Here is a 53,726-nt window from a genome sequence, read left to right as displayed (position 1 = left end):
GGTAGGTGCGGCGGTGGCCGTCGTCCTGGTGCACCGTCACGTAGTCGGCGCACAGGTCTTCCACCACGCCGCCGACCTCGGCGACGACCACGTCACCGGCGTCGACCGCCGCGCGGTACTCCATGCCCGTACCCACCAGCGGCGACTCCGCCTTGACCAGCGGGACCGCCTGACGCTGCATGTTCGCACCCATCAGGGCGCGGTTGGCGTCGTCGTGCTCGAGGAACGGGATCATCGCGGTGGCGACCGAGGTCATCTGCCGCGGCGACACGTCCATGTAGTCGACCTCCGTGCCCGGCACGTAGTCGACCTCACCGCCCTTCCGGCGGACCAGGACGCGGTCGTCGGCGAAGGTGCCGTCGCTCTTCAGCGTGGCGTTCGCCTGCGCCTTGATGAACCGGTCTTCCTCGTCGGCGGTGAGGTAGTCGACGTGGTCGGTGACCGTTCCGCCGTCCACCCGCCGGTACGGGGTCTCGATGAATCCGAACGGGTTCACCCGCGCGAACGTCGAGAGCGCACCGATCAGGCCGATGTTCGGGCCTTCCGGGGTCTCGATCGGGCACATCCGGCCATAGTGGGACGGGTGGACGTCACGGACCTCGAAGCCCGCCCGCTCACGGGACAGACCGCCCGGGCCGAGCGCGCTCAGCCGGCGCCGGTGGGTCAGGCCCGCCAGCGGGTTGGTCTGGTCCATGAACTGCGAGAGCTGCGACGTGCCGAAGAACTCCTTGATCGCCGCCACGACCGGGCGGATGTTGATCAGGGTCTGCGGCGTGATCGCCTCGACGTCCTGGGTGGTCATCCGCTCACGGACGACGCGCTCCATCCGGGACAGGCCCACGCGGACCTGGTTCTGGATGAGCTCGCCGACGGTGCGCAGGCGACGGTTGCCGAAGTGGTCGATGTCGTCGGCCTCGTAGCCCTCCTCACCGGCGTGCAGCCGGCAGAGGTAGTCCACGGTCTTGACGATGTCTTCCTCGGACAGCGTGCCCCGGACGATCGGGACGTCGATCTCGAGCTTCTTGTTGAACTTGTAACGGCCGACCTTGGCGACGTCGTACCTCTTCGGGTTGAAGAAGAGGTTGTCGAGCAGGGTCTGCGCGTTCTCCCTGGTCGGGGGCTCGCCAGGGCGGAGCTTGCGGTAGATGTCGAGCAGAGCCTCGTCCTGCCCGGCGATGTGGTCCTTCTCCAGCGTCGTCATGAGCAGCTCGGACCAGCCGAACCGCTCGCGGATCTGCTCCGCGGACCAACCGATCGCCTTGAGCAGGACGGTGACGGCCTGCCGGCGCTTGCGGTCGATCCGGACGCCGACCGTGTCGCGCTTGTCGATGTCGAACTCGAGCCAGGCACCCCGGCTCGGGATGACCTTCACGCTCGACAGGTCGCGGTCGGAGGTCTTGTCCGGCTCCTTGGTGAAGTAGACACCGGGAGAACGGACGAGCTGACTCACCACGACGCGCTCGGTGCCGTTGATGACGAACGTCCCCTTGGGGGTCATCATCGGGAAGTCACCCATGAACACCGTCTGGCTCTTGATCTCGCCAGTGGTGTTGTTGGTGAACTCCGCGGTCACGAACAGTGGCGCGCAGTAGGTCAGGTCCTTCTCCTTGCACTCCTCGATAGAGGCCTTGACCTCGTCGAAGCGGGGCGCCGAGAAGGACAGCGACATGGTGCCGGAGAAGTCCTCAATGGGACTGATCTCTTCAAGGATCTCTGCGAGGCCCGAGTGGGCGTGCGGGTCGTCCGTCGATCGGGCCTGCCAGGCCTCGTTGCCCACCAGCCAGTCGAATGACTCGGTCTGGATGGCCAGGAGGTTGGGAACCTCAAGTTGCTCGGTGATCCTGCCGAAAGAGATACGGCGGGGAGCGTAGGCGCTCGACGTACGGCTGGTCTTCGCAGGGCGGGAAGCTGCCAAGATGCGTCCTTCCGAGGACCGGTGCTGCTGATGCGGCTTTGAGCTGCGGGTGTCTGCGTGCACTCCAATGGACCCCCCGGCAACTATCCAGATGGATATGCCGGCAGGGATCCAGGCAGAAGGCAGCGCAAACTAGCAGTGTAGCCGCTCGGCCAACCGCTGTCCAGCCCCAACCTCAGGACGCTGCGGAGCGTGCCTCCCGGGGCCTCCGACCTGCGGTTCTTTGGTCGGTGCCACTCCAGGGGCCGCTCGGAACGCGAGCGTTTGTCCCTCGGTGCCCGGATGGAACCCGTTGTCTCCGAGTTACCCATCGGTGGGCGGTCGCAAGCGCGGAACTTGCTGATAGTCAGCGTGCCCGTCGTCGGACACTCAGTCAAGGGTTGCGCCGCGTGCCGTCGTCCATCGGACGCGGCATAGCGACCATAGCGCACGATTGGTGGATCTTGCGGTGGTTTGCCACAGCCCTGTCGGCCAGGGCTTTCACCTGGGAAAAGACGGTGGCGGAGACCCCTGAGGGTCCCCGCCACCGCGAGCCTGGGGCTCAGATCACTTGAGGGTGACCTTGGCGCCCTCGCCCTCGAGCTTGGCCTTGGCCTCCTCGGCCTTCTCCTTGTTGACGCCCTCGAGGATCGCCTTGGGGGCGGCCTCGACGGTGTCCTTGGCCTCCTTGAGGCCCAGGCCGGTCAGCTCGCGCACGACCTTGATGACCTGGATCTTCTTGCCGCCGTCGGCCTCGAGGACGACGTCGAAGGAGTCCTTCTCGGCCTCGGCCTCGGGGGCCGCACCGGCCGGGCCGGCCGCCGCGATGGCAACCGGCGCCGCGGCGGTGACCTCGAAGGTCGTCTCGAACTGCTTGACGAACTCGGACAGCTCGATCAGCGTCATCTCCTTGAACGCGTCGAGCAGCTCGTCGGTGCTGAGCTTCGCCATGTCTGGCAACCTTTCGTTGTTTCTGGTCTGTGGTGGTCTGTCCGCGCGACGGGCCTAGCCCTCGGCGGAACCGTCCTTCTCGCGCTTCTCCTGCAGGGCCGCGGCAAGCCGCGCGACCTGCGACAACGGCGCCTGGAACAGGCCCGCCGCCTTGGTCAGGTTGCCCAACATGGCGCCGGCCAGCTTGGCCAGCAGCACCTCACGGGACTCGAGGTCGGCGATCTTGCTGACCTCGTCGGCCGAGATGGCCTTGCCCTCGAAGACGCCGCCCTTGATCACCATGGCGGGGTGGGTCTTGGCGAAAGCCCGGAGGCCCTTGGCCGCCTCGACCGGGTCACCCTCCACGAAGGCGAGCGCGGTAGGACCGGTGAACAGCGCGTCAAGGCCCTCGATGCCCGCGTCTGAAGCGGCACGCTTCGCGAGCGTGTTCTTCGACACGGAGTACTTGGTCTGCGTGCCGAGCGAGCGCCGCAGCTCCGTCAGCTCCGCGACGGTGAGGCCGCGGTACTCGGTCAGCAGCGTCGCCGACGAGCTCCGGAACTGCTCCGTGAGCTCAGCGACAGCGGTGGCCTTGTCGGCCCGGACCGGCTTGTCCGCCATGTCCCTCCTCTCAATGCTCGAAACGCTGATCGGTTCCGAACATGAGAAACGCCCCGGGCGCAGGGCCACGGGGCGGTATCGGGCGCTTTTCAAGGCGGCCGGGCGCATCCGTTCGCTCCCTGCGCGGGCCGCCCGCATGTGCGGGACTTTCGACCGCGGCGTCCGTCGTCAAACGGGCACTGCGGCGACCAGCGGTCTTTGGGTGGAACTTCGCAGGCAACAGTACGCGTCCCGCCCGTCACGTCCAAATCGCGACCTCCCGCCCGGCCCGCGACCTACGTCACGGTGCCGGCCGGGTGCCGCGCCCACCTCGGTGGTGGGTGGGTTGCGCGCGCCGACGTGTTGCCGCCTCCCCCACCCCGGCACTGGGTGGGTCGGACGGTAGCGGGTCGAGGCGGTGATCTTGGCGGGCTGTCCACAGGGAGCGGGACTGTGGATAACCGGGGGGAATCAGGCGCGGCGGGATCTCAGGCGCGAATAGCCGGCGAGGACGACCAGGCACCAGGTCAGGGACCAGGCCGCGAGGAAGGCGTAGCGGCCGGCGCCGGGGAGGGTGTCGGCGTTGAGAGCGCGGGCCACGGCCATGACCGGCGGGACCAGCCAGGGCGCGATCGAGTGGGACAGACCGAAGATGATCGTCAGGATGGCCCCGCCGACCAGGATCAGCAGGCCCTTGGCCAGGCTGCCGGCCACCACTCGGCTGGACAGGGCGCCGAGGGCCAGGGCGGCGGCCAGGGCGAGCAGATGCGCTACGACGCCGAGCAGGATGCCGCCCAGCAGGTCCGGGCCCTGGATGGCGCCGACCAGCAGCGGAGCGGCCATCGCGAAGAGGCAGAGGACGAGGCCGCACAGGGCGGCGGCGAGCAGGCCGGCCAGGGCCTCACGGCGGGCGCCGACGACGATGCGGGCCAGGCGGCGCTGCACGTCGGGCTCGGTGTCCAGGACCAGCTTGACCATCCACGCCAGCACCGGGAAGAAGACCGTGGCGGAGTAGCCGTAGGCGGGGGCGGCCTCGGACGCGCCGCCGCCGTAGAGCACGCCGAGGACGGCCAGGGCGAGGATCGCCGGCGCCGCGATGCGGCCGCTGCCGAGGAAGGCGGTCACGCGCATGCGTACCAGTGCGGTCATCGCTTTCCCTCCGCGCGTACCCCCAGCACACGGTGACCGGAATCGCGCAGCTCAGCCATGGTCTGGTCGGCGTGCGCGCGGCGGGCGACGACCTCGATGACCACCTCGTCATCGTCGTCGTCCGGCTCGGGGTCGGGCTCGCCGGGCCGCACCCGGCCCTCGGCGACCGTCCAGCGGATCGCGTCGGGCAGCCGGGCGATCTCACCGCGGTGGTCGCTGACCAGCACCGCTCCCCCGGCCGCGGTCACCTCGGCGACGATCTCGGGGATCAGCTCGCGGGCCACCGCGTCGAGGCCCTCCCACGGCTCGTCCAGAACGAGCAGACCGGGACGCAGCAGCAGCGCCTGGACGACGCCGACCTTCTGCGCGGTGCCCTTGGAGAGGTCGGCGAGCCGGGTGTGCCGGTGCTCGGCGAACCTCAGGCGCTCGAACCACTCGTCGACGCCGGAGCCGCCGCGGATCTCGGCCATCCGGCGCAGGTACTGCTCGGCGGTGAACGGCTGGTCGGCGGGGAACCGCTCGGGCACCCAGCCGACCACGGCGGGACGGTCGGTCACCCGGCCCTGGACCGGGCTCAGCACACCGGCCGCGAGCTGGAGCAACGTGGACTTGCCGGCGCCGTTGCGGCCCAGGACGACGACCGTCTCACCGGGATTGATCACCGCGTCGACCTCGGCCAGCGTCCACTCGGCCCGCCGGCCGTACCGGAACCACACCCCGTCGAAACGCACGGCCGGAAGCCTGCCACAACAGAAAGACCCCCGGGAATCCCCGGGGGTCTTTTCTCAGACGATCGTCAGGCGGCCGCGTTCTCGCGGAGGCCCTTGACCACCTTCGGGTCGACCGGGACGCCCGGGCCCATGGTGGTGGCGACGGTGACCTTCCGGAGGTAGGTGCCCTTGGCCGCGGACGGCTTGGCCCGCAGGACCTCCTCGAGCACCGCACCGTAGTTCTCGACCAGCTGCTCGGCGCTGAACGACGCCTTGCCGATGATCAGGTGCAGGTTCGAGTGCTTGTCGACCCGGAAGGTGATCTTGCCGCCCTTGATATCGGAGACGGCCTTGGTCACGTCCATGGTGACGGTGCCGGTCTTCGGGTTCGGCATCAGGCCACGCGGGCCGAGGATGCGGGCGATACGGCCGATCTTGGCCATCTGGTCCGGCGTCGCGATCGCGGCGTCGAAGTCGAGCCAGCCACCCTGGATCCGGGCGACGAGTTCGTCGGTGCCGACCTCGTCGGCGCCGGCCGCGACGGCCTCCTCGGCCTTGGCGCCCTGGGCGAAGACGATCACCCGGGCGGTCTTGCCGGTGCCGTGCGGCAGGTTGACGACGCCGCGGACCATCTGGTCGGCCTTACGCGGGTCGACACCGAGGCGCATGGCGACCTCGACGGTGGCGTCGAACTTGGTGGACGTGCCCTCCTTGGCCAGGGCGATGGCCTCGGCGGGCTCGTAGAGCTTGGAGAGGTCGATCTTCTCGGCCGCCTTGCGGTAGCCCTTGCTGCGCTGCATTTCCGTTAACTCCTGTGGTAGTTGGCGGGGCGGCGCCGTTCGCCGCCCCTCCCACGCGAACTCAGATCTTGGCGACCTGGTTGAAGTTCAGCTCGACCGGCGTCTCCCGGCCGAAGATGGAGACCAGCACCTTGAGCTTCTGCTGGTCGGCGTTGATCTCGCTGATCGAGGCCGGCAGGGAGGCGAACGCGCCGTCGGTCACCGTGACCGAGTCGCCCACCTCGAAGTCGAGCACCTTGATCTCGGGCTTCGCCTTCTTCTCCTCCTGCTCGACGGCCGGTGCGAGCCACTTGAGCACCTCGTCGAGCGAGAGCGGCGCCGGCCGGTCGACCCGGTCGGTGGCGCCCACGAAGCCGGTGACCCCGGGGGTGTTGCGCACGCAGGAGTAGGACTCCGGCGTCAGGTCCATGCGGACCAGGATGTAGCCGGGGAACACCTTGTTCTGCACCTGGAGGCGCTTGCCGTTCTTGACCTCGACCTCTTCGCGGGTCGGCACCTCGACCTGGAAGATGAAATCCTCCATGTCGAGGCTGGTGATGCGGGTCTCGAGGTTGGTCTTGACCTTGTTCTCGTAACCGGCGTACGAGTGCACCACATACCAGTCGCCGGGCGCGTACCGCAGCTTCTGCCGCAGTTCCGCGACCGGGTCGAAGTCTTCGTCGTCTTCCGTCGGGGCGGGGTCGTCGCCCGTCGAGGCTTCGGCGTCCGCCGGGACGTCATCGCCCGTCGAGGCGTCGTCGCCCGTCGGAGCGTCATCGCCCGTCGAGGCATCTTCGTCCGCCGTGGCGGCAGGGGCGGCGCTGGCGGCCTCGACCGACTCGTCGCTCGCCGCCGTTGCCACCGCGGACTGCTTGCCCGTGGTCTCGGCGGTCTCGTCGTCGTACTCAGGCACGCTCGCTCACTTCCACTAAGTGCTAGTTGCCGAAGGCGAAGAGGATGCCCTTGGCGAACAGAAAGTCCAGTCCGGCGACGATCGCGGTCATCACGACGACGAAAGCGATCACGACGCCCGTATAGGTCAGCAGCTCCTTGCGCGTCGGCCAGATGACCTTACGCAGCTCGCTGACGACCTCGCGGAAGAAACCACCGATGCGGCCGAAGAAGCCGCCGCGGCGGACATCCTTCTTCTTCGAGGTCGGGCTGTCCGAGTTGGCCTTGCGCTCCTTGACGGCGGTGCCGCCACGGGAGACCGGCTCGTCATCGATCTCATCGTCCTCGACGTCATCGTCGACGATCTCGTCCCGGAGTTCGTCCTCGGGGCGGTCGTCGGCCGGATCGTCGCCGGGTCGCTTCCTCTCGGCCACTTCGCCCTCTTCCGTCGGTTGGTGGGGTGGGCTACGCGCTGACCACCGGTGCCGACGGTCGGCGCGTCGCTCGGGTTGTCGCAGGGGTGACAGGACTTGAACCTGCAGCCTGCGGTTTTGGAGACCGCTGCTCTGCCAATTGAGCTACACCCCTGTGCGGGTCCTGCAAACCCGCCCGCCGGACAGGCGCACGAGAGAAGCAGGGGTCACTTACCCCACGGCGCACCAGTGTACGGGTACCCCGCCTGGTTGCCCAACCCGCCCCTACTTCTTACGGATCGTGGCCTGCGCCAGTTTGAGCACCGTCTCGCCGTTGCAGGTGGCAGTGACGGCGATCGTGGTGCGGCCCTCGTCGTCGGTGCTCTTGACCCGGCCGGTGAACACCACCTCGGCGCCCTCGTCGTCATCGGGCACCGGGACCGGGCGGCTGAACCGGACGCTGAAGTCCTCGACCGCGTCGGCCGCGCCCGCCCAGGCGGTCACCGCCCGGCCGGCCAGGGCCATCGTGAACATCCCGTGGGCGATCACCCCGGGCAGACCCACGTGGCGGGCCAGCCGGTCACTCCAGTGGATCACGTTGAAGTCGCCCGAGGCGCCGCAGTAGCGGACCAGGTCGGCCCGGGTGATCCGGAACGTCTGGGGCGGGAACTGGTCGCTCACTGCTCGGCCCCTCGCTGCACCAGCTTGGACCAGCCGGTGACGACGGGCTCGCCGGCCTCGGTGGTGACGTCGGTGCGGGTGGTGATGAAGTGGTGGCCGCCGCGCTCGAGGATCTCTTCGACCGTGTTGACGCAGACCAGGGTGTCGCCGGCCACGATCGGGCGGGCGAACGTGAAGCGCTGGTCGCCGTGCACCACACGGGAGTAGTCGAGCCCGAGGTCGGGGTCGTCGATGATCTGGCGGCTGGCCTTCATCGTCACCACGGTCGGGAAGGTCGGCGGGGCGACCACGTCGGCGTAGCCGGCCGTGCGCGCAGCCTCGGGATCATGGTGCAACGCGTCGGTCGCGCCGATCGCCGTGGCGAACTCGCGGATCTTCTCGCGGCCGACGAGGTAGACATCGGTGGGCGGCCACGAGCGGCCGATAAAGGAAGTATTTATTCGTTTGTTGGGTGGTGGTGGGGCTGCGGATGGTTGATCCAAGGGCATGCCTAGAAACTACTCTGCGGCGGCCCGCTGAACCGGACCGCCGCAGGGCGTTGAAGCTGGATGCTGAAGGTCAGCGGGTTTCGCGGTGCAGGGTGTGCTTACCGTCCCGGGGGCAGAACTTCTTCAGCTCGATGCGGTCCGGGTCGTTGCGGCGGTTCTTACGGGTGATGTAGTTCCGCTCCTTGCACTCCGTACACGCCAAAGTGATCTTCGGACGGACGTCGGTCGCCTTGGCCACGGCGGGGTGCCTTCCTGCTAAAAGCTGAATTTAACGACGCTCCAGCGTAACGGCTGGGGTCGCCAACATGCAAAACCGTGCAGTAGCGGTGGCCGGACTTGAACCGGCGACACAGCGATTATGAGCCGCTTGCTCTGCCATCTGAGCTACACCGCCGAGCCAGGCTCATAGCCCGTGAGAGCTGGGCCCGGTTGGAGCCCCCTTACGGAATCGAACCGTAGACCTTCTCCTTACCATGGAGACGCTCTGCCGACTGAGCTAAGGGGGCGCGCACGAACTCTCTTGTTGCGCAGGGAGTAGCTTACACGGCCGCCAGGCCTCGGTGAAACCGGATACCCGATCGAGCATCCGCCCAGGTCAGGGCCTCGTCAGATGACTGCCCGGAGGCGACGAACCTCACCGGTCGGCGTGGACTCGGGCTCGGTCTGGGCGCTGAACCAGGCCTCGAGACGCTCGTACGGCAGCGGCCGGCTGAAGAGGTAACCCTGGCCGATCTCGCACCCCATCTCTTCCAGCAGATCGAGGGTCAGCTCGCTCTCCACGCCCTCGGCGACCACGGTGAGGCGGAACTCACGAGCGAGGCTGATCACGGCCCGCACGATGGCCAGATCGCCGCTGTCGGTCGCCATTCCCTGCACGAAGGAGTCGTCGATCTTCACCTCGTGCACGGGCAGCTGGCGGAGATAGGACAGCGAGGACGCGCCGGTGCCGAAATCGTCGACGGAGAGGCGTACCCCCAGATCTCGCAGTTGATAGAGGACCGGCAGGGTGCGCTCGATGTCGCCCAGCATGCCCGGCTCGGAGATCTCGAAGGTGACCTGCTCGGCCGCCACGTGATGGTGCTTGAGCAGCTCGTGGACGGAGTTGGGGAAGCGCGGGTCGAGCAGGGTACGGGCCGAGAGGTTGACCGCGATGGCCAGCGGCCGATCGGCGTCCTGCCACTGCCGGCAGCGCCGCAGGCCCTCGGTGAGCACCACCTCAGTGAGCCGGGACAGCTGTCCGGTGTGTTCGGCCACCGCGATGAAGTCTTCCGGCGCCACCTCGCCGTGGGCCGGATGGTTCCAGCGGGCCAGACACTCCACACCGACCAGATGGCGGTCGCCGATCGTGACCTTGGGCTGGAAGTAGACCTCGAGCTCGCCGTCCTCCAGCGCCTTGCGCAGCTCGCCGGCCAGGCCGAGGCGGCGGACCGCCCGCGACTCCAGGGCCGGGTGGAACAGCTGGACGCCGTACGGAACCAGCTTGGCCGCGTTGGCCGCCAGCTCGGCCCGGCGCAGCAGGGCCTCGGGGTCGTCGCCGTGGTCGGGCTGCACCGCGACCCCGACCGCGGTGTCCACGTCGAGCGTGAGCGTGCCCACGACCATCGGGCCGCGCAGCTGCTCACGCATCTGGGTGGCCAGCTGGACGGTCGCCTCGGTGCTCTCCGAGCGCATCGTCACCACGAACTCGTCGCCGCCGATCCGGCCGACCAGCGAGCCCGGCCCGGCGATGGCGAGCAGCCGCTTGGCCACCTCGGTCAGCAGCTTGTCGCCGGCGGCGTGGCCCATCGACTCGTTGACGTCACGCAGACCGTCCACGTCGAACGCGAGGACCGCGACCACCTCGCCGGGCGCCCGCACCTTGACCGACTCGGCCAGCGCGTCGGTCAGCCGGCGGCGGTTGGGCAGCGAGGTCAGCCGGTCGTGGTAGGCGTCGTAGCGCAGCCGGTCGACCAGGCGGCTGTTCTCGACCGCCACCGCGACATGCGCGGCCACCGTCTCCATCACCCGGACGTCGGCGGCGCGGTAGGTGAGCTGGCTGCCCAGCCGGTTGACCACCTCGAGCGTGCCGATCGTCACCTGGCCGGAACGCAGCGGCACGATCAGCAGGTCTTTCAGCCCGGCCTCGCGGGCCAGCAGGCGAAGGTCCTCGGACTCGCCGAACCGGTCGCCGACCCCCACCGCGTGTTGCGTGGCGATCGCCCGGTCGCGCACCTCGGCCGGGGTCGGTGAGATGTCCAGCAGACCGGCGTCGTCCACCCGGGCGGTGAGCAGCACCTCGGGGTGCCGGCCCTGGGCGGGCAGCCAGAGGGTCGCGTACTCCGATCGCATGAGCCCGCGCACCCGGTCGAGCAGCACGTCTTCCAGGCCGTCGCCGGCGCCGCGCTCGCGGACGGCCAGGGTCAGCTCGTAGACGTCGGCGAGCGTGCGGTGCTGCCGGAAGAACTCGGCGAACGAGCGCAGCACCACGAACAGCGCCGCGATCAGCGCCGCCAGCAGGACGGCCGCCCACGGCGAGGCGTTCAGCACGATCAGGAAGATCAGGCCGACCACGGTGTTGGCCGCGGTGGTGATCAGCATGGCGGTGCCGGTGCTCAGCGTCTCTTGCGCCGACCGCCGGCCCTGCAGGATGGAGATCACCCCGCCGAGGGCGAGCAGGCTGAGGACGGCGCTGGCCAGCACGGCCGCGAACAGCGTGCCCCAGGTGCCCGGGCCCGCGTCGGTGATCGGCGGCAGCACCTCGATGACCAGCACCGCCGCCGACGTGGCGGCGGCGGCCTTGGCCACGTTGAAACACAGCTTGATCGGGTCGAGTCGCTGGTAGAGCAGCACGGCCATGGTGGCCAGCGCGCTGACCAGGATCACCATCACCGGCGGCAGGAAGAACAGCGAGAGCACCAAGGGGATCTCGGTGACCACGACCGTGACGCCCTGCCGGTGGACGACCACCGTGAAGACGCTGAAGTTGGCGATCGTCAGGAAGACGAACGCGATCAGCCCGCCCAACCAGGAATGGAACCAGCCTGGCTCTTTCACCCAGTAGGCGACGACAACCAGCAAGGCGAAGAAGGCGAGAGGATTGGTTATCAGCCACGCGTATTGCGGCGATCGCCGCGGCGCGGGTCGACCGGCCATCTCACCCCCTCAATCTGTTCCACCGCTGAGGTCCACAGGTGAGGCTGGGACCTCAGGTCCAGATGACCTCGCCCTGGGTGGAGAGAACCGTGACTGTCGGTTCGGGGGCCGCGCTGGCGGCCGACGCGCTTGCCGCGCCGATGCCCCCGAACACGGCGGCGAGCACGAACGCGAAGCCGGCGAGGCGGCTCAGCTTCCTTGCGGACATCTAGGACTCCCGGGCGAAGAGTTGGTTCCGTTGGGGGGTGTGATGATGGTGCCACACACGATGTGCGTCGAACATCGTCCTTCGGTGGGTCAGGACCGCACATACCGAAATCCTGGCTGAACGGCTGAGTTACTTACGAAACTCACGCCCGCAGTATTGAGAGCTTTGAGTCCGATTTAACGGGATACGTGAGGCCAATTCACACGCCTGCGTCAGGTCTTCTTGACGTCAGGACGCCTTGACGCTTGAGTGGTCCCATGAGTACTCCCGACGAACTCGAACGCGGTCACACGCTCTCCACCGCCACAACGCGTTACGACGAGCTGAGGATGCGGGAAGCGCTCGCCGCAATGGACAACGACGGCGAGTCGCCACTGTCCAAGGACGAGTCACTGGAGCTGCTCGCGCTCAGCGAGGTCGTCATTCGCAAGGCCGGGTACGGGCGGCAGGCCATGGTGCGCAGTGCCCGCGCGGCCGGCGCCACCTGGACGCAGATCGGCGCCGCGCTCGGCAGCAGCAAACAGGCGGCGTGGGAGGCGCACAACCGCTGGATCGAGGAGCAGACCCGCCAGCACGAGCTCTCCGGGTACGAAGGGTTCGACCCGGGCGAGGCCCAGACGGCCCGCGGCCTGGCCGGCGAACCCGACTAGGGCAGGTCCTACACGGTCGCGGCCGGGCGCCCGGTGTTGCTGTAGGCGCTCCACGAACCCGGGTAGAGCCGGCCGACGCCCAGGCCGGCGTGCTCCATCGCGATCAGGTTGTGGCAGGCCGTCACGCCGGAACCGCAGTAGGAGATGACAGCGGCGCCGGCCTCGATCCCGGCCGCGGCGAAATTGCCACGGATCTCGTCCGCGCTCCGGAACCGGCCGTCCGCGCCGACATGGTCACGGCACGGGACATTCCGGGCGCCCGGGATGTGGCCGGCGCGGGGGTCGATCGGCTCGCTCTCGCCCCGGAACCGCTCGGGCGCACGCGCGTCGACCACCACGTTGCCGGTGTCGGCGGCCTCGTCGATCGTCGCCAGGCGATCGGCCGGCCAGGGCCGCGGAGCGAAGACCGCCGGGGCCCGGCCAGACGGTTCGGTCTCCAGACTCCCCTGGTACGCCGCCAGCCCGCCGTCGAGCAGCGCGGCCTCGTGGCCGGTGGCCCGGAGCATCCAGACCAGTCGGGCGGCCATCACGCCGCCGCTGTCGTCGTACGCGACAACCAGATCTTGATCGCCGACCCCGAGGGCGGACATCCGCGCGGCGAACACCTCCGGATCGGGCAGCGGATGGCGGCCCTCGGTCGGCGGCGCCCCGTGCGCGGCCAGGTCGTCGTCCACGTCCACGAAGATCGCGCCCGGCAGATGACCCCGGTCGTAGGCGTCCCGGCCCCGGCGGCCGTCCAGGTAGTAGCGGACGTCGGCGAACACCACCCGCTGGCCTTCTTGCTGGGCCGCCGCGAGATCGAGCACGGGAGGGATCATCGGGGCTCGTCGACCTCTTTCCGCTTCTTGGGGCGGTACTTCAGGATCGCCCACATCGCGAGGACCACCGCGAGAACCGCGGTGACGATGCCGGTCCGCTCCCCCGGCAACCTGGTGCCCGCCACGAGCAGGATCAGCGCCACCCCGAAGAGCAGGTGGTAGAGCCCCGCCTCACGGACGTTGCGGAAGGCGCGCGAGGTGCTGGCCGGAGCGCGCCCGGTGACCAGCACCTTCACCCCGAAGACGGCCAGGGCCAGACCGATCGCGCCACCGATGACGAGCGTCCACGTACTCGTGTCCATGGTCCGATTTTGCGGCCCCCGGCACCGATTTACCGGTAGTTGGTGAACTGGAGCGCGACGCCGAAGTCTTCCTGCTTGAGCAGGGCGATGACCGCCTGCAGATCGTCACGCTTCTTGCCGGTCACCCGGAGCTGATCACCCTGGATCTGCGCCTGGACACCCTTCGGCCCCTCGTCGCGGATCTTCTTGCTGATCAGCTTGGCCTTGTCCGACTCGATGCCCTCGATCACCTTGCAGTCGATCTTGTAGGTCTTCCCCGACTGCCGCGGCTCGCCGGCCTCCAGCGACTTCAGCGAGATGTTCCGCTTGACCAGCTTCTCCTTGAAGACGTCCAGGGCGGCATTGGCCCGCTCCTCGGTCTCGGAGGTGATCGTCACGCCGTTATCACCCGTCTGGGCGACCTCGGTGCCGGTCCCCCGGAAGTCGAAGCGGGTGCTCAGCTCCTTCTCGGCCTGATGGAACGCGTTGTCGACCTCCTGCCGGTCGACCTTGCTGACGATGTCGAACGACGGGCTGGCTGCCATGATCAAACTCCGTGGGGTCTTGTCTCGCGGGCGCGGTCGGCGCGTCGGTTGCGGCTGTCCGACATGCCGACCGTACCCGGTTGTGGACCGCCCTTCGAGGTTGGCTATCCTGTTCTCCGCTGCTGCCGCTGAGTGCGTCAACAGCAAGGCGGGTTGCCCGAGCGGCCAATGGGAGCGGACTGTAAATCCGTCGCGAAAGCTTCAGAGGTTCGAATCCTCTACCCGCCACCACCGGCAGGACAAGGCCCCTCACCAGCCAAAACGGCAGGGAGGGGCCTTACTCATGAGTCCAGCCATGTCCGGCCATGTACAGCCGTTCACGGGTAGCCACGGAGAATACGCGGAGATTTCCGCGGCACGGTCAGCCGGCCAGGGACCCTTCCTCCTGCTCCGCCATCGCTCGTTCGATGCGTCGCCGAGCAGCGTCTTCCTGCCCCACGATGCACTTGGCGTAGACCCGGAGAAGTACGGCAACGCTGTGCCCTGCCCACTCCGCTACCTGAGTGGCGGGTACCCCCGCATTGAGCCAGGTCGACACGGCCGCGTGCCGCAGGTCGTACGGCTTCTTGGCGAGCGGCGACCGGGCCTCCGCAGGGGTGAGGGCGAGCGCTCTGGCCTTGTGCCAGACGCCGAGATAGGTCGAGTCACCAATGGTCCCGCCCCGCGGCCCGATGAACAGCCGGCCGTCGGGCGCGTTTCCGAAGTAGCCAAGATGTTCGGTCAGGATCTCCACCAGTTCGGGATGAGCGGGTACAGGCCGAGTGTCGTCGGTAGCTCGGTGCTTCAACCCGCGCCGCTCCCGAGACTTGCCGCTGTCGGTCCACGCGCGGCCCGTACGCGGCGCGGAGTTGCCCAGCAGTAGCTCACCCCAACCCGACTTCGGCAATGCGGCGATGTTCTCTACCCGAAAGTCGAGGGCCTCACTCGGGCGAAGTGCCGCGTAGTACATCAGCGCGAACAGCGCTACAAGGCGCGGCGCCACACCCGGCTGAACGGCGACGGCCGTCAGCAAGGTGCGCGCACGCTCTCGGTCGACTACCACTCTTCGATCAATCGACTCGGTTGTCATAGGTGCCTTCCAGGTGATCCGATCTAGCGGATTGTCGGTGATAAGTCCCAGCTCGACCGCATAGCCCAAGGCGTTGTAAAATATTGCTCGCTTTCGGGCAATCGTCTTGGCTGCGGCCTGACTACCGTCGATCAGCAACGCGATCCGGTCGAGGGCGCGGCGGGTCAACTCCGGCCCTTTCGTGCGGTCCTCAAGGTCGCCGAGTGTGATCGTGTTGCGCTCCAGCCACCGCACGACGGTGCGAAGGTCGGCGGGCGGATCGCCTCCCTTTCGACGGGGCGGAACGAACACCCATTCGAACAATGCTCGGCGGATCAGGGCGTCATTCGGTCGGCCCCGATCCGAACTGAGTAGGGCAGGTGTAACCGTGGCCAGAGATTCGGCAATACCGGTACGGGACTTCGGCGCTGCTGCCGGCCACTTCATGTCGGTGTACTGGCTTGCGTGCTCGAACCATGACCGGCGTTGCGCTTCCCGCAGCATCGGAGCTGGCAGACCCGACGCCTTCTCGAACGCCGAACCGCGCTGAACGTGGGTAAGCAACTTCGCGCGAAATGCGTCCGCGAGCGCCCGGCTCGCAAACGTCCGGTGTTGCTCCTCCCCACCCACGATCCACCGCACCGAGTAGGTAGTGCGCCGCTTTCCAGCATTCGTTCGGATGTCCCAAATCCGAATGCTGTGGGAAAAGCGAAGTTCCTCGGCGTCTTCGTCGCGATTGGTCACGCAGCCTCCTCAAGACCTTCTAGCCAATGGTCAAAGTCACTGCGGCGGACCCGAATCTCGTTGTTGGGCAGCTTGATACACCTCGGCGCCTTTCCGGTCTGACGCCAGTAGTAGAAGGTCGAGCGGGAAACCTGTAGCTCTGCAATCACTTCGGGAATCGTGAGCGATGACGGCTTGCGTTCGGCATTGGTCAGGTGCGCACGGCGGGTAGCCACGCCTACCTCCTGATTGAGCGACGGGCCGTGCAGAACGGCCCTGTACGCCCGTTCTGCACGCGAGGGGTGCTGGAGGGACCTCGGAGGTCCCAGATCGGCAGAACGTCCCAGGGCGGGGCCGCTGAGAGCGCCGTGGAGCCAAGATCGGGGCAGGGTCGATATGACAAGATGCGCCGATGTCTCTGCGCGGCTCTCAGCGGTACCGATTTCGGTACCGGGCCGTTGATCGTGTGCGACACGGCGTGTGGATCAAGGGTTTCTGTCGGGGTAAGCCGTCCCAGCCGTCCCAGTCGTCCCAACGGCGTGTTTTTGCTGGTCAGGCCTGGGACGGCTTTTCAGGGGTGGGACGGGTTAAGCCGTCCCGGTCTGGTCGCGGGACGACTCAGGTCGTACCGGCCGCAAAAGCCGTACCGGGGTGTGGGCTGCGGAAACGCCGTCTTGGGACGGCTGGTACGGCTGGGACGGCTCGACGGACTCGCCTGGGTCGGCGGGCGGGCAGTAGCGCGCCCACGCATCGGTGAACCCTTCCCGGTGGAAGCCCTTCACCTGTCCGGTCGGCGGCGGGAACCGGATGTTCTGTGAGGTGATCTCGTACTCGCGGAGCAGTCCGCTGAGCTTCATCGAGGTCAGCCCGGTCCCGCCGTTGTACTCCGCCCACGGTGATTCGGGCAGGGCCTTGAGCCCGTCGAGCAGCACGGTCGAGGGCAAGGCATCGAAGTTGGCGAACACGGTGCGGCAGTCAATGAGCACCCGGAGCCGGTCGGAGAACTCGGTGTCGCCCTCACGCGCCGCGTTCATCGTCTGTGCCGCTCGGCGGGCGCGCCCGGGCCAGTTGCCTCCGGCGAGGTCGGCGACCGCGATCAGGGGTTCCCAGGTGTCGGCGGCCCGGTCTTCCAGCGGCATGGCCGGTTCGGCATTCTCCAGCTCGGTCAGGTTCGGCCGCAGCCAGGCGGTTAGGTCGGCGGCGAGTTGCCGCAGGGCCGGCCCGTCGCGGCGGGACCGGAACGGGGCAACCTTCTCGGAAGCGGTGCGGCGGCGCATCTTGACCACCACGGCCCGGTCCTCGATCGTGTCGGGCATCGAGCCGATACCGGCCAGCGCTGCCATGGCGAAGGTCGGGATCCGTTCGAGTTCCTTCTTCTGGTGGTCCCAGCGGGTCATCGGCCGGCCGCGCTGGTGGCCGGCGTTGAGTAGCCCGCGGAGTTCCTCGTTGGACTCGGCCGCTTTGCCGCCGAAGACGGTGTCGGCTTCGTCGAGCAGGATCGTGGGCGGGTCGGCGTCGGTGATCGAGCGGCAAATCGCCGCGGTGGAGGAGTTGACGGTCATGAACGGCCGGTAGCAGGTGCCGTCCACGACGTCGAGCAGCCGGGATTTGCCGCACCGCTTCTCCGGTGCCTTGATCACCAGGCGGGGCGCGTGGGTCCACGCGTCTTGGGCGTGGGTGGAAGCGATCCACAGCACGGCGGCGTCGATCGCTTCGGCGCTGGGCAGGATCACGTACTTGATCAGGACGGCGTGCAGGCGGTCGAGGACAGCCGCGCCGTCGGGCGGTTCGGGATGGGTCATGCGGCAATCCCTTCGGTAGCAACGGATTCCGCGCGGAATCCGCCGGTGATGGCGGTCGTGATGTTGTAGTGGGACTGCTCGGCCCGGACGCCGGCGTCGTAGAGCGCGGTGTAAGCGTCATGCGCGGTGATGGCTCCGGCGGCGACCATGCGGGCCACGCCGCGGGCGGCGCCGTAGAGGGTTACCCGGCGCCGGCCGGTCGGGGCGCGGTCTACCGCGCGGAGGTGCGCGGTGAGCAGGGCGGCGGGGTTTGAGATGAGCCCGCCTGTTGTCGTCGGGGTCAGGGCCGTGGGGCGGGTCGCGGCCGGCGGCGGTTCGGCCGGCCGGCAGGCAGCGATCAGCGGCGGGCTCATCTCAATCACCGGCCGGTCTCCCACCTGCCGGTACGGGCGTCGGGTGCCCGGGTGGATCGAGGGCGGAGCGACCACGTAGCCACCGTCGGCCTTGACATCGATCCCTGGGTAGCCGCGGTGCTTGAGGTCTTTGGCGAGCGGGCCGCCGGGGTGCCGGTAGTACAGGTGCCAACCCTCGGAACCTGTGCTCACGCAGCGGGTTGGCGGCATCAGCTCGGGCAGCAGCCGCCCGCCGTTGCGGGGGTCGATGTCGATGACGGCCATGTCGGAGATGGCGCCGGTGCGGATGGCGAGCAGCCCGCCCGGTACCGCGGCGTGCATGGCGCGGACGCGGTCCGGGTCGGTGGTGGCGGCGTAGAAGCCGTGGCAGGTCAGGTGCCCGCACCCGGCCCGGTCGTGACCGCCGTCGTCAGCGGGACAGGCCGGGCAGTTCGCCACGGGCCGTTTGGTGCGGCCGAGCAGGAAGACGGGCAGGCCCTCGTCGGCGAGGGCAAGCGCGGCGAACAGCAGCGGGCCGGCGTCGGTCACGGCACGGGTCCTCTCGGTTTTCAGAAAGGGTTTTCAGGCGGCGGAACGCCGTCCTTCTCGCACTTGAGGGCACATTCCGGTGGCGTCGCGTGCAGCTCGATGCGACGCCACCGGGGGTGCTGTGGTCAGGCGACGAGAGTGCGGCCACCGTGCTGGTAGGTCCGGGTGCGGTTGTAGGTGATCTTGCGCTCGTACTCGGCGGTCAGGTCGATACCGAACTGCTCGCAGGTCGCGACCAGGGCACGCAGCAGATACGCGGCGTCGTCGGCGAGCTTGTTTGACCCGAGTTGGGCGGTCAACAGGTGTAGCCAGGCGATCCAGTCGCCAAACGATTGCAGGTAGCGGCCATCGATCGGGGAAACGTCGGCCAGGGCCAGATCGTTCTCGAACGGTTGGACACCGCACACGTCGCAGGTGTCGAGCACCCGAATCAGGACGTCGGCGAACTCGCTACCCACTCCCTCAGGCTTGTGCTTGTGCCCCACCGGGTCGGCGCAAGGGTCGCCGTTGTCGTAGTCGGTGGCGTCGGCGAGCCGGTGATCGCGGTACGCCTCCAGCGCCTCGGACAGCTCGCTGTGCAGCAGCGCGAGGTAGTCGCCGAAGGTGTTGTTGCCGAGGCCGCCGCCGGCGGTGCGCCAGCCCTTCTCGATGTTGATCTCACGAATCTCGATGGTCATCTGCGCGAGGGTCTTTTCGCTGTTCGCGTGACTCATGAACTGGGAACCTTCCTAGATCGATGAGGGGGTTGATCAGGCGGCAGCCGCGAGCGGCGTACTCGCCGGGAAGGGGATGACGTCGGCGTCGTGGCCGCCCCAGCGCGACCCGATGATCTCGGCGTCGGCCTCGATAGGGACGCCGCGGAACGAGGTCGTCATCGCCTGTTCGAGCGCCCGTTTCGCGTCCTCAGCGTCACCGGCCGGGACTTGCAAGACGATCTCGTCGTGGATGATCGCCCACAGGAACGGGTGCCAGCCGTCCAGCGCGCACAGCCGGTAGAGGGACTCGACGAGCAGGTCCCGGGCCGTGGACTGGATGGCGTAGTTGCTGTTCGCGTACGTGCGCGCCGGGTCGGCCGGGATGCGCCGGCGGGCAGCGTTACGTACCGGGTCACGTTCGGCCATCGCCTTCCCGAACGCGGTGATCCGCGGGTAGGCCCGCTTGAACCGCTGCACGACGTCCCGGGCGACCTCGACCGACACCCCGGTCTGCTTGGCGAGACCGGGGGCGCCGCCGCCGTAGATGGTGCCGAACGTGGCCCGCTTGCCCAGGGTGCGCTGGGCTTTCGTCCAGCCGGGGCCGAACATCAGCCGGGCGGTGTTGTCGTGAATGTCGGTCCCGGCCCGGATGACCTCGATCAGCCGGGGTTCGTTGGCGAGGGCGGCGGCGACGCGTACCTCGACGGCCTTGAAGTCGCAGCCCACCAGCACGTGGCCCGGTTCGGCGACGAAACAGCCGCGTAGCCGCGGGTCGTCCTTCTTGAACGTTTGCATGGCCGGCCACTTCACGCTCATGCGGCCGGTGTGCGCGGCGAGGGTGCGGTAGTCCGGGTGCACCCGGCCGTTGGCGTCGGCGAAGTCGGGGAACCGGGCCAGGTTGGTGGCGAAGTTCCCCGTCTCGGCCATCCGGGTCGTCAGCTCGAGCATCCGGCCAACCTCGCCGCCCGGGTAGCGGGCGAGCAGATCGGGCAGGGCGTCCTTGCCGGACAGCGACGGCCGGTCGGCGTCGGTGAAGTGCCGGAACTCGACACCCCGCTCGGCGAGCCAGTCGAGGCGTTTCGGGCTCGTGGCCTTGCACCCCATTAGGGCTTCCAGGTCGGCGCGCGCGGTGTGGTTGGCCTGCTCGAACTCGGCCCGGAGGGTGTTGGTGTGGTCGAGGTCGAGCAGGATGCCGCGGATCTGCAACGCGGTGGTCTGCGCAGCCAGCCACAGCTCGGCCGCGGGCAGGTAGCCGAGGTCAGCCAGCTCGCCGAGCAGCACATCGAGCAGCCGCCGCACGTAGATGGCGTCGAGGCCGGCGTAGACGACGTACGGTTCGGCGCCGATGGGCACATGTGACCAGCCGTGGACCGCGGGCCGTCCGCCGGCGCGTTGCCCGGCCGGGGCGAGTGCCCGGAACAGGGCGTATAGGTCGTCCTCGGCCCGGCGGAGGCCGTCGTCGAGGTGCCGCTCGGACAGTGACTTGAGGCCGTGGTCGGCGGTGACGCCCGGTTCGAGCAGGCAGGCCAGCACGTGGGTGTCGATGGCCCGCAGGCCGAGCGCGATGCCGAACGCGGCCCATACGGCGATGACGTCGAAGTTGGTGTGCGTGACGAACCGGCATTCCGGGTCGCCGAGCAGCAGTTCGATCATCTGCCGCTGTTGCGGGTCGGTGGCCCGCAGCACCATCGCTTGATCGGCGGCGGCGATCTGGACGAGCCGGACCCCGAAGCCGGGGCCGAAGAACCGCGGCCCGGCGTCGTCGATCGGCGTGGTTTCCACGTCCAGCCCGAACAGCGTCTCCGATCGGGCGAACCGGGCGAACTCCTCCGGCCCAGGGTCGGCTACGACCTGTACCGGCCGCCCGCACACCTGTCGGGTGTAGACGGTGCTCACGCTGCCACCTCGCCGGGGAAGCAGGTCGGGCAGGCCAGGACGAACCCGGCCGGCGCCCGGTAGACGTGCACGGTGCCGCACCGCACACACGACGGCGGCGCTGCCGGGTTGAGCAGACCAGTCAGCCAGCCCATCCGACCGGCCACCGCGTCGCTGACCGGGCCGGGATCGCGGAGCACGGCGACCACGGCATCCTCGGGTGGCCGCGGCGGCTCGGGCTCGGGCAGCTCGAACAGCGCCAGCGCCTCTACCTTGACCGGTGGCATCACGCCGCCCGCGGTCCGGCGGGCTCGGCCTCGATGGCCGCGAGCGCGGTGACAGCCCGGCGCAAGTCCGCCGCCACCCCGGGCAGGGTGTTACCGGCCTGGTCGAGATCGGTGAGGATGGACCGCTCCAAGCGCCGCGGGGAGCCGCCCTCGGTGTCGAACGACCACCAGTAGGCGCCGAACATGCGGCCGAACATGTCCCGCCAGCCGGCCAGCACGGTGCGCGTCCGGCCGGTCACCACGGCCAGGCTCCGGGCGAGGTAGACGGCGTGACCGGCGTCGATCAGGGCGGGCACCGTACCGAGGGCTGCTGTCAGCAGCCGTTCGGCCTGGCGGGCGTTGTGCAGGGCTCGTGTGTCGGCGGCCGGGATGGGGCTGACGCTGTGCAGGTTGACGCAGCCGAGCAGATGCCCGCCGCGGACGGGGTTCAGTTGCAGGGCCAGGCCGCGGTTGTCGCAGTCTTCGCAGATACAAGGACCGTCGACGCCGTAACGGCCGTGCTGCGGGGTGAGGCTGCCGTGGTACTCGATGATCTCGCCGTCGCGGATCAGCCGGTGGCACTGCCCGGCCGCCTTGGCGAGCAGGTACTGGGCGTGCTGGGCGCCGTCAACGGCGTGGTCGAGGTGGGCCGCCGCGGTGCGCCACCGCCGATCTCTGCCCGCCGCCCGGCGCGTCGACAGCGGGTACACCTTGTCCTGGAGTTCGGCGGTGGCGACGGCGATCGCGCCGACCACTTTTGCCAGGGCGTGGATGACCTCCTGCCGGGCCAGGGCTGTGCCGATCAGGTCGGGGTCGGCGTTCATGCTGCTGATCAGGGACATCACGGTGCGGGTGTGTAGTGCCGCCATGAGAATCGAAACTCCGATCAACGCGAGGTGTCTCCGGAAAGGGGGCAGTTCAGAGGTGTCGTGCCGGCCGGCGAAGCCGACGGGTCGTACGAGGCTCAGGGGGTGGGTTCCGGGCGCGTAGCGCCCCTGAGAAGTGAGGGCGGCGAAGCCGCTCGTGTCTCGCTCTTTGAGGCCATCGCGCTGTTCGGGATGAGCCGGCGTCCCGGGGTCGGTACGGCGCCATCTGGGCCAGCTTCGGCTCGCAGCCAACCCATCGCGCCGGCTACCGCGTCGTTGACCCGCCCCGGTTCGCGCAAGACGGCGACCACCGCGTCCTCGGCTGGCCGTGGCGGCTCGGGCTCGGGCAGCTTGAACAGCGTCAGCACCTTGACGGCGTTCACGCCGCCTCCAAGGCTGCCGGGAACGTCGACCAGGCGCCGGTCAGGTAGGCGAGGAGCTGGCTGCCTACCCATTGGGTGTAAGCCGGCGGGATGGCCTCGGACAGCCCGTTGCCGGTCATCCAGTTGATGCCCATGGCCTCGGGGCCGACATAGGTGCCGACGTCGCCGGTGATCGAGGCGTGGTCGCCGGCCAGCCACCGTTCGCGCCGGCGGCGGTTTGGCGCCCGCTTCATGTGCGGCAGGTGCGCCGGCGCGGTCAGCTCGAGGTGGCGGGAGTACTCAAACCGGCGGTGCCGGTAGGTGCGCAGGCCGAAGGTGTTGGCGCACAGCACGATCGACCGGTCCGGGTCGAGGGGTGCCTCCATGACGTTCTCGATGACCCACGGCAGGCCGGTGGCGTTCGCTGCCTCACGGCCCGGGGTCACCAGATCGGGCACCGGTTTGGTGGTCCGCAGGGTGCCGAGCTTGAAGCCCTGGCAGGGCCAGGACATGTGGATCGCGTCGAAGCCCGCCAAGAACGCGCGGTCACGCAGGACGTCGAGGGCGTCGGTCTGGATGAACTCGTCACCGACATAGCGGGGCTGGGGCGCAAGGTCCACGCCGACGACGTAGAAACCGGCGTTCTGGTAGCCACGCGTCGCGCCGCCTTGGCAGCAGCACAGATCCAGCAGCCTCGGCCGCGCGAGGGTGCCAGTCACATACCGGCCGGCCTGGCGGACAAGGGGGGAGATCGGGTGGGTCATGGTCGCCTGCTTTCGTGGCAGCGCGGCACGCCGGCGGCGGCCGAGGGCACGCGCTGGTGAGCGTCACGAGGACACGAGAAACGGGGAAATGTGTCGTACCGGTGCGGTAGAACCGTGCGCATGGCGACCGCACCGACGACCTTGGTTGACTTCCTACGCGGCGTGGGAAGCGGCTACTCCCCACGCGACGGGTTCGACACACCGCAGCAGCGGCTTCTCAGCCGAGCGGCCGAGCTGCTGGACGACTACCGGCCCAGCGAGTTCGTGATCAAGGGCAGCGGCGGGCAGGGCAGCACCACGGACACCCCGTGGGTGGGGTTCTTCGACCCGGACGAGTCCAACAACCCACGACGGGGTCTGTACGTGGTGTGGCTGTTACAGGCCACCACCAACGCATGGACCTTGAGCGTCAACATGGGCACCGAGCTGCGGTCGGAGGCGCTCAAGGCCAGCGACATGGCCGCCAAGGCCGCCGGCGCCACCCTGTCCCCGCGTGAGCCGCGTCTGCTGGCCTCGTTCCACGCCGAGGCGGCCGCGATCCGCGCGGGCATCCCCGCCGACGCGGCAGCCGGGTGGAACAGTTCTATGACCCTGGAACTCGCGGGACTGCGTCAGCGCCGCTACGAGGCGGCGACGATCCTGGCGAAGACCTACCCGCTGAACGCGATGCCCGACGACAAGGTCCTCGCCGGCGACCTGGCACAGGCCTGCGTGCTACTCGGTGAGGCGATCCGGGTCCGAGACGAACTCGCCAGCACCGCGCCGGGAACAGTCTGGACCGCACCGGCTGTCCATGTCGATCCGCTCGATCGGGATCTGCCGTTCGAGCCCGGCGAGGACGTTGAGACCACCATCGAGCAGCCGAAACGCTCGATCAAACGCAAGCCCCGCCACGAGGGCGGCCTGAAACGGTACGGGCTGTGGCTGCAAACCCAAGGGTTCGCGCTGACCACCAAGGTCCACCCGCGCGACTTCGTCGTCACCAAGCCCACGCAATGGATCGGTGAGTACAAAGTCGTCTACGGCCACACCGATGTCGTTCGTGCCACGCGCGAGGCTCACAGCCAGCTCAAGGAGTATCGGCACTTCCTCTACCCGCCCGGCGCCGGCCTGGGCCTGCTCGCGGTGTTCAGCGCTCCGATCAGCGACCGGCGCGTCGCGTGGCTCAACGCCGAGGGCATCGCGGTCGTGTGGGATGAGAACGATCAGTGGCGCGGCTGCCCCCTGGCACGCGCCGCTGGCCTTGGCCTTTAGCTGCCCGACGGCCGCGCGTAGAAGAAGCCGCAGAACGCGCAGTGCAAGAGCCCGGGATACGGGCCGCTCTCTTGGAGGGTGGCCACCCGTACCCGGCACAGCGCGTCGTGCACGGCGATCGGTACCTCCCGCCATCCGGCGGCTTGAAGGTCGGCGATGATGGCCTGTTCCACAGCGCTCTCATCCCGGTCAGCGCAGCCAGTAGACGAGTGTGCCGAGCACCCCGGCCAGGGCCAGGACGCCGACCGCGACAGCGGTGCGGGGCAGCCCGGCGCGGAGCTCCCACCGGTAGCGGCGAGCCAGCCAGCCGGCGGCGACCAGGATGACGCCGATGATGGCGAGGCCGGTCAGGCGGGGCAGCCACCAGCCGGCGGTGCGCACGGCGACCCAGACGGCGGCGCCGAGCGCGGTCAGGATGAGCAGGACGGGCAGGACCGTCCGGGCGAACCAGCGGATGATCTCGAACGCGAGAAACCAGCGCCAGAGGCGCCGGCCGAGTTCGCGGGCCGCGCTGCGGCTGGCGAACCCGAACCAAGACGAAGACATGAGATGTCACTTTCTGTATAGCTCGGGAGGAAGTCGTGGGACGGCTTCACGGACTTCACGAAGAGGCTTGCGCGCGCGCACGCGCACGCATAGACGCACGTTGCAGGCCTGTGCGTGAAGTCCGTGAAGCGCGTGAACTGCGTGAAATATCGCTACGGAGTGTGATGGGCGGGTGAGTGTGTGTCAGCCGGTGCCGACACACCCGCGGCAGCCGCGCGCGCCCTGACGGAACCGGCGCGCGGGGTGCCACCGCTTGCAGTACGGGCAACGGATCTTGACGACGCGGGCGCCGTCCTGACGGCCGGGCCGCCACGCGGCAGCCCGGCGCAACCGGCCGGTGAGAGTCGAAGCGTTCATGCGGCACGCGCCAGGGCGGCACCGGGCTCGTCATCGTCGGGCGGCAGGATCTCGTAGATGCCGTGGTCGTTCTTGCGCAGCAGCGGCGCCGGGCCCTGGCAGAACTCGCCGAGGATCTTCGTCAGCGTGGGCGGCTTGAGGCCCTTGTCGCCGACCAGCCCGACGATCGGGGAGAAGTTGACCGGCCGGACGTCACGGCGGCCGTTGCCGTAGGCGGTGACGATCGCCTTGCGGATCATGGCTCGGATTTCCGCCGGCGTGTACTGCCGGCCGTTCTCGGGTTCGAGGTCGAGCGGCACCCGTGTCCGGTTGGGGACGGTGATCGGGGCGTGCGGGTCCTCATCCGGTGGGCAGTCCGGGTCGACCGGCGGCGGCACGAGGTCCGGATCGTTGTCGCGGTCCGGATCGTCATCGTCGTCGCGGTCGCGTACCGGCTCTGCCGTGGCGGAGGCCACGGATTCCTTGACGGAGGCCACGGATTCCTTGACGGCGGCCGCGGCCGTCACGGCGATCCCGGTCCCGGCAGGCGCTTCACCGATGGAGGCGAGGTAAGCGACCAGCTCGGCGACCACCTCATCCCGGTCGATCTTGTAGGTGCGGCCGGGCAGGGACCAGTCGTCGGGGTCGGTGCCGGGCAGCTCGGCGTAGAGAGCGCCGGGCTTGCGGTTCTTCCACGACGGGTCGGCGCCGGCCTCGATGGTCTCCTCCGACAGCACCCGGGCGGCCTCCCCGATGTCCTTGACTCCCATGCAGATCACCCCGCCGACCGTCGACCGCACCGAGGTGGGCAGCCGATCGCCGGTAGCGCGCTGCTGACCGAGCAGCAGACCGATCCCGGCCGAGCGGACCGATTCGGCCAACTCGACCATGGTGTCCTCGGACTCGATGAACTTGCTGGCTTCGTCCACGATGACCACCTTGTATTTCGGGCACTTGGTACATCCGGCGGTCCACTGGTCGTGGCCGTGACCGCCGATCTGCGCGGCCCGCTTGGCGACGTCGGGGATGAGCCCGTCGAGGTAGCGTTCGCCTTCGGCCTGGTCGTGGATCATGACGTGCATGGCGTCGCGGAACGCCTTCGGCAGTTGCAGGCCTTTACGGCCGTCGATGTAGACGACCTCGGCGTCGACCCGGGAGCGGGCCTCTGCGGCGAGTTCGAGCTGCAACGCGGTTTTGCCCGAGCCGGACGCGCCGAGCAGGATCAGCACGCCCATCGCGTTGCGGTCGACGCTTGGATCACCGGGCAGGATCAGCGGCACCACCGAACCGGTCTGGTAGACCGCGATCCGCAGGGGCTCGGCGATCGATCCGCCCGGGGCGGACAGGCCGGGCCAGGCGGGCGGATGTTCGAGCATGTCGACCGGGGAGATCTCGACACGGCCGGTGCGCGGGGTGTTGCGGTCGCGGATCATCCGCACCCCGCCGACCGGGACATCGTTGGCCGAGGCGATCGCGGTGCGGACCTCCTTGGTCGCCAGGCTGCCGAAGTCCGCGCCGTGAACCATCTCGGTGTGCGTGACCACCCGTCCGTCCACCACCTTCGGCCGGCCGGTCTTGCCGATGTCCTGCAACTCCTTGACCCGCTCACCCAGCTCACCGAACGGGCTGCTACGGGCGTCGTCGCCCTTGCCGTGCAACAGCTTCGTGACGGCGAGCATGATCGAAGCGGTGATCATGATGAGCAGGTAGGTCATCACCGCGTCGAACGTCCAGCGGGTGAAGGTGAGCACGAACAGCCCGCCGCACGCCGCCATCGACATGAGCAGCGACGCCGCGCGCAGCGGGAGCTGCCGGGCGCGGCCAACCTGCCAGGTGCACCACACGATCGCGACCGAGCAGGCCAGGATCAGCCCGGCCCGCCACGCCGCCTGCCACACCGTCGGATCCGCGTAGGCGCCCCACAGCCGCGACAGCACACCGGCCAGGATCAGGTTGACCACGGCCGCGACCGGCGGGATCACGTACGGCAGCGGATTGCCCTTGACCTCGTAGGAGGCGCCGCGGGCGGCGTCGAGGCCGCCCGCGTACCGACTGCGGCGGGCCATCAGGCAGCCCGCCGGCCGTTGCCACGGCCGCGGACGTTGAAGTCCGAGGCGGAGGGCTGCTCGTCATCGAGCGCGACCAGGAACGCCTCGAACCGGTTGCGGCACACCCGGGCGTACGCGGCCACCGCGAGGAACTCGTCGGCGGCGCGCACCAGCGGCCGGGCGACCTGCCGGCCCCAGAACTTCGCCCGCATCCGCGACAGCCCGTTGCGGCGGCCGTACCGCTCGATCTTCATCCGGATCATCCCGGCCAGCTCATCGACCTCATCGTGAGCCGAGATACCGACCTGCCGGATGCCTTCCAGCAGCTTGAGCAGGTCTTCGTCATCCTTGATTTCCACGTCGGGCATGAGGCGGCGAGCCATCACTGTCCTTTCACGAGGGTTGGCAGTGTGACGCGTCGCGGGCAGCTGCACCCGACGCGTCACACTGATTACCGGGTGGCGGCGTAGGCGCGACCAACGGCGGTCTGCCGGGCGTAGGCGAACGACGGCATGTCCCGCATCTGGCGGATGGGGATCTCCGTGTCGGCGCCGACCAGGTACGTGCCGAACAGGTGCCGGTCGGCCAGCTCGCACAGCTCGCCGAACCCGATCGGGCTGGCCAGGCCACGCAGCAGCGTGTACAGGGTCAGGTCGGCGTAGGTGCGCAGCGCGCACATCACGAGGTGGGTGGGGTCGTGGCTGGCGTGGTACATGCCGGCCTTGGTGATCCGCAGCCGGATCGCCTTCTCCGGCAGGCGTCGCACCCCTTCGAGCGGGATCTCGTTGCCGTCCAGGCGGGCGTGGACGAGGCCGCGGTCGACGACGTCGATCACGGACTCGCGGGTGGCGTCCTGCTTCTTGCAGACCGTGGCCATGCTCGGGTCCCGACGGCGCGGATACGGACTGACCAACGTGGGGTCGAACAGGTGGCCGATCACGCGCCAGCTATCGGCACTCAGTTGGTGACGCTTGCTCACGAGCAGTCTCTCCGATCAGTGGGTTCAGGCTGATGAAGCGGGGTGGGGTTGGGCAGTCACACATAGGCGGCGAAGGTCTTGCCGCGCCCGGTCAGGCAAGCGACAGCCAGGCTGGGCGTCTCGCGCATGTCGGCGATCGGTACCTCGATGTCGTCGCCGAGCAGGTGAGTGCTGATCAGCCCTCTGTCAGCGATCTCGCACAGCTCGCCGAAGGTGACCTTCGCGGTGAGCCGGTTCATCAGGAAGTCGAGGTGAAGGCTGTAGCCGTACGCGCGCAGCGCGCACAGGACCAGGTGTTGCGGGTCGGTGTGGGCGCGGTAGATCCCGGCTTTGGTCAGCCGCAGCCGGATCGCCTTCTCAGGTAGCCGCTTGAGCGGCCCGCGGGTGCACTCCTCACCGCCGACGCGGCCCTGCACGAGGCCGCGCTCAATGACCTCGATCACGTCGTCGCGGTCGACGTCCTGCTTCTGGATGACGGTGGCCAGGCTCGGGCTGGTTCGCCGGCTGAGCTGGTCCGGGTGGTACAGGTAGCTGATCACGCGCCATTGCCCGGCGCTGAGGTGACACTGGCTCACGAGCGGTTTCTCCGATCAAGGGTTGTCCGGAAGGGCTCGGGCCGGGCCGATCGCAGCGCCGTCGCGGCGACCGGCCCGAAGCGGGCTAGAACGGCGGCTCGTCGTCGGCCGCGGCGCCGACCGTCGCCGGCACGCGCGTCGAGGTCGACGCGGGCGCCGACCACGGGTCCTCCGGGGAGCCGCCCCGCGGGGCGGACGGCCGGTTCGGCGCGGCCCCGGGCTCGGCGGTGCGGGTGATCTTCTTGACCGTGGCGGTGGCGTACCGCAGCGAGGGGCCGATCTCGTCGACCTCCAGCTCGTAGACGGTGCGCTTCTCGCCCTCCTTGGTCTCGTACGAGCGCTGCCGCAAGCGGCCCTGCACGATCACGCGGCTGCCGCGCTTGAGGGACTCGGCGACGTGCTCGGCAGCGTCGCGCCAGATGTTGCAGGCCAGGAACAGCGGGTCGCCGTCACGCCACTCCCCGGACTGCCGGTCGAGGGTGCGCGGGGTGGAGGCGATCCGGAAGTTGGCGACGGCGGCGCCGGAGGGGGTGAACCTGAGTTCGGGGTCGTCGGTGAGGTTCCCGACGACGGTGATCGTGGTGTCGTTAGCCACGGCGGCGGACCTTTCTGAACAGGCGGAATCGGCGGGCGCGGGTACGGGGACGGTGCGGGCGGGCCAGGACGGCGGCGAAGGCGAGCCCCAACCCGGACGCCAGGTGCAGCGCCAGGTCGGCGCCGGACTCTGCGCGGTACGCGTTGGCGAGCTGCAGGAGTGCGGCGAGGGCGAGGAGCAGGCAGATCGGGCGGCGCATCAGCGGGCCTCGCGCCGGTTGGCGCCCTCGGTGACCGTGCGCCGGAAACTCTTGGCGCGCGGGTACTGGGCTTGCGGGTCGGTGTAGGGCCGCGACTCGGAGTCGACCGCGGCCAGCAACCGTGCTGTCGCCGGGTCAGTCTGGCCGCGGGGAACGTCCTTGGCCCTAGCCACGGCTCTGGTGTCCGGCCTGGCCGCGACGGGCCGCACTGTGCTGCGGCGCGCTGGCCGCGTCGTGCCCGGCGGGCATCAGGTGGCCGCGGCGGGCGTCGTAGACCGGGCGGGCGTCGGCGATGACGGCGCCCGTCGCGTTCTGGGTGCTGCCGGAGGGGTTGGAGCTGGGGTTGGATGCCATGATGAGGTCGCTCCTTGTGCAGGAGTGACGGGTGGCCCCGGTAGCTGTCCAGGCGGGAGGGGGCCGCCCGTGCCGCCGTTCTGGCGGTCACCGAGAAGGACCGACCGGGTTGCCCGGGTCGGTCCCCACGGTCGCCGTCGTACGGCGCTACTGATTTGCGGAATCGGCCTCGAAGAGGACCGTGCGCAGGATGATCGCCGCGCCGTGGTAGTCCTTGACACTCGCCCGCAGCGTGGTCATGCCGCCATCGACGTGCGGCGCCCACCAGGTGGCGCCGAGGACGTGAGCCCAGCTCTCGACGGCTGTCCGCCGAGCGTCGTCGTCGGACGCGGCGTAGGGGTCGCCGGTGATCCCGAGCGGGCCGACGGTCCAGACCATGGCGGGTAGGTCATGATCACGTATCAAGGTCTCGATGACCGTCAGGTTCCGCAACTGCCAGACCCGGCGGTCGGCGTTGTCGCTGGTCATCAGTGCAGGTACTCGTCGATCCAGGCCGTCGCTGCGCGGCGGGCGTCCCGGCGGCTGCGCTTGGCTTTGCGGGCCTCGTCGTAGGCGCGCCGCCAGCGGCGGGCCAGGTCGAGGCCGGCCTCGGCGTCCGTGATGGAGTGATCGAGGCTGATCAACCAGGCCCGGCGGGTCTGGCCGGGCAGGATCAGCCAGCGCAGCAACCGGTACCGCGAGGTGCGCCGAGAGAGGCGCTTGGACTGCGGGGCGTCGTCCCAGACCTCGGGGGCCGCGTCGTCCTGCAGTTTGACCCACCAGAGGATCAGGCCGACGACGGTGGCCGCGCCGAAGACCAGGCCGAGCCGGCCGCCGGCGTGGACCACGTTGGTGTAGACCGCGAACCCGCCGAGCAGCCCGGCCAGGGTCAGGATCTTCCCGATTGGCTTGGCCGGCAGGCCGGCGAGCCGGCGGCGGACCCGCCGGTTGGCCAGCAGCAGCAGGACCACCACGGACGGCTCCAGGATGCCCGGGACCATGAACCGGGTGGTACCGGTGACGCCGGCCCACTGCGCGAACTTGACCTGCCCGTATGCGGCGAGGAACCCGGCGATCCCGGCCACGGTCCACGACGCCAGGTCCAGCGTCAGGTCCCGCGCCGTGCGTCCGGTGACCAGGCTGCCGACCACGGACCCGGCGGACCAGGTCAGCATCAGCAGGATCGTCACCGTCGCCAGCCCGGCCGACAGGGTGAGCGGCCACGGCCAGCCCTGTACGACGCTCAGCGGCAGCCGAGACACGGCCAGCACGCCGCCGCCGGCGGCGGCGGCAACGGACACGGCCAGGGCCACCAGAGCGCCCGGTTTCGGCGACCGGTGGACGCTTCCGGGGGTGCCCGTCGCGACGGCGGCAGGAGCAGGCTCAGGCGTCGCGACACTCGTGCCGGCCGGGCCGGGATCGGTCGATTCCGGGGCCGGTCGAGGCTCCTGCTTCCCGGTAGGCGTCGCGACGGGGTCAGGCTCGGTGTCGCGACGCGGTTCCGCCTCGATCGGGTCGTCGGTGATGGCGGCCGGATCCGAACGCGTCTCGGCGGATTCGACGCCGGCGGATCGGTGGTCGAGGTCGGCGAGGGTCTCGCCGGTCAGGGCCGGGATCTCGCCGGTATCGGTCATGTCCAGGTTGCCGCGGTAGCCGTTGACCAGGGTGGACACGTACGGGCGGCGAGTCTCGATGCCGTACGCGGCCAGCCACTGCCGGACCGCGTCGGTCCGCGGACCGGGGCCGTGCTCACACGCGTAGCGGACCCGGTCGGTGATCGTGGTCAGCTCGGCAAGCGCTGCCGCGTGCGTCGGCTCGACCTCGATCGCCGGGCTGTCCGGCGGCGCGAGCGTCGCGGCCGTCACCGCGGGACCTCAGATCGAGCGATCTGAGCCAGCAGGTCGCCGACCATGTCGGTCGGGATGAGGCCGCGTTCGATCGCGGCGAGCTGGGCGTACTTCATCGCGATCCGCTCGCGGCCCTCGATGACTGTGGTCTTAAAGGACCACCGCTCGTTGTCCTCGGCGGCCTTGGCGAGCAGGTCAGCGGCCGACTTGAGGTAGTCAGTCATCCGGTCACCCCCGCAGGTACGTCGGTTTCCTCGGCGGCCAGCTCGGCGAGCTGGTCCGCGAGTTGCGGGTTGAGTTCGCCGGTCGTGTCGCTGTACTCGGTGGCGTTGGCGTAGATCTCCCAGCCGTGCCACTTCGGGTAGGCGCTCATCGACCGGTACGGCCGGCCATCATCACTGACGCCGTCGTGCCCTCCGGTCAGCATGTCGGGGTCATTGAGCCCGGCCAGGTGCAACCAGGACTTGAGTTCGGCGACCCGGTCGAAGTCGATCGACAGGGCGTCCTCGCGGAAGACGCGGAACGCTGTGGGGTCGGCCAGCAGGATCAGCTCGGCCATCACGGTGCGGCGGTTCTTACGAGTGCTCACGGAGCCTCCTTCGCAGAGTCTGAGCAGGTCAGGCACTCGCCGAGCGAGCGGGGAATGATGTAGGGCCGCACCTGCTCGCAGCTGCGACAGGTGCGGCGGGCGCGCATCGCCTTCGCGAGGGCCGTTCGCACGGCCGGCGTCGCGGTGCGCTTCGGCCGGGCCAGATCGAGCCGGTACAGATAGGCGGCTCGGACGCCGCCCACGCCGGCCCAAAGCACTTGCGCTGCAACGGGTTGACGGCCCGGACACAGACCGCGCCGGCGTAGCTGCCGGCGGGTGGCGAAGCCTTCCGGTGCACCCCGCCACCAGAAGGTGGGGATGCCGTACCGGGCGCCGTCCGGGTCGTGGAACGCGGCCCGGATCCGGGCCATCAGGCCGCAGGCCGCAACGCGGTGACCGACCGGGCCGGGGCCGCCCCGCGGGTGAGCCGGGCCTCGCGCCGCCGCTTGCGGCGCCAATCCAACTCGCTCAGGCCACGATCGGCCGCGTACAAGGCTTGGATCTCGGCGTCCAGCTCGGCGAGGCCTTTCTCGATTTGCGGCCACTCTGCCTCGATCGCAGCCAACTCGCACGGAGACGGCTCGGCCGTGCCGAAGTCGGCGGTGACATGCCACAGGATCCGCAAGGCGGACCACGAGCGCTCACCGTTTTCGTTACGCAGCAACGCGTAGGGGCCGTCGTGCTTGGGGTTGTCCGTGACGATCTCGGTGATCGTCCACGGGTCGTCGTCGGGCCGATCGCCGTCGACCTTGACCAGGTCATCGACCGCGAAGCCAGGATTCGTGTGCGACATGGAGGTCAGGAGTCCTTCCGGTCAGGCCGCCCGCGACCGGCGCCGCGAGGTACGCGGCGGCTCGGCCCGGCAGTCCGTGCATCTGGTCTGGTCCGGCGCGAGCGGCGCCAAGGTCGTACAGCCGGCGCAGGCGCGCCACAAGGCGCCCTGAGACGCGGTGATACGGACGAGCGAAGCGAGAGCAGCCATGGCAATCACGCCTTCACAGCTCGATCGGGAAGTCAGGAAAGGCGCCGCGCGGCGGCGCTCCCGGATCGGGTGCGACCTGCCGCGCGGCGTTACACAGAGGAGGGCAGCGACGGACTTTCGATCTCGCTCGCCTCGCTCGCCCGGGAAGACACCGGGGTCGGCCGCCAAGTGGCTCAATGCGAGGTAATTACTGCTCACGACAGTCCTGTCGCTGTGGTGCTGGCGCCGCCCGTATCGCCGTCTCCCGACGGGCCGGGTAAAGCGCCTGACCGTGGAATCAGCCGGTCAACGCTGCCTCTGTGGAGTTCTCAACGGACGACCGGGCACAGCGGTGTCATGGCGTGCGGCAACTAAGTGCCGCCGCTCGTGGCCTGCCGACCGGCGATCATGTTTGCAGGTCTGCGTGTCTGTATGCAGACTTGCGAACGACCAAACCGTACGCACGCGTCACATCGACTGTCAAGGGAGTCTGTATGCAGACCTGCGGAATGGCGTAGAGTTAGCCCAATGAGTACAGGGCCTACCGATGCGCGTCCGGCTCAGGTCCGCCTGGCCGACCACATCCGCATGCAGATCGAGCGTGGTGACCTGCGACCAGGGGAGCAGCTACCTACCTTGGACAGCCTGGCGGCAGACCACATGGTGTCCCTGGCGGTCGTCCGGAAAGCTGTCGACCTCCTTAAGCAGCAAGGTCTCGTCATCTCACAACAAGGAAAAGGGAATTTCGTCCGAGAACGACCCTCTGCCCGGCGACATGGAATCGATCGGTATAGCAAAACTCGCTGGAGATCGGGAAAGGCCATCCTGGTTGCCGAGGCAGCCGAACAAGGGCGTTCCGCCGAACAGGTTATTCGTGAACTCGCGGAAGTCCCGGCCCCCGCAGTAGTGGCTAACCGCCTAAAGATTGAGATTGGAACCCCGGTATGGGTACGTCGACGTACAACCTATGTGGATGGTAGGCCAAACCAGCTAGCAGATTCGTACTACGAACTGCCGGTCGTCCGAGGAACTCTCATTCGCGAGGAGAATACCGGTCCGGGTGGAGGGTTTGCGCGGCTGGAAGAGGCTGGCTACGAACTTGATGAGATATCAGAGGAATGGCGCGTCAGAATGCCGTCCGGGCCGGAGAGCGTGGCACTGGCGCTTCCGCCGGGCACTCCTGTCGTCGAATTGACGAGAACGACCTACGATACTGCGGGCCGCGCCGTCGAAGTCATGCTGGCCGTCATTAGCGGCGACATGGTTGAGATGGCATACCGATTCAAGATCCCAGACTGAGAGGCGCACAAGTGCAGGTCGTTGGTGCGATCACGGAAGCCACGCCCGGCGGTACGAACGAGGATTACTGGCTGGCCGGCTCTAGTTGGGCCTTAGTCCTGGACGGTGCTGGCCGTTATCCTGGCGAGGCCGGCGGATGTGTTCACCCCGTCACGTGGGTAGTCGAGCGTCTAGCCGAGAACTTGAGGAAGGGCCTTGAGGACTCTCCCGCGCAGACGCTTGAGGCCATCGTTCGCGGTGCGATCGAGGAGACCATTATCGACCACGGCGCGTCCTGCAATTTATCGGACCCGCTTTCTCCCGGTGCAGCGGGCGCAATTTTGCGCCACACCGGGGTCGCTATCGAATGGCTAGTAGTAGCTGACTGCGCGATTGTTGTAGAAACAGTTGACGACGAGACATTTGCTGTAATAGACGACCGTGTAGACCGCCTCTCCGAGGCGCCTGTTACGTCGGCGGAGGTGCGCACCTATTCCCCGGATTTCGTTCGCTCAGTGCGCAATAAACCCGGTGGATTCTGGGTTTTAGGTGCCGTCCCGGACGCTGCGGAAAACGGCCTCACCGGAAGCATTCCGGTGGCCAACGTCCGCCGCATCATGCTCTGCACTGACGGAGTCAGCAGACTTACCGAGCGCTACAATTGGACTTGGGCCGAAGTGTTTTCACAATTCCATACCCTGGGGCCAAAAGCATTGGTGGACGCCGTCCGCGACGCAGAGAAGCACGACCCTGACCCGACGCGCTGGAGAGGCAAGCGCCACGACGACGCCACTGTGGTCGTGCTTAGTCCGCGGTGAAGGCGGCCCTACATCGTCCAACGGGATCAGGTCTCTCGGTCTCTTACCGCATTGCCGGACATGAGTGCCCAATTGTCCTGCCCTGACGGCACCGTTTCGAGCATCCGGCGCAACATCTGGCGAGCCACGCCCTCTTCGTCGAAGTAGTGCGCCACCTCGCGCCCCTCCGATCCGCCCTCGCGGCCAAGCACCTGCCAGCCCATAGGCGTCCGGATCAGGTAGACGTCCCGGCGGGCGATGCCGTAGCGCCGGTTGAACCAGTGCTCGACCCGCTCATCCATCCGGCAAAGATAGAACAGGTGTTCGACGTGAACAACGGTACCTTGATGTCCGGCCCGCGGACTGACGATGCGAGTGGCCACGCCCCCTCATGCTTAACACTAGTCAGGTGTACACACGACTAGCACCGCGCCGTCAACCCGGCACCTGTGATCGCAAGCGGCTCACACCCTGAACCCAGGGAAGGTCGAGGTCAGCGAAGACAGGCGCCGAGGTGCCTTTGTACCGGCCCGTGGAGCGGGTGCGAGACCTTGCCGCCGAAGGCCGCACGGTCGCACCATGCCACCTCCGCAACCTCGCTGTCGGCGGCCACGTAGGCAGTCCCGCTGACCACCTCACAGGCGACGTACAACATGACCCGTCCGGTGGTGGTGTGAACTCGGCTGCCGAGCCGGCCCACCGCGCGCTGACCCTTGGTGGGCGCCGGGATCGGCGCCCACCAACTAGGTCCATCAGTCGTTGTCAGTCCCGAGCAGGTTGAGCTGTTCCTCGCTGAAGTTCGGGACGGCCCCGAGGTCAGGCTCGAGCAGATTGTTCAGGTGAGCCCGGACGCGCTCCAGGCTTTCCTCCCGGTCGCGACGTGCGGGTGCCTGCTTCATCGCCCAACTCCTGCCGGGGTGCAGCTCATCCCAGTCCGGGCGCGCGCCGCGGCGACGCCCGCCACCCGGGTCATGGTTACCGAAGCCCTGCAAGACCTGGTTCCACAGCGGCTGGAAGTGACCGATCAACAGAGCCTCTGCCAGGGGAACCCAAATGTCTTCCACGACCAGGAACCGGCAGCGGAAGTCCGCCGACTGCAGCTCGGGCTGCCCGACCGAGACGCCATGGTTCTCGACCTGTTCGATCGAGCGAGAGTGTTCACGCAGCCGGTTGAACAGCACCGGTTCCTCGATCGTCGACAGCACTCCCCCTACGCCGGCGCGGGCGCCCTTGGGGATGGCCCTACCGACGTACAGCGGGACCGGCTTGGGACTTGACGCGATCTTGGCGTACGGCTCGTAGGAGCCGAGGTAGTAGATGCAGTACAGGCCCGCGCCGGCGAACGGCGCCGCCGGCGGGAGCGGGTTCATCGGCTCCTCCAGCAACGCCCGCTCCACGCTCTGGGCGAGGTTCACCCGATCCAGGGGGTCGAACCTGGTGGTCCGCTTACGCTGAACCTGACCGTAGGCCGTTGGCTGCACCTCGCGGCCACGCTGCTTGAAGTAGCGCACAAGATCTGCTTCACGGAACACCGGCCCGCTGGCCAGGTCAGCGAGAGGGGCCGGGAAGTTCGCATCCCGCGAGCGCATGTTCGTCACCGCCTGCCTGCTCACGCCTCCAATCTTGGCGGCCTCCGCCATACCCGCCAGGCGCGTGTCGGCGTGCTCACGCCGAGGATCAGGCTCGGCGATCTGGAACAGGGTTTCCAACGCTCCTCCTTGTGTACAACGGACCCGGGAGCCCGTGTAGGGAGACAATAACCATGTACCCGTGTCTCCGTCAAGCGGACTTCCGTTTCCGTTGTACACGCACCCGACCGCCAAGTTCCATACGGAGCGGCGTGCTCTTTTGCGTTAAGCGTCAGATTCCGCCATCACGAGCCTGCCTGGCGAGGTCGGCCTCGATGGTGCGTATGGGGTAACCGCTGTAAAAGCTGATCTCCGGGATCGTGATTCCAGCCGCTCGCATCGATGTCACGACCTGCTTCCGATGCCGCGCCCGGGCCGCCCGGCCATGCAGGCGCCTTCGTTCCGTAGCCGTCGCGCCGGCGAGGAACGTCGTGTCGTCAAGGCTGTCCTCGGCGTAGAGCCGGCAGTCACCTAGGACGGGGCACGAGGCGCAGACAGCGCGGGCCGCGTCGAGTAGCTGCGGATCCTCGACGTCCCCGTCGAATACGGCTTGTTGGATGGCGAGGTCCGGGAACCCGTTCGCGAGGCGACCGCAGCTCTTGCCGGCCGGCGGCGTACCGATTGCGGCATGCAGAGGGAAGAGATGGTCCTGGGTCGTGCTGGTATCTGATGTCACGTCGCTTCTCCAGGTGGAGCGCGGGGGCCACGCCCACGCTCATGCACTTGAGAAGAAGCGACCGCCGGGTCTCAGGCTCGCGGATCGGTCAGTTCAGGCGTTGTCGCCGTTACCGCCGCGTGGCTGTGCCGTCTCGGCACCCGCGACACCATCGGAGTGGCCCCAGGCGGGGCTTCGTGCTGTTGTTCATGGTACCGCCGGACCGGGCTTGAACACCCTGCTCGGCTGGTCAATTCGGAGCTGCGATGAGACGGGCCGCTGGTGGCGGCCCGCCTCGGTTAGTTTCAGTCCTCCTGCGTGGCTGGACGCTCGCGCTTGGCGATGCGGCTGGCGAGCCCGTTCCAGAAGGACAGCCGGCTCCGCAGGTCATCGAACCGCTGGAGCAGGTCGTCGGTCGCCCATCCCTGCATCTCGATCAGCGGGGTGGGGTTGTTGCCGTCGGTGAGCTCCTCAAGCTTCTCGACGTTGTCCTCGAGGATCTCAAGGGACCGCGCCACCTGCCCCTTGAGTCGCGCGAGCGCCATGCTGGGCGTTTCCGCAGGCGGAGGTGTCGGCATCGGGCGATGCACACCCACCCGCGGGAACGCATCGTCACGCAGCCACCGGTCGGTGACTTCCACCTCGTCTTCGTTCGGGTCGGATACGAGGGCGCCGCTGTCGCTGACGTGGCCGTGGACCAGTTGACCGTTCTCGTCGACGATGCGTGGCGCGCGACCGGCGCGTCCGTCGATGATCGCCTGGTACAGCAGGCGCAGCCCTTGGGCCTCCTCCATCATCGCCCTCAGCACATCGTGGGGTCCGCGCTTGTCCGCGTTGGTGCCGCCACTGCCGTAGGGCTCGCGGCGCAGGGAACCCCATCGGGTGAGGTGGAACTGGGCGAGTGCGGCCAGCTCGGTGCGGGTCGAGTAGTCCCCGTCGCCGGTGGGCGTGTCCGCCGAGTCGGTGAGCTCCCGCAGCGCATCCTCGAGCAGCTGCTTTGGGGAACGGTCGGTCACTTCCCACTCGGCCACGGAGTACAGCCTGAGCCGGCAGGCGCGACGATAAACCGCCTGCATCGCGTCGATGCGACGGCGCTCGGGGTCCTCGGCCGGCATCCCCATGGCCAGGCTCCGGATCGGTCGCAGCGCCAGTTCCGCTGCGGTGTCGGCCTTGACCGACGCCGACGCCTGGGCGGCGGAGGTGACGTCGCGGATGGCACGCGACACGATGGGGCGAAGGTTCGGGCGCAGCATGGTCTCGATGACATGCGCGGCCTGCGCATCGGGCTCTCCGGGGAACCCGTGCCGCGCCGCGGTTGCCGGATCCATCAGGCCAGCGAGGTAGTCGTGTTCGTCATCGGAGATCGCGCCTTGGTGACGCAGGGCCCGAACGACGGACTCGGCCATGGCCTCGTTACGCCCGGTGGTGGGCCAGGGACGCGGACCATCGACGTGCAGCATGCCGAGGTAGCTGCTAATGGCCTGAGCGAAGTCGTACGGGGACCCCACGGCGGGCACGAAACGCAGGATCACCCGGGCACGCACGATCAGCGCGTTACGCCGTCCACGACGCTTGGCTGCGGTCCTCGACGTGAGGCCCGGCTCGTTGGGGTCGTCATTCAGGACGGAGTTGATGTATCGCCGCAATCGATCCCCGTCCGCGGGCAGGTCGTACATCGCGGTCTTGGCGTCCGCGATCCCGAGCACCTGGTGCGCGTTTGTCACCCGGCTTGAGCCCTCGGCCGTGGCCAGCAGACACGCCGGCGGTTCGCCGTCGGCGTGGTGAATCTCGTTGTAGACGACGTCGACGGGCATCATGATGCCCCGCTCGGCGATGGAGGCGGCGAGCTTGTTGTCGGACAGGATAAAGGTGCGAGCGCGTTCGGCCTCGGCCAGCACGTGTGACACATCGCGTGCCTCAGTACGCAGGGTGGACGTGGCCCCATCCGCAGACAACGGCCCCCGCAGCGGGCCCAGCTCACCTGCTGACCCGGAAGCGGGGTAGATCCGCTCCGCGAACGCCCGATGGTTCGTGACCATCGGCGTGACGCCTGGCGTCCACAAGTCGACCTCGATGAACTCGAACTGGCCGCCCACCACCGGCATGGTGCGCTTGGTGTTCAGTGCCGCTCGCAGACTGGCAGGGTCGGTGACCGCGGTGGCTAGCGCCCAGGCGAACGGCTCCGGCAGCCCGTCAGTGATTCCGGCCTCCGCAGCGCGCCGTACCGCAGCCATCTTCGGCAGAGCCGGCATGGGTTCGCTGCTCCACCGGCTCCAGGCGGTGTTCGCCGCCTCGTCTTCGGTCTCCGCGACGTCATCGGGGAGCTCGTCGCTGGTGAGACGGGGCAGTTCCGGGTCGTCGCCGTCGGCCTCGAGGGGGTTTTGGTCGTTCACGAATTGCTCCTGGTGCTCGTGGCGGTCCACCGCCGGCCTACCCGAAGCGATCACCTCGGGTTGAGGCGGCGGGCCCACGCGCCACGCCACCGACGTAACGGATCCCGCCCCTGGCGGGTGTGCGTCACGACGCGCCGGTATGAGAAGACGACCACAAGGGGAATCAGTCACGAAGAACAAACCTCGCGCTGCGTGCCCTCCGCCCTGGTCTAGGACGTCGGTCGACCGTGGTACCGGCCTCGTAGGGAGTACTTCATCATGCCCGAGGACCGAAACCCGCAAGTTCGTCGGGCCGAGCAGAAGAATCTTCGCTCGGCCCGACAGCGACGCTGGGCCACGAGGGTCTAGCCCCGACCGACCGAGTACCGCCAGCATGCCGTACGGAGCATGCGCGGAGGAGAACGTCTCACCGGAGCACTCCGCTGCAGGCCAGCGACAGTTACGAGCTTGGGCTGTAAATCCGTCGCGAAAGCTTCAGAGGTTCGAATCCTCTACCCGCCACGAGCGTCGGTGGCCTCTGTCTGCGGAATGCGCAGACCGGGGCCGCTCGTCATTTTGCTCCGGGGGCCGAGCCCCCGGAAGCCCCGCGCGGTAATCGTTGCGCTTCGCCTTATTCGTGCGCCCGTTCGTGACGGTTCAGCGGCGCTTCGCGCGCTGGGCGGTTGAGGACCTTTCGCCAATGCCATCCCGTTACTGGGCGCGTGGTGATTCCGGCGACATCGGCCGGATTTGCGCGTGAGTTCGACGACCCCTGCCGGTTAGGGTCAGATCGTCGTCTGCTCGTTACCTCGTAACAACCGGCCCGGGGGGTGTGTCCGTGACCGCGCTGCGCCAATATCTGGTGGTGTGGGGGCTGCCGGGCGCGCGGACCCTGTGGATCGTCGGCATCCTCGCCCGCCTGGGTATCGGCATGACGCCGCTCGCTCTGCTGCTTCTGGTGCAGAACGCCACCGGGCGGTACGCCGCGGCGGGGCTGGCCGGCGCCGTCTACGCCATCGCGGGGGCCGCGCTCAGCCCGTTCGCCGGTCGGCTGGCCGACCGCGCCGGCTCGCGGCCGGTGCTGATCGTGACGGCCGTTCTGCATCCGCTGGCGCTGGCCGGTCTGCTGGTCGCCTGTCGTGGCGGAGGGGATGCCCTTCCGCTGATCGTGGTCGCCTCGGGCGTGGCCGGGGCCACCTTCCCGCCGGCCACCGCCGCGATCCGGCGCGCCTGGACCGACATGACCGAGGTCGGCTCCGGGCAGCATGAGCTCCGGCAGGCCGCGCTGGCCGCCGAGACCTCGCTGTTCGAGCTGGTGTTCGTGCTCGGGCCGACGCTGGTGTCCGCGTTCATCGTGGTCACCGGCGGGCCGGCCGCGGCCATCGTCGCCGCGGGAACCGCGACGCTGATCGGCACGCTGCTGATCGCCCGTCTGCCGGTGATGCGGCGCGGGCACAAGCGTGGCTCCGGCGATCAGACCCGTGGGCTCGGTCCGCTGCGTACCCGGGGCTTTCCGGCCTTGCTGGCCTGTGTTTTCGCGCTGGGCATCGCGTTCGGCGCCGGTGGGGTGGTCGTTCCGGCGTACGCCGAGCAGATCGGCGGCGGTGACAGCCTGGGCGGCATCCTGCTCGGCATCTGGGGGCTGGGCAGCGCCATCGGGGGCTTCTGGTTCGGCACGCGGCGCCCGGCGATGGCCCTGCCGAAGCAGTTCGCCGGCCTGCTCGCCCTGGTCGGCGTGAGCTTCGCCGGGCTGGCGGTGCTGTCGCTGTGGTCCAATCCGGTGGCGCTCGGCTTCGCCATGGTGATCGCCGGCACCACCATCGCACCCGCGCTGACCGTGGAGAACAACCTGGTCGGCCGGATCGCCCCGGCGTCGATGCTGAACGAGGCCTTCACCTGGATCGTCACCGTCTCGGTGGCGGGCAGCGCGGCCGGCGGCGCCCTGTCCGGCGTGATCGTCGACCTGCCGGGGGGCCTCCCGTGGGCCTTCGTGATGGCCGCCGTCTCGCTGTTCGTGGGCGCCGCGATCGCCGGCTTCCCGGCCGGCCCGATGGCCCGCGCCGACGAGCGGGCCGCCGCCCGGCTGCGGGAGGCTCTGGGCCAGGAGGAAGCGGTAGCCTGATTCCCGATTCGGGGGTGGGGAAGATGGCCAAGGAAGTCGCCCGGTCCGGCGGGCACGATCCGGCCCGGATGCGTGCCTCTGACGCCGACCGGCAGGTGGTCGTCGAACGCCTCAAGGCCGCCCTCGACGAGGGCCGGCTGTCGCTTCACGAGTACGACGACCGGGTGAAGCAGACCTACGTCGCCGCCACCTACGCCGATCTTCAGCCGCTGGTGTCCGACCTGCCGGCGCCGGGACTGAGCGCGGCCGATGTCGAGGGCCGCCGCCGCGCCGACCTCCGCCGCCAGGCCCGCCGCCTGCCCACCGCGCTGTCGGTGCTGTGGATCATCTGGGGTTCGCTGATGGCGGTGAACCTGGTGGCCTGGGTTCTGGTCGCTGCCGGGGCCGACGAAGACGTGTACCCATGGCCGGTCTGGCTGCTCCTGCCGGGTGTTGCGTTGCTGGTCACGACCCTTGGCGTGCAGGCGGTGCGCCGAGGCAAGATGCAGGAATGACGCGCGTACCGCTGAGTGTCCTTGATCTTGCCACCGTCCGCGCCGGCCATTCGAGTGGCGACGCGCTGCGAGGCACCGTCGAGATCGCCAAGACCGCTGACGAGCATGGGTACGCCCGGTTCTGGGTCGCCGAGCACCACAACATGCCGGCCGTCGCCTCGACCAGCCCGGCGACGCTGATCGGGGCGGTGGCCGCGCAGACCAGCCACATCCGGGTCGGCTCGGGCGGGGTGATGTTGCCCAACCACATGCCGTTCGTCGTGGCCGAGCAGTTCGCGCTGCTGGAGGCGCTCTTCCCGGACCGCATCGACCTGGGCATCGGCCGCGCCCCGGGCACCGACCAGGCCACCGCCGCCGCGCTGCGTGGCGTCTCGCCGTACCTCACCGTCGAGCAGTTCCCCGAGCACCTTCGCACCGTGCTGGCCCTGCTCAGCGACGAGAACACCACCCACCTGAAGGCGACGCCGGCGCCGGCCTCGTACCCGGAGGTCTGGATGTTGGGGTCGAGCACCTTCGGCGCGCAGATGGCCGCGGCGCTGGGTCTGCCGTTCTGCTACGCCTACCACTTCGCGATGACCTCCGATGTGGACAGCGCGCTGCGGCTCTACCGCGACGGTTTCCGGCCGGGCGTGCTGGCCGAGCCGCACGCGATGGTCAGCGCCTCGGTGATCGTGGCCGAGACTACTGAGGAGGCGCGGTTCCTGGCCGGGCCGAGCCGGATGATGGCGCTCAGTCTGCGTACTGGTCGTCTCGGGCCGATCGTCTCGCCGGAGACCGCCGCGACCGCCGCCGACGACCTCACCGAGCTCGACCTCAAGGTGCTCGACCAGTTGCCGGGCACCCAGTACGCGGGCACGGCCGAGGAGGTCGTGGCCGATCTGGACGCGCTGGTCGAGCGCACCGGCGCCGACGAGCTGATGATCGCCGGCACGGTCTTCGAGGCGGCCACCCGGCAGGACTCGCTAATCCGCTTGGCAAAGGCCTGGCGCGGATAACAGGCTGTCCGGATGAGCTGGCACATTTCCGGCGCCGTGGAAGACTTCATCGACCGGGCCGGACCGTTCCTCCGGTCCCACCCGGTCGAGAACACGGTGCCGCTGACCATCGCCGGGGCGCTGAAGAGCCGCGGTCCACACATCTACGGCCCGGCGGACCCGATCTTCGGCTGGTGGACCGACGCCGGCGGCCAGGTCACCGGCGCTTTCCTGCGTACGCCGCCGCACCCGCTGCTGCTGACGTCGACGCCGCCGGATTCGGTCGTCGCGCTCGCGAACGACCTCGAGACCCCGCTGCCGGGCATCAACGCCCGGGCCGGCGACGCCGACCGGTTCGCCGCCGCGTGGCAGGAACGCACCGGCGCGACCCTGACGGTCGGCCGCCGCGCCCGCCTCTTCCGGTTGGACGCGCTCACGCCGCCGACGCCACCGCCCGGGGCCGCACGAGTGGCCGGCCGGGCCGACCGTGACCTGTTGATCGACTGGTTCGGCGGATTCCACCGCGAGATCGGTGAGGCGGTGAACGCCGATCTGGTCGACGACAAGCTGGCCTACGGCGGCCTCACGCTGTGGGAGGTCGACGGGGAGCCGGTGTCGATGGCCGGCGTCACCCGCCCCGACTCCGGGATGGTCCGGGTGGTGGCGGTCTACACCCCACGCCGGCACCGTGCGAAGGGCTACGGCGGCGCGGTCACCACGGCCGTGACCCGGGCGGCACTGGACGCGGGCGCCACCGACGTGGTGCTCTTCACTGACCTGACCAACCCGACCAGCAACGCGCTCTACCAGCGACTGGGCTACCGCCCGGTGGAGGACCGGAAGGTGGTGCAGTTCCAGTGAGCAGGGTGCTCTCCGTGAATGTCGCCGTGCCGATGCGCAGCACGGCGAAGAGTGTCGGCATCACCGGCATCAACAAGGTCCCGGTCGACCACCCGGTGGCGGTGCGCGCGCCCGGCCCCAAGCGGACCGGTCTGCACAGCGGTCTCGTCGGCGACCAGATCTTCGACGTGAGAAGCCACGGCGGCGACGACCAGGCGGTCTACGCGTACGCCCGCGAGGACTACGCCTGGTGGGAGCGCGAGCTCGGCCGCGAGTTGCCGGGTGGCCTGTTCGGCGAGAACCTCACCACCGAGGGCGTGGCGGCCAGCACCGCGGTGGTGGGCGAGCTGTGGCACGTCGGCGAGGGTGGCCTGGTCCTCGCGCCGACCTATCCACGCATCCCGTGTGCCACGTTCCAGGCCCGGATGGGCGAGAAGCAGTGGACGAAGCGCTTCACCCAGGCCAACCGCACCGGCGCGTACCTCCGGGTGGTCGCTCCGGGCGAGGTGCGGACGGGTGACGCGATCGTGGTGACCGACGTCCCCGCGCACGGCGTGACGGTGGCTGACGCGTTCCACGCCTACATGACCGAGCACATCGAGGTCGAAGAGCTGATCGCGCGGCGCATGACATCGGCCTAGTTTTGTCATATGACAAGACATCTGATCCGCTACTCCGGGGCGGGCAGCTTCTCGCCCGAGATCATCGCCCGCGCCGAGGGCAGCTACCTCTGGACCGAGAGCGGCCGCCGGCTGCTCGACTTCACCTCGGGCCAGATGAGCGCCATCCTCGGCCACAGCCACCCCGAGGTGGTGGCGACCGTGCGGCGGCAGGTGGCGGAACTGGACCACCTGTTCAGCGGCATGCTCAGCCGTCCCGTGCTCGACCTGGCCCGCCGGCTGGCCGAGTCGCTGCCCGACCCGCTGGACAAGGTGCTGCTGCTGACCACCGGGGCCGAGTCCAACGAGGCGGCGATCCGGATGGCCAAGCTGGTCACCGGCAAGCACGAGATCGTCTCGTTCGCGCGCAGCTGGCACGGCATGACCCAGGCTGCCGCCAACGCCACGTACAGCTCCGGCCGGAAGGGCTACGGCCCCACCGCGCCCGGCAACTTCGCCATCCCGACGCCCAACCCGTTCCGTCCGGATTTCGTCGACGCGACCGGTACGTTCGACTGGCAGCGCCAGCTCGACTACGCCTTCGACCTGATCGACGCCCAGTCGGTGGGCAGCCTGGCCGCGTGCATCGTCGAGCCGATCCTCAGCTCGGGCGGCGTGATCGAGCCGCCCCTGGGCTACCTGGCCGCCCTCCAGCAGAAGTGCCGCGAGCGCGAGATGTTGCTGATCCTGGACGAGGCCCAGACCGGTCTGTGCCGCACCGGCCAGTGGTACGCGTTCGAGCGCGACGGCGTGGTCCCCGACATCCTCACCCTCTCCAAGACGCTCGGCGCCGGCCTCCCGCTGGCCGCGGTGATCACCAGCGCCGAGATCGAGGCCGAGGCCCACGCGCGCGGTTTCCTCTTCTTCACCACGCACGTCTCCGATCCGCTGGTCGCTGCGGTCGGCAACACGGTCCTCGACATCCTCGAGCGCGAGAAGGTCGACCGGGTCGCGGCCGAGTCGGGCGCCTTCCTCCAGGACGGTCTCCGAGAGCTCGCGGCCAAGCACGAGACCATTGCCGATGTACGGGGCAGAGGACTCCTCGTCGGCCTGGAGCTGGTCTCCGACGAGCTGGGGGCCGAGGTCACCCGCCGCTGCCTCGAACTGGGCCTGCATATGAACGTCGTCCAGCTCCCCGGCATGGGCGGCGTCTTCCGGATCGCGCCGCCGCTGACCGCCACCCGCGAGGAGCTGGCCGAAGGCCTCGACATCCTGGCCCAGAGTATTAGCTCTAGCGAATATTAGGCTTCGCTTGTATTGTGGCGGCGTGAGAGACCTCATCGCCGAACTTGCCGAAGTCCACCGTTCCGTCGGCCGCGAGCCGGCCGACGACGGGGAGATCGTCCGCGTGGTCATGAAGCGGACCTACGCCACCACTCCCGCCGACCTGTGGGCGGCGATCACCGAACCCGACCGCATCCGCCGCTGGTTCATGCCGATCACCGGCGAGCTCAAGGAGGGCGGCCACTTCCAGCTCGAGGGCAACGCCGGCGGCGACATCCTGGGCTGCGACCCGCCCCACCGCCTGCGCACCACGTTCGGCGGCCCCGAGAGCCTCCTCCAGCTGACCCTGGCCGAGCAGGCGACCGGCCAGACCGAGCTGACCCTCGACCACACCGTTCCGGTGGCCATGGCCGGCAGCGTGGCCGGCGCCCTGTTCGTCGGCCCCGGCTGGGACGGCGCCTTCCTCGGCCTGGCCCAGTACGTGGCCGGCGACGCCATCGGCGACCCCCAGGAGGCGGCCCTCTCGCCCGAGCTGCTGCCCTTCACCCGCGCGTCGATCAGCCGCTGGACCGAGGTCGTCCGCGCGGCCGGCGCCACCCCCGAAGAACTGGAGGGCGCCCTGGCCGCGGCCAACGCCCAGTTCGACCCGCAGCCGGAGTAGCCCCTTTCAGCCGGCCGGCCCCGTCAGCCGGCCGGCGGGCGGCCGGCCGCGCCCGCCCCAGTGGCTCAGCCGACGAAGCGATCCGCCGCGGCGCCGGTAAGCCGCCCCGCCGGCAGCCGCCGGCCACACACCGCCAGCAAGAGATCCTGCGCGGTTCCGTCGACCGGCTGCCCGTCCCCGAACCGCCAGTCCAGATCGGTGGCCCGCAACTCCACGCCGGTCAGATCGACCCCGAAGAACGCCACGTTCCGCGGTCGCAGCCCGCTCAGCACCAGACCGACCCGCTCCACCGGCGGCCGCCGCGCCAACCCCAGCCCCACCGTGATGTCCAGCCCATGGATGACGTCATGCGACAAGGCGGCGTGCGGCCCACCACCCGGCGGCGCCCAGGGATGATCAACGTTGTCCCTGACCTGGGCGAGCAGCTCTTCGGCGCTCATCCGCCCCGCATCCCGCCGGGCCGCCCGGTCGGCCATCCGGTTGACATCCCCCCGGGCCAGAACAAGTTCGCCCAGCGTACGCATCATTCCCGTACGGAACGGCGCGGTCGTGTGCGCGACCACCTCACGCACCCGCCACCCTTCGCACAGACCCCGGGCGAAGCCCTGGGCAACCCCGCACCCGCCGAGCTGTGGATCGAGCCGATCCCCGACGCCCAGGCCCTCCCCGAAGACACCGCGGTCCTGCGCGAGTCGATCCGCCTGGCCTTCATCGCCGCCCTGCAACACCTGCCACCCAAGCAGCGTGCGGTCCTGATCCTCCGCGACGTCCTCTGCTGGCGGGCCGACGAGGTGGCAACCCTGCTGGAGACGACAACCGCGTCGGTGACCAGCGCCCTGCAGCGCGCCCGAGCGACGGTGAAGGCGCCACCGGGCGACCCCCGCCGCCCCGACGACCCCGACCAGCGCGACCTGCTCAACGGCTACTGCAAGGCGTTCGAGAGCCACGACGTGACGGGCCTGGTGGCCCTGCTCCACGAGGACGCCACCATGACCATGCCGCCGTTCCGCTGGTGGCTACGCGGCCGCGACAACCTGGCCGCCGCCTTCGCCGCGGGCGGCTGCGAGGGCGCGACCCTGATCCCCACCGAGATGAACGGTTCCCCAGCCTTCTGGCAACACCGCAACGGCGAGCCTTTCGGCCTGGTGATCCTCACCATCCACGAGTCCCGGATCACCAACGTGACAACGTTCCTGAGGACGGATGGCAGATGACCGATACCGCTGCGGCGTGGGCCACGACCGTTTGTGCCAGTTATCGCTTGTTCGGGCTGCAGGACCCCAACTGCGAGGAGAGCCAGAACCGCGCCGGGGCCTTTTCCACCGCGAACCGGAATGCGTGGGCTGGCTCTCCTGGTGGAGTCGGCGACCGACCTGGTGGCGTTCGAGGTGCGGGTGGAGGTCGTTCGAACCGTGCTGGGGCGGCCCGGCACGCGAAAGGCGCGTTCACGGCCTTGACCCTCGCTCTGCTCGCGGAGTGGGGACGGGAGCTCGGTGTTGCGGTTGGGGACCTTTGTTGGGCGTACCTCAGCATCGGTTGTGACCGACTACCTTCAGCGACTTCACAGCTACTACCGGATGAATTCCACGGTTGGCGATGTTCCATCGGAGTGCGAGCCCACCCCGCTCGCATGTCGAAGGAGTGTCTGTGCACCGCCATCACAACGGCCTCAAGACGGCCGCGCTGCTGGGTCTGCTCACCGCGCTGATTCTTGGCCTGGGCTACTGGCTCGGTGGCAGCGGCGGACTGGTGTTCGCCGTCGTCCTCTCGCTGGCCATCAACGCCGGTAGTTACTTCTTCTCGGACAGGCTGGCGCTGCGGGCCATGCGCGCCCGGCCGGTGACCGAGGCGGAGTTCCCCGCCCTTCATCAGGTCGTGCGCGAGCTGTCGGCCGACGCCGGGCAGCCGATGCCGCGCCTCTACGTGTCGCCGTCGCCGCAGCCGAACGCGTTCGCCACCGGGCGCAACCCGGAGCATGCCGCGGTCGCGGTGACGGTCGGGATCACCCAGATTCTGGACCGCCGCGAACTCCGCGGTGTGATCGGGCACGAGCTGTCACACGTCTACAACCGCGACATCCTGATCTCCAGCGTCGCGGCCGCCCTGGCCGGCATCGTCACCATGGTCGCGCAGCTGGCGATCTTCCTGCCGCTCGGCGGAGGCGACGACGAGGACTCGCCGAACCCGGTGAGCCTGCTGCTCATGCTGATCCTGGGCCCGCTGGCCGCGACCATCATCCAGCTTGCCATCAGCCGCAACCGCGAGTTCCAGGCCGACGCGTCCGGCGCGACGTTGACCCGCGACCCGCTGGCCCTGGCCAGTGCCCTGGAGAAGATCCACTATGGCGCCCAGCGTCTGCCGCTGCCCGCTCAGGGTCAGCTGACCAGCGCCGCCCACCTGATGATCGCCAACCCGTTCACCGCCCGCGGGCTGGCCGGCCTGTTCTCCACCCATCCGCCGATGGGCGAGCGCATCGCCCGCCTCCACCAGCAGGCCGCCCTCATCGGGCCCCGCTGACGCCGCGCTCCCCCGACAAACGAACTACCGCAAGATCGAATGCTGGGGTACGCGCGACAACGTCCCCAACCGCAACACCGGCTCCCGTTCCCGCTCCGCGGCGCCGGCCGCGGGTCAAGGCCGTGAACGCGACTCTCGCGTGAGTGGGCGGCGCAGAGCCGCGGCCGGGGTACCCGGTTGCCACTCGTGCCCGCCGTTCGAGGCCGGCGTCGGCGGAGGTCTGCGCTGACGCTCTTCCAGCCGGCATCGCTCGCGCCGGTCCTGAGTGGAGCTTTGGGGAGCACCAAGCGCCCGAGCTGCTCTCTCGCTTTCGCCGCCGCCACTCACGCTCGCTGCCGGGCGTGAGTGGCGGCGATCGGCGTGCCGTCGGACCTACCACCGTCGCGGACAGTGGTAGAGCAACACGGCAAAGCGGCCGGAATACCGTCAAGACCTACCACCGTCCCGAACAGTGGTGGAGCAACACGGCATCACGACCCCGAACACCGCCCCGCCCTACCACTGTCGCGGACGGTGGTAGGGCGGGGCGGGGCGGGGCGGGGCGGGGCGGTGTCGCGGACCGGGCGGTGCTGCCACTGTTCAGTTGGGCGGCGGGAATGAGGGGCGGCGAGGAGCGACGATTGGCTTGGCCGTGTTTGTCGGCGGCGCGACGACGCCGTGGCAGATTGTCGCGCTGGGGAAGCGGTGAGGCCCAGACCGCCTACCACCAGCGCCAGACCACCCTGGGAGACCTCCGCGAATTGGCCGGACCACAGTGGTCGGGGGCGGGGCGAGGGTCAGCGTGACAGGAGAGGCACGAACTCGGTGTAGCCGAGGGCGGTGAACAGAAGTTGTGGGGCGAAGCCGAGGATCACGGCGATCACCGCGGCGCCGATCAGGCTTGCGGCGACCGGCCAGCGGATGGGCAGTTTGGGGAGGCGCAGGTCGGCGACGGCGATGCCGGGTGGGGAGGCGTAGAGGATCGCGGCGGTTCGGATGTAGTAGGCCAGGGCGATCACGGCGTTGATGGCCACCACGCCGGCCAGCCAGCCCCAGCCGGTGTTGATCAGGGTGTCGATGATCGTGACCTTGGCGAACAGGCCGGCCAGGCCGGGGGGCAGGCCGGCCAGGCCGGACAGGGCCAGGACGAAGGCGGCCGCGGGCCACGGTGAGCGGCGGGCGACGCCCCGGTAGGACGCGATGTCGCCGCCGTGGGCGTCGGGGGGCAGCAGGGCCACGATCACCGCGAACGCGATGAACTCGAGGGCCACGAAGAAGGTGGCGTACGCCAGGGCGGCGGTCACCCCGGACCCGCCGGCCACCAGGGGGGCCAGAATGTAGCCCGCCTGGGCCACCGAGGACCAGGCCAGCAGGCGGACCATGCGGGTCTGGCGCAGGGCCACCAGGTTGCCCACGGTCATGGTCAGGACGGCCAGGACGGCGATCAGCGGGCCGGTGTCGAGGCGGGACGTGATGGCCGCCAGGGCGACCACGCCGCCGAGCTTGGAGGCGGTCGAGAGGTAGGCGGCGACCGGCAGGGGGGCGCCGTCGTAGGTAGCGGGCGCCCAGGCGTGCAGGGGCACCGCGGCGACCTTGAAGGCGAAGCCGATCACGATCAGGGCCACGCCGACCGAGGCCAGGGGGGCCATCGCGCCGGCGCCGGGGGTCAGCGCCGACAGGTGCAGGGCGCCGGTGGCGGCGAAGAGCAGGCCCGCCCCGAGCAGGGCGATCGCCGTGGAGACCACGCTGACCAGGAAGAAGGTCACGGCGGAGGAGGCTCCGGCCGTGGTGCGGCGGAGTCCGGTGAGGACGTACAGGGGAAGGGTCAGGGTTTCCAGGCCGACGATCAGCGTGACCAGATCGCCCGCGTAACCGATGACGACGCCGCCGGTCATCGAGCAGGTGAGCAGGAAGCAGAACTCGCCGGGGGGCGCGGGAACGCGGGTGGACAGGCCGAGGACGCCGAGGGTGAGGGCGGCGAACAGGACGGCGATCAGCGCCGACGACGGACCGGCGGCCCAGGAGCAGTTGGCGCCGACGCAGAGGGTCGGGTCGGTCGAGGCGACGACGGGGGCGAGCGCGGTGATCAGGGCGCCGGCGGCGGCCGTACCGAAGATCGCGGAGCGCCGGCCGACCGCGAGGTCGACGATCAGGACGAGCACCGCCGTGCCGGCCGCGGCGTAGAGCGGCAGCAGCGCCAGGTGGTTGATGGACTGGGTCATCGGAGCGCCTCCGTCATCGCGCCGATCGGGTCGCCCGAGCCGATGAGCACCAGCGACGGGATCAGGCCGAGCAGCAGCGCCAGGATGATCAGCGGCGCCCAGGCGACCCATTCGGTCCGGGAGACGACCGGCAGGGCGTCCACGGGAACCGGGGCGCCGTGGGTGACGCGGCGGAGCAGGCGCAGGAAGTACGCCGCGGTCAGGGCACCGCCCACGGCGGCGACCGCGGCCAGCGTCATCCACAGGGGACCGCCCCGTTGCACCGCGGCCACGACCGCGAACGCCTCGCCCCAGAAACCGGCCAGCCCGGGCAGCCCCAGCGACGCGATGGCCGCGAACGCGAACATCCCGGCCAGCCGCGGCGCCGTCTCCCGCAGCCCGCCCAGCTCGGCCAGGTCACCGGTGTGCGTGCGGTCCTTGATCGCCCCGGCCAGGAAGAACAGCAGGCCGGTGATGACGCCGTGGGCGATGTTGCCGATCAGCGCCGCCTGTAGGCCGGTGACCGTGAGGGTGGCGATGCCGAGCAGCACGAAGCCCATGTGCCCGACGCTGGAGTAGGCGATCAGCCGTTTCAACTCGGTCTGCCGCAGACAGATCAGCGCGCCGATGATGATCGCGGCCACGGCCAGGACGGCCAGCACGGGCGCGGCCCAGGCGGCGCCGGTCGGGGTGACGCCGACGCCGATCCGGATCAGTCCGTACGTACCCATCTTGAGCAGCACCCCGGCCAGCAGCACGCTGCCGACGGTCGGCGCCTCGGTGTGCGCGTCGGGCAGCCACGTGTGCAGCGGCCACAGCGGCGCCTTCACCGCGAAGGCCAGCGCGAACAGGGTGAACGCGGCGTACTGGGTGGTGCGGGAGAGCCCGAGGCCGCCGGTGAGCGCGTAGATGTCGGCCGTGCCCGCCGCCACGATCACGGTGACCACGCCGAGCAGCAGGAGCACCGAGCCGAACAGCGTGTACAGCACGAACTTGCGGGCCGCGCGCCGCCGGTCCGGTCCGCCCCAGCCGGCGATCACGGCGTACATCGGCAGCAGGGTGATCTCGAAGAACAGGAAGAACAGCACCAGGTCGAAGGCGAGGAAGGTGCCGAGGATGCCGACTTCCAAGACCAACAGCAGGGCCATCAGGGTACGGCCGGAGGGCGGCCGCCACATGGTGTACGCGCAGCAGAGCAGCGTCAGCAGCCCGGTGAGGACGACCAGCGGCCCGGACACCCCGTCCACCGCCAGGTGGAAGTGGACGTCGAGGGCCGGGATCCAGGAGTGATCGACCTCCAGCCACGGGACGATCGGCCCGCTGGCGCCCCGCGGCAGCGCCACCACCACGGTGAGCAGGAAGGTGACCGCGGCCGCGACCAGCGCCGCCACGCGGCCGGCCCGTTCCGGCAGCAGCGCCGCGACCAGGGCGCCCAGGGCCGGCGCCACGAGCACGGCGATCAGCACCTCGTTCATGCGGACGCTCCGTAGATGGCGGCGACCACGCCGAGCAGCAGCGCCCCGGTCAGGACGGCGACCGCCGCGCGCGGCAGGGCGGCGCGGTGGGCGGCGCTGAGCAGCGTTCCCAGGCCGGTGGCGGTCTTGCCGGCGCC

At 69.3% G+C, this 53,726-nt stretch carries 63 protein-coding genes and 4 tRNA genes (2 of these 67 cut by a window edge); 15 read left to right on the top strand and 52 right to left on the bottom strand.

The window, feature by feature from the left end:
- From AB0O15_RS14730 to AB0O15_RS14655, 16 genes are all read right to left on the bottom strand, one after another.
- Nucleotides 1-1,915: the 5' portion of a DNA-directed RNA polymerase subunit beta gene (locus tag AB0O15_RS14730; RefSeq protein ID WP_364318450.1), read on the bottom strand. The gene continues 1,526 nt to the left of window position 1, outside the view; the window shows 1,915 of its 3,441 coding nt (coding positions 1-1,915); the start codon lies at nt 1,913-1,915; the stop codon falls past the left edge of the window.
- Nucleotides 1,916-2,461: 546 nt separating this feature from the next.
- Nucleotides 2,462-2,845 (bottom strand): 50S ribosomal protein L7/L12, encoded by a 384-nt coding sequence (gene rplL / locus AB0O15_RS14725; protein WP_364318448.1) that lies wholly within the window; start codon nt 2,843-2,845, stop codon nt 2,462-2,464.
- A 54-nt stretch (nt 2,846-2,899) separates the two neighbouring features.
- The gene (rplJ, locus tag AB0O15_RS14720) at nt 2,900-3,445 is read right to left on the bottom strand and encodes a 50S ribosomal protein L10 (RefSeq protein ID WP_364318446.1); all 546 of its coding nucleotides are present in this window, start codon (nt 3,443-3,445) and stop codon (nt 2,900-2,902) included.
- A gap of 450 nt (nt 3,446-3,895) precedes the next feature.
- On the bottom strand, nt 3,896-4,573 hold the full coding sequence (locus AB0O15_RS14715; protein WP_364318444.1) for a hypothetical protein: 678 nt from the start codon (nt 4,571-4,573) through the stop codon (nt 3,896-3,898).
- Nucleotides 4,570-5,304 carry an ATP-binding cassette domain-containing protein gene (locus tag AB0O15_RS14710; RefSeq protein WP_364318442.1) on the bottom strand — a complete coding sequence of 245 codons (735 nt, stop codon included), beginning with the start codon at nt 5,302-5,304 and terminating at the stop codon, nt 4,570-4,572. Before AB0O15_RS14710 ends, AB0O15_RS14715 begins: the two co-directional genes overlap by 4 nt.
- 65 nt (nt 5,305-5,369) lie before the next feature.
- Nucleotides 5,370-6,083 (bottom strand): 50S ribosomal protein L1, encoded by a 714-nt coding sequence (gene rplA, locus AB0O15_RS14705; protein WP_364318441.1) that lies wholly within the window; start codon nt 6,081-6,083, stop codon nt 5,370-5,372.
- Nucleotides 6,084-6,144: 61 nt separating this feature from the next.
- Nucleotides 6,145-6,975 (bottom strand): transcription termination/antitermination protein NusG, encoded by an 831-nt coding sequence (nusG, locus tag AB0O15_RS14700; protein WP_364318440.1) that lies wholly within the window; start codon nt 6,973-6,975, stop codon nt 6,145-6,147.
- A gap of 22 nt (nt 6,976-6,997) precedes the next feature.
- On the bottom strand, nt 6,998-7,387 hold the full coding sequence (gene secE, locus AB0O15_RS14695; RefSeq protein WP_364318438.1) for a preprotein translocase subunit SecE: 390 nt from the start codon (nt 7,385-7,387) through the stop codon (nt 6,998-7,000).
- Between the two features lie 81 nt (nt 7,388-7,468).
- Nucleotides 7,469-7,541, bottom strand: a tRNA-Trp gene (locus tag AB0O15_RS14690).
- Between the two features lie 110 nt (nt 7,542-7,651).
- Complete coding sequence (locus AB0O15_RS14685) at nt 7,652-8,047, bottom strand: MaoC/PaaZ C-terminal domain-containing protein (protein WP_364318436.1); 396 nt, start codon at nt 8,045-8,047, stop codon at nt 7,652-7,654.
- Nucleotides 8,044-8,535 (bottom strand): MaoC family dehydratase N-terminal domain-containing protein, encoded by a 492-nt coding sequence (locus tag AB0O15_RS14680; RefSeq protein ID WP_364318434.1) that lies wholly within the window; start codon nt 8,533-8,535, stop codon nt 8,044-8,046. The genes AB0O15_RS14685 and AB0O15_RS14680 overlap by 4 nt, the downstream gene beginning before the upstream one ends.
- A 70-nt stretch (nt 8,536-8,605) precedes the next feature.
- Entirely contained in the window at nt 8,606-8,773 is a 168-nt protein-coding gene (gene rpmG, locus AB0O15_RS14675; protein ID WP_067495822.1) for a 50S ribosomal protein L33, read from the bottom strand.
- Between the two features lie 83 nt (nt 8,774-8,856).
- Nucleotides 8,857-8,929 (bottom strand) — tRNA-Met (locus AB0O15_RS14670).
- 36 nt (nt 8,930-8,965) lie between these two features.
- Nucleotides 8,966-9,041, bottom strand: a tRNA-Thr gene (locus AB0O15_RS14665).
- A 100-nt stretch (nt 9,042-9,141) separates the two neighbouring features.
- Entirely contained in the window at nt 9,142-11,667 is a 2,526-nt protein-coding gene (locus tag AB0O15_RS14660) for a sensor domain-containing phosphodiesterase (RefSeq protein WP_364318432.1), read from the bottom strand.
- 52 nt (nt 11,668-11,719) lie between these two features.
- A complete protein-coding gene (locus tag AB0O15_RS14655) occupies nt 11,720-11,875 on the bottom strand; it encodes a hypothetical protein (RefSeq protein ID WP_364318431.1) in 156 nt (51 codons plus the stop codon).
- Nucleotides 11,876-12,132: 257 nt separating this feature from the next.
- Here AB0O15_RS14655 and AB0O15_RS14650 point away from each other — a divergent pair, with 257 nt between their 5' ends.
- On the top strand, nt 12,133-12,525 hold the full coding sequence (locus AB0O15_RS14650; RefSeq protein ID WP_364318429.1) for a hypothetical protein: 393 nt from the start codon (nt 12,133-12,135) through the stop codon (nt 12,523-12,525).
- Between the two features lie 8 nt (nt 12,526-12,533).
- On the opposite strand, the gene AB0O15_RS14645 is transcribed toward AB0O15_RS14650, so the two are convergent.
- From AB0O15_RS14645 to AB0O15_RS14635, 3 genes are read right to left on the bottom strand one after another with little or no spacing between them, the layout of a single operon-like run.
- Nucleotides 12,534-13,343: a sulfurtransferase gene (locus AB0O15_RS14645; RefSeq protein ID WP_364318427.1), complete on the bottom strand. Its 810-nt coding sequence runs from the start codon at nt 13,341-13,343 to the stop codon at nt 12,534-12,536.
- On the bottom strand, nt 13,340-13,645 hold the full coding sequence (locus tag AB0O15_RS14640; RefSeq protein ID WP_364318425.1) for a hypothetical protein: 306 nt from the start codon (nt 13,643-13,645) through the stop codon (nt 13,340-13,342). The genes AB0O15_RS14645 and AB0O15_RS14640 overlap by 4 nt, the downstream gene beginning before the upstream one ends.
- A gap of 29 nt (nt 13,646-13,674) precedes the next feature.
- Entirely contained in the window at nt 13,675-14,169 is a 495-nt protein-coding gene (locus tag AB0O15_RS14635) for a YajQ family cyclic di-GMP-binding protein (protein WP_364318423.1), read from the bottom strand.
- Between the two features lie 147 nt (nt 14,170-14,316).
- Between AB0O15_RS14635 and AB0O15_RS14630 the strand changes: the two genes are divergently transcribed.
- A tRNA-Tyr gene (locus tag AB0O15_RS14630) sits at nt 14,317-14,400 on the top strand.
- A gap of 130 nt (nt 14,401-14,530) precedes the next feature.
- Here AB0O15_RS14630 and AB0O15_RS14625 read toward each other — a convergent pair.
- The 9 genes from AB0O15_RS14625 to AB0O15_RS14585 all read right to left on the bottom strand — a co-directional run bounded on the left by AB0O15_RS14625 (nt 14,531) and on the right by AB0O15_RS14585 (nt 23,451).
- Nucleotides 14,531-15,961, bottom strand: coding sequence for a site-specific integrase (locus AB0O15_RS14625; protein WP_364318421.1), 1,431 nt, complete (start codon nt 15,959-15,961; stop codon nt 14,531-14,533).
- A complete protein-coding gene (locus tag AB0O15_RS14620) occupies nt 15,958-16,176 on the bottom strand; it encodes a helix-turn-helix domain-containing protein (RefSeq protein ID WP_364318419.1) in 219 nt (72 codons plus the stop codon). The genes AB0O15_RS14625 and AB0O15_RS14620 overlap by 4 nt, the downstream gene beginning before the upstream one ends.
- A gap of 351 nt (nt 16,177-16,527) precedes the next feature.
- Nucleotides 16,528-17,742 (bottom strand): DUF3631 domain-containing protein, encoded by a 1,215-nt coding sequence (locus AB0O15_RS14615; protein WP_364318417.1) that lies wholly within the window; start codon nt 17,740-17,742, stop codon nt 16,528-16,530.
- On the bottom strand, nt 17,739-18,623 hold the full coding sequence (locus AB0O15_RS14610; RefSeq protein WP_364318415.1) for a bifunctional DNA primase/polymerase: 885 nt from the start codon (nt 18,621-18,623) through the stop codon (nt 17,739-17,741). Before AB0O15_RS14610 ends, AB0O15_RS14615 begins: the two co-directional genes overlap by 4 nt.
- Before the next feature lie 125 nt (nt 18,624-18,748).
- Nucleotides 18,749-19,300: a hypothetical protein gene (locus AB0O15_RS14605; RefSeq protein WP_364318413.1), complete on the bottom strand. Its 552-nt coding sequence runs from the start codon at nt 19,298-19,300 to the stop codon at nt 18,749-18,751.
- Between the two features lie 72 nt (nt 19,301-19,372).
- On the bottom strand, nt 19,373-21,214 hold the full coding sequence (locus AB0O15_RS14600; protein ID WP_364318412.1) for a DNA polymerase: 1,842 nt from the start codon (nt 21,212-21,214) through the stop codon (nt 19,373-19,375).
- Nucleotides 21,211-21,480: a hypothetical protein gene (locus AB0O15_RS14595; protein WP_364318410.1), complete on the bottom strand. Its 270-nt coding sequence runs from the start codon at nt 21,478-21,480 to the stop codon at nt 21,211-21,213. The genes AB0O15_RS14600 and AB0O15_RS14595 overlap by 4 nt, the downstream gene beginning before the upstream one ends.
- The gene (locus AB0O15_RS14590) at nt 21,480-22,328 is read right to left on the bottom strand and encodes a hypothetical protein (protein ID WP_364318408.1); all 849 of its coding nucleotides are present in this window, start codon (nt 22,326-22,328) and stop codon (nt 21,480-21,482) included. Before AB0O15_RS14590 ends, AB0O15_RS14595 begins: the two co-directional genes overlap by 1 nt.
- A 376-nt stretch (nt 22,329-22,704) precedes the next feature.
- On the bottom strand, nt 22,705-23,451 hold the full coding sequence (locus AB0O15_RS14585) for a DNA cytosine methyltransferase (RefSeq protein ID WP_364318406.1): 747 nt from the start codon (nt 23,449-23,451) through the stop codon (nt 22,705-22,707).
- Nucleotides 23,452-23,571: 120 nt separating this feature from the next.
- On the opposite strand from AB0O15_RS14585, the gene AB0O15_RS14580 reads away from it, so the two are divergent.
- A complete protein-coding gene (locus tag AB0O15_RS14580; RefSeq protein ID WP_364318404.1) occupies nt 23,572-24,705 on the top strand; it encodes a DUF3578 domain-containing protein in 1,134 nt (377 codons plus the stop codon).
- On the opposite strand, the gene AB0O15_RS14575 is transcribed toward AB0O15_RS14580, so the two are convergent.
- The 16 genes from AB0O15_RS14575 to AB0O15_RS14500 form a co-directional block, all read right to left on the bottom strand.
- The gene (locus AB0O15_RS14575; RefSeq protein ID WP_364318402.1) at nt 24,702-24,878 is read right to left on the bottom strand and encodes a hypothetical protein; all 177 of its coding nucleotides are present in this window, start codon (nt 24,876-24,878) and stop codon (nt 24,702-24,704) included. The genes AB0O15_RS14580 and AB0O15_RS14575 overlap by 4 nt on opposite strands.
- 16 nt (nt 24,879-24,894) lie before the next feature.
- On the bottom strand, nt 24,895-25,251 hold the full coding sequence (locus AB0O15_RS14570) for a hypothetical protein (protein ID WP_364318400.1): 357 nt from the start codon (nt 25,249-25,251) through the stop codon (nt 24,895-24,897).
- A 353-nt stretch (nt 25,252-25,604) separates the two neighbouring features.
- Nucleotides 25,605-27,653, bottom strand: a complete 2,049-nt coding sequence (locus AB0O15_RS14565) for a hypothetical protein (protein WP_364318398.1) — start codon at nt 27,651-27,653, stop codon at nt 25,605-25,607.
- On the bottom strand, nt 27,653-28,018 hold the full coding sequence (locus tag AB0O15_RS14560; protein WP_364318396.1) for a hypothetical protein: 366 nt from the start codon (nt 28,016-28,018) through the stop codon (nt 27,653-27,655). The genes AB0O15_RS14565 and AB0O15_RS14560 overlap by 1 nt, the downstream gene beginning before the upstream one ends.
- A gap of 68 nt (nt 28,019-28,086) precedes the next feature.
- Nucleotides 28,087-28,512, bottom strand: coding sequence for a hypothetical protein (locus AB0O15_RS14555; RefSeq protein WP_364318394.1), 426 nt, complete (start codon nt 28,510-28,512; stop codon nt 28,087-28,089).
- Nucleotides 28,513-28,670: 158 nt separating this feature from the next.
- Nucleotides 28,671-29,153, bottom strand: a complete 483-nt coding sequence (locus tag AB0O15_RS14550) for a hypothetical protein (protein WP_364318392.1) — start codon at nt 29,151-29,153, stop codon at nt 28,671-28,673.
- A gap of 121 nt (nt 29,154-29,274) precedes the next feature.
- A complete protein-coding gene (locus AB0O15_RS14545) occupies nt 29,275-29,784 on the bottom strand; it encodes a single-stranded DNA-binding protein (protein WP_364318390.1) in 510 nt (169 codons plus the stop codon).
- Nucleotides 29,777-29,983, bottom strand: coding sequence for a hypothetical protein (locus tag AB0O15_RS14540; RefSeq protein WP_364318388.1), 207 nt, complete (start codon nt 29,981-29,983; stop codon nt 29,777-29,779). The genes AB0O15_RS14545 and AB0O15_RS14540 overlap by 8 nt, the downstream gene beginning before the upstream one ends.
- Nucleotides 29,983-30,156, bottom strand: coding sequence for a hypothetical protein (locus AB0O15_RS14535; protein WP_364318386.1), 174 nt, complete (start codon nt 30,154-30,156; stop codon nt 29,983-29,985). Before AB0O15_RS14535 ends, AB0O15_RS14540 begins: the two co-directional genes overlap by 1 nt.
- A complete protein-coding gene (locus AB0O15_RS14530; RefSeq protein WP_364318385.1) occupies nt 30,149-30,337 on the bottom strand; it encodes a hypothetical protein in 189 nt (62 codons plus the stop codon). The genes AB0O15_RS14535 and AB0O15_RS14530 overlap by 8 nt, the downstream gene beginning before the upstream one ends.
- Nucleotides 30,338-30,484: 147 nt before the next feature.
- Nucleotides 30,485-30,805, bottom strand: coding sequence for a hypothetical protein (locus AB0O15_RS14525; RefSeq protein ID WP_364318383.1), 321 nt, complete (start codon nt 30,803-30,805; stop codon nt 30,485-30,487).
- Nucleotides 30,805-32,181: a DUF2637 domain-containing protein gene (locus tag AB0O15_RS14520; protein ID WP_364318381.1), complete on the bottom strand. Its 1,377-nt coding sequence runs from the start codon at nt 32,179-32,181 to the stop codon at nt 30,805-30,807. The genes AB0O15_RS14525 and AB0O15_RS14520 overlap by 1 nt, the downstream gene beginning before the upstream one ends.
- Complete coding sequence (locus tag AB0O15_RS14515) at nt 32,178-32,387, bottom strand: hypothetical protein (RefSeq protein ID WP_364318379.1); 210 nt, start codon at nt 32,385-32,387, stop codon at nt 32,178-32,180. The genes AB0O15_RS14520 and AB0O15_RS14515 overlap by 4 nt, the downstream gene beginning before the upstream one ends.
- Nucleotides 32,384-32,722: a hypothetical protein gene (locus AB0O15_RS14510; RefSeq protein ID WP_364319025.1), complete on the bottom strand. Its 339-nt coding sequence runs from the start codon at nt 32,720-32,722 to the stop codon at nt 32,384-32,386. Before AB0O15_RS14510 ends, AB0O15_RS14515 begins: the two co-directional genes overlap by 4 nt.
- A 26-nt stretch (nt 32,723-32,748) precedes the next feature.
- Nucleotides 32,749-33,123 carry an RRQRL motif-containing zinc-binding protein gene (locus AB0O15_RS14505; protein WP_364318377.1) on the bottom strand — a complete coding sequence of 125 codons (375 nt, stop codon included), beginning with the start codon at nt 33,121-33,123 and terminating at the stop codon, nt 32,749-32,751.
- Complete coding sequence (locus AB0O15_RS14500; protein WP_364318375.1) at nt 33,123-33,545, bottom strand: DUF6284 family protein; 423 nt, start codon at nt 33,543-33,545, stop codon at nt 33,123-33,125. Before AB0O15_RS14500 ends, AB0O15_RS14505 begins: the two co-directional genes overlap by 1 nt.
- Here AB0O15_RS14500 and AB0O15_RS14495 point away from each other — a divergent pair.
- The 3 genes from AB0O15_RS14495 to AB0O15_RS14485 all read left to right on the top strand — a co-directional run bounded on the left by AB0O15_RS14495 (nt 33,544) and on the right by AB0O15_RS14485 (nt 35,809).
- Nucleotides 33,544-33,696 carry a hypothetical protein gene (locus tag AB0O15_RS14495; protein WP_364318373.1) on the top strand — a complete coding sequence of 51 codons (153 nt, stop codon included), beginning with the start codon at nt 33,544-33,546 and terminating at the stop codon, nt 33,694-33,696. The genes AB0O15_RS14500 and AB0O15_RS14495 overlap by 2 nt on opposite strands.
- Nucleotides 33,697-34,241: 545 nt before the next feature.
- Nucleotides 34,242-35,012, top strand: coding sequence for a GntR family transcriptional regulator (locus AB0O15_RS14490; protein ID WP_364318371.1), 771 nt, complete (start codon nt 34,242-34,244; stop codon nt 35,010-35,012).
- A gap of 11 nt (nt 35,013-35,023) precedes the next feature.
- A complete protein-coding gene (locus AB0O15_RS14485; RefSeq protein ID WP_364318369.1) occupies nt 35,024-35,809 on the top strand; it encodes a protein phosphatase 2C domain-containing protein in 786 nt (261 codons plus the stop codon).
- A gap of 26 nt (nt 35,810-35,835) precedes the next feature.
- Here AB0O15_RS14485 and AB0O15_RS14480 read toward each other — a convergent pair whose 3' ends face one another.
- The 4 genes from AB0O15_RS14480 to AB0O15_RS14465 all read right to left on the bottom strand — a co-directional run bounded on the left by AB0O15_RS14480 (nt 35,836) and on the right by AB0O15_RS14465 (nt 40,464).
- Nucleotides 35,836-36,090, bottom strand: a complete 255-nt coding sequence (locus AB0O15_RS14480; RefSeq protein ID WP_364318367.1) for a hypothetical protein — start codon at nt 36,088-36,090, stop codon at nt 35,836-35,838.
- 450 nt (nt 36,091-36,540) lie between these two features.
- Nucleotides 36,541-37,497, bottom strand: coding sequence for an Eco29kI family restriction endonuclease (locus tag AB0O15_RS14475; protein ID WP_364318365.1), 957 nt, complete (start codon nt 37,495-37,497; stop codon nt 36,541-36,543).
- Nucleotides 37,498-37,648: 151 nt separating this feature from the next.
- Nucleotides 37,649-38,092, bottom strand: a complete 444-nt coding sequence (locus AB0O15_RS14470) for a WhiB family transcriptional regulator (protein WP_364318363.1) — start codon at nt 38,090-38,092, stop codon at nt 37,649-37,651.
- 284 nt (nt 38,093-38,376) lie between these two features.
- On the bottom strand, nt 38,377-40,464 hold the full coding sequence (locus AB0O15_RS14465; protein ID WP_364318361.1) for a hypothetical protein: 2,088 nt from the start codon (nt 40,462-40,464) through the stop codon (nt 38,377-38,379).
- A gap of 817 nt (nt 40,465-41,281) precedes the next feature.
- Between AB0O15_RS14465 and AB0O15_RS14460 the strand changes: the two genes are divergently transcribed.
- The 7 genes from AB0O15_RS14460 to AB0O15_RS14430 are packed head-to-tail and all read left to right on the top strand — an operon-like array spanning nt 41,282 to nt 47,417.
- Nucleotides 41,282-42,565: an MFS transporter gene (locus tag AB0O15_RS14460; RefSeq protein WP_364318359.1), complete on the top strand. Its 1,284-nt coding sequence runs from the start codon at nt 41,282-41,284 to the stop codon at nt 42,563-42,565.
- Between the two features lie 23 nt (nt 42,566-42,588).
- Nucleotides 42,589-43,059 (top strand): DUF1707 domain-containing protein, encoded by a 471-nt coding sequence (locus tag AB0O15_RS14455; RefSeq protein ID WP_364318357.1) that lies wholly within the window; start codon nt 42,589-42,591, stop codon nt 43,057-43,059.
- Nucleotides 43,056-44,054: an LLM class flavin-dependent oxidoreductase gene (locus AB0O15_RS14450; RefSeq protein WP_364318355.1), complete on the top strand. Its 999-nt coding sequence runs from the start codon at nt 43,056-43,058 to the stop codon at nt 44,052-44,054. Before AB0O15_RS14455 ends, AB0O15_RS14450 begins: the two co-directional genes overlap by 4 nt.
- A gap of 12 nt (nt 44,055-44,066) precedes the next feature.
- Entirely contained in the window at nt 44,067-44,894 is an 828-nt protein-coding gene (locus AB0O15_RS14445) for a GNAT family N-acetyltransferase (RefSeq protein ID WP_364318353.1), read from the top strand.
- Nucleotides 44,891-45,514: an MOSC domain-containing protein gene (locus AB0O15_RS14440; RefSeq protein ID WP_364318351.1), complete on the top strand. Its 624-nt coding sequence runs from the start codon at nt 44,891-44,893 to the stop codon at nt 45,512-45,514. The genes AB0O15_RS14445 and AB0O15_RS14440 overlap by 4 nt, the downstream gene beginning before the upstream one ends.
- Nucleotides 45,515-45,523: 9 nt before the next feature.
- Complete coding sequence (locus AB0O15_RS14435; RefSeq protein WP_364318349.1) at nt 45,524-46,777, top strand: aspartate aminotransferase family protein; 1,254 nt, start codon at nt 45,524-45,526, stop codon at nt 46,775-46,777.
- Nucleotides 46,778-46,799: 22 nt separating this feature from the next.
- On the top strand, nt 46,800-47,417 hold the full coding sequence (locus AB0O15_RS14430) for an SRPBCC family protein (RefSeq protein ID WP_364318348.1): 618 nt from the start codon (nt 46,800-46,802) through the stop codon (nt 47,415-47,417).
- 65 nt (nt 47,418-47,482) lie between these two features.
- On the opposite strand, the gene AB0O15_RS14425 is transcribed toward AB0O15_RS14430, so the two are convergent.
- Complete coding sequence (locus AB0O15_RS14425; protein WP_364318346.1) at nt 47,483-47,989, bottom strand: hypothetical protein; 507 nt, start codon at nt 47,987-47,989, stop codon at nt 47,483-47,485.
- Between AB0O15_RS14425 and AB0O15_RS14420 the strand changes: the two genes are divergently transcribed.
- Nucleotides 47,969-48,631 carry a sigma factor-like helix-turn-helix DNA-binding protein gene (locus AB0O15_RS14420; RefSeq protein WP_364318344.1) on the top strand — a complete coding sequence of 221 codons (663 nt, stop codon included), beginning with the start codon at nt 47,969-47,971 and terminating at the stop codon, nt 48,629-48,631. The two genes, AB0O15_RS14425 and AB0O15_RS14420, sit on opposite strands and share 21 nt — an antisense overlap.
- A 382-nt stretch (nt 48,632-49,013) precedes the next feature.
- Nucleotides 49,014-49,934, top strand: coding sequence for a zinc metalloprotease HtpX (htpX, locus tag AB0O15_RS14415; protein WP_364318343.1), 921 nt, complete (start codon nt 49,014-49,016; stop codon nt 49,932-49,934).
- 776 nt (nt 49,935-50,710) lie between these two features.
- On the opposite strand, the gene AB0O15_RS14410 is transcribed toward htpX, so the two are convergent.
- The 3 genes in view from AB0O15_RS14410 to AB0O15_RS14400 are tightly spaced (each overlapping or abutting the next) and all read right to left on the bottom strand, a layout consistent with a single transcriptional unit that may run on beyond the window.
- On the bottom strand, nt 50,711-52,135 hold the full coding sequence (locus tag AB0O15_RS14410) for an NADH-quinone oxidoreductase subunit N (protein ID WP_364318341.1): 1,425 nt from the start codon (nt 52,133-52,135) through the stop codon (nt 50,711-50,713).
- A complete protein-coding gene (locus AB0O15_RS14405; RefSeq protein WP_364318340.1) occupies nt 52,132-53,589 on the bottom strand; it encodes an NADH-quinone oxidoreductase subunit M in 1,458 nt (485 codons plus the stop codon). Before AB0O15_RS14405 ends, AB0O15_RS14410 begins: the two co-directional genes overlap by 4 nt.
- On the bottom strand, nt 53,586-53,726 hold the 3' end of the coding sequence (locus AB0O15_RS14400; protein ID WP_364318338.1) for an NADH-quinone oxidoreductase subunit L. 1,752 nt of this gene lie beyond the right edge of the window; the window shows 141 of its 1,893 coding nt (coding positions 1,753-1,893); its start codon lies beyond the right edge, outside the window; it ends in the stop codon at nt 53,586-53,588. The genes AB0O15_RS14405 and AB0O15_RS14400 overlap by 4 nt, the downstream gene beginning before the upstream one ends.

Source organism: Actinoplanes sp. NPDC089786, from assembly GCF_040684855.1.
In the GTDB taxonomy this organism is placed as follows: Bacteria; Actinomycetota; Actinomycetes; order Mycobacteriales; family Micromonosporaceae; genus Actinoplanes.
The sequence above is the reverse complement of the archived record's forward strand: the minus strand, read 5'-3'. Positions and strand labels throughout refer to the sequence as shown.

Bases quoted from the DNA above. Each gene is read 5' to 3' on its own strand.
- AB0O15_RS14585 (WP_364318406.1), bottom strand. From the start codon at position 23,451: ATGACCCACCCGATCTCCCCCCTTGTCCGCCAGGCCGGCCGGTATGTG.
- AB0O15_RS14645 (WP_364318427.1), bottom strand. From the start codon at position 13,343: ATGATCCCTCCCGTGCTCGATCTCGCGGCGGCCCAGCAAGAAGGCCAG.
- AB0O15_RS14505 (WP_364318377.1), bottom strand. From the start codon at position 33,123: ATGGCCCGGATCCGGGCCGCGTTCCACGACCCGGACGGCGCCCGGTAC.
- AB0O15_RS14555 (WP_364318394.1), bottom strand. From the start codon at position 28,512: ATGGCCACGGTCTGCAAGAAGCAGGACGCCACCCGCGAGTCCGTGATC.
- AB0O15_RS14565 (WP_364318398.1), bottom strand. From the start codon at position 27,653: ATGGCCCGCCGCAGTCGGTACGCGGGCGGCCTCGACGCCGCCCGCGGC.
- AB0O15_RS14450 (WP_364318355.1), top strand. From the start codon at position 43,056: ATGACGCGCGTACCGCTGAGTGTCCTTGATCTTGCCACCGTCCGCGCC.
- AB0O15_RS14455 (WP_364318357.1), top strand. From the start codon at position 42,589: ATGGCCAAGGAAGTCGCCCGGTCCGGCGGGCACGATCCGGCCCGGATG.
- AB0O15_RS14445 (WP_364318353.1), top strand. From the start codon at position 44,067: ATGAGCTGGCACATTTCCGGCGCCGTGGAAGACTTCATCGACCGGGCC.
- rplL (WP_364318448.1), bottom strand. From the start codon at position 2,845: ATGGCGAAGCTCAGCACCGACGAGCTGCTCGACGCGTTCAAGGAGATG.
- AB0O15_RS14635 (WP_364318423.1), bottom strand. From the start codon at position 14,169: ATGGCAGCCAGCCCGTCGTTCGACATCGTCAGCAAGGTCGACCGGCAG.
- AB0O15_RS14715 (WP_364318444.1), bottom strand. From the start codon at position 4,573: ATGACCGCACTGGTACGCATGCGCGTGACCGCCTTCCTCGGCAGCGGC.
- AB0O15_RS14560 (WP_364318396.1), bottom strand. From the start codon at position 28,018: ATGGCTCGCCGCCTCATGCCCGACGTGGAAATCAAGGATGACGAAGAC.
- AB0O15_RS14615 (WP_364318417.1), bottom strand. From the start codon at position 17,742: ATGACCCATCCCGAACCGCCCGACGGCGCGGCTGTCCTCGACCGCCTG.
- AB0O15_RS14660 (WP_364318432.1), bottom strand. From the start codon at position 11,667: ATGGCCGGTCGACCCGCGCCGCGGCGATCGCCGCAATACGCGTGGCTG.
- AB0O15_RS14580 (WP_364318404.1), top strand. From the start codon at position 23,572: ATGGCGACCGCACCGACGACCTTGGTTGACTTCCTACGCGGCGTGGGA.
- AB0O15_RS14590 (WP_364318408.1), bottom strand. From the start codon at position 22,328: ATGGCGGCACTACACACCCGCACCGTGATGTCCCTGATCAGCAGCATG.
- AB0O15_RS14530 (WP_364318385.1), bottom strand. From the start codon at position 30,337: ATGGCATCCAACCCCAGCTCCAACCCCTCCGGCAGCACCCAGAACGCG.
- AB0O15_RS14540 (WP_364318388.1), bottom strand. From the start codon at position 29,983: ATGCGCCGCCCGATCTGCCTGCTCCTCGCCCTCGCCGCACTCCTGCAG.
- AB0O15_RS14640 (WP_364318425.1), bottom strand. From the start codon at position 13,645: ATGGACACGAGTACGTGGACGCTCGTCATCGGTGGCGCGATCGGTCTG.
- AB0O15_RS14655 (WP_364318431.1), bottom strand. From the start codon at position 11,875: ATGTCCGCAAGGAAGCTGAGCCGCCTCGCCGGCTTCGCGTTCGTGCTC.
- AB0O15_RS14490 (WP_364318371.1), top strand. From the start codon at position 34,242: ATGAGTACAGGGCCTACCGATGCGCGTCCGGCTCAGGTCCGCCTGGCC.
- AB0O15_RS14515 (WP_364318379.1), bottom strand. From the start codon at position 32,387: ATGACTGACTACCTCAAGTCGGCCGCTGACCTGCTCGCCAAGGCCGCC.
- AB0O15_RS14595 (WP_364318410.1), bottom strand. From the start codon at position 21,480: ATGCCACCGGTCAAGGTAGAGGCGCTGGCGCTGTTCGAGCTGCCCGAG.
- rplA (WP_364318441.1), bottom strand. From the start codon at position 6,083: ATGCAGCGCAGCAAGGGCTACCGCAAGGCGGCCGAGAAGATCGACCTC.
- rplJ (WP_364318446.1), bottom strand. From the start codon at position 3,445: ATGGCGGACAAGCCGGTCCGGGCCGACAAGGCCACCGCTGTCGCTGAG.
- AB0O15_RS14605 (WP_364318413.1), bottom strand. From the start codon at position 19,300: ATGACCATCGAGATTCGTGAGATCAACATCGAGAAGGGCTGGCGCACC.
- AB0O15_RS14570 (WP_364318400.1), bottom strand. From the start codon at position 25,251: ATGTCTTCGTCTTGGTTCGGGTTCGCCAGCCGCAGCGCGGCCCGCGAA.
- AB0O15_RS14500 (WP_364318375.1), bottom strand. From the start codon at position 33,545: ATGTCGCACACGAATCCTGGCTTCGCGGTCGATGACCTGGTCAAGGTC.
- AB0O15_RS14480 (WP_364318367.1), bottom strand. From the start codon at position 36,090: ATGGATGAGCGGGTCGAGCACTGGTTCAACCGGCGCTACGGCATCGCC.
- AB0O15_RS14435 (WP_364318349.1), top strand. From the start codon at position 45,524: ATGACAAGACATCTGATCCGCTACTCCGGGGCGGGCAGCTTCTCGCCC.
- htpX (WP_364318343.1), top strand. From the start codon at position 49,014: ATGTTCCATCGGAGTGCGAGCCCACCCCGCTCGCATGTCGAAGGAGTG.
- AB0O15_RS14680 (WP_364318434.1), bottom strand. From the start codon at position 8,535: ATGCCCTTGGATCAACCATCCGCAGCCCCACCACCACCCAACAAACGA.
- AB0O15_RS14410 (WP_364318341.1), bottom strand. From the start codon at position 52,135: ATGACCCAGTCCATCAACCACCTGGCGCTGCTGCCGCTCTACGCCGCG.
- AB0O15_RS14510 (WP_364319025.1), bottom strand. From the start codon at position 32,722: ATGGCCGAGCTGATCCTGCTGGCCGACCCCACAGCGTTCCGCGTCTTC.
- AB0O15_RS14405 (WP_364318340.1), bottom strand. From the start codon at position 53,589: ATGAACGAGGTGCTGATCGCCGTGCTCGTGGCGCCGGCCCTGGGCGCC.
- AB0O15_RS14650 (WP_364318429.1), top strand. From the start codon at position 12,133: ATGAGTACTCCCGACGAACTCGAACGCGGTCACACGCTCTCCACCGCC.
- AB0O15_RS14525 (WP_364318383.1), bottom strand. From the start codon at position 30,805: ATGACCAGCGACAACGCCGACCGCCGGGTCTGGCAGTTGCGGAACCTG.
- AB0O15_RS14495 (WP_364318373.1), top strand. From the start codon at position 33,544: ATGGAGGTCAGGAGTCCTTCCGGTCAGGCCGCCCGCGACCGGCGCCGC.